A 57,671-nucleotide genomic window follows, 5' to 3' on the forward strand; every position below is an offset into this window, starting at 1 on the left:
ATCGCAAATATCCGCTTCCTCACACGGCGTATCGCAAGAGCCTGATATCATTACATTCATTATGATTCAGGCTCTAAGGTGGATTGGCACTACATTGCGCCTGGCAAACCCATTCAGAACGCTTTCATCGAAAGCTTCAATGGACGGCTGCGAGACGAGTTCTTGAATGAAACCCTCTTCTCGTCACTGACCCATGCTCGATCAGCGCTTTCAAACTGGCGCGGCGATTACAACGATCACCGTCCACATTCTGGCCTCGGCTGGCTGACACCTGCCGAGTTCGCTCAGACCATCAACCCGCGACGTGATGCGGTGCTGCGCAGCCGAAATGGCTCCGCACCGCAACCCGCCGCTACCGCCCCAAATACAGCAACCCAAAACCGCTGGAGCGAACTCAAAACTGGATAAAACTTGGGGGCAAGGTCAGCAGCGTACACCCGAATGACAGACTGCTTTACTTGGACAAGATAACCAATTCGGTCGAAACCGGCGAAAAATTTGAACACAAGTTTCGAAATCGCCGCTGGGATGGTGAATATCGATGGACGCAGGGTTATGCTAACCCGCTTCGCGATGAGGAGGGCAATATAATCCGTTGGTATGGCGCCAACATTGACATTCATGACCAAGAAGTTTCTCAAAATGAATTGCGAGAAAAAGAACGTTTCCTTTCGCGCTTGGTTGAGACGTTACCGGCAATGGTTGACTGTGCTGCGCCGAATGGTGAGCCAGTTTACCGGAGTCAACAGCTTCGGGAATTTCTTGGATATGAGCTCGAGGAGTTGGATAGTTCAGGAAAATCACGGCTTGCGGCCACGCTTGATACAAGTGTTCATCCTGATGACTTAGCAGTAGTTAAGAAGAGATATTCGCAATGCCTTTCGTCAGGCGAACCCTACGCGCATAAGCACCGTTTGCAGCGCTTCGACGGCGAATACCGTTGGGTCGAAACTCGCGCAGTGCCAATGCATAATACTGCTAGTGAAATAGTACAATGGAACGTTATATGCATTGACATCGATAGCGAAGTGCGGGCTCAGGAAGCCCTGCGCTTGGCTCAGGAAAGGCTTTTTCGCGCTAGCCAAACAGCAAGTCTCGCCGAGCTATCGGCGTCAATTGCGCATGAGGTTAATCAGCCACTCGCTGCTGTCGTAGCAAATTCATATGCATGTCATCGTTGGTTGTCAGCAACACCGGTGAATCTAGAGCGGGCAAAACAAACGGCTGAACGCCTCATACGAGATGCTAACACCGCCAGTGATATAGTTAATCGAATCAAAGCATTATTTAAACACTCAGCAGATGAGCGCATTCTCACCGATATTGGAAACATAATATCTGAAGCGCGAGCCCTGCTGGCTGGAGATGCATTACGACACCGAGTTGAAATACTCGTCGAAGGAGAGTTTGGCTTGCCACAGTTGATGGTAGATCGAACACAAATACTCCAAGTGCTAGTGAATTTAATGCGTAACGCGATAGAAGCCATGGAAGGCTCTCAATATGGGAGGGTCCTCAGAATAAACGCGGTACCGACAAACGCAGGAGTTCGCATCGAAATCAGCGATCTTGGTATTGGTCTCACCGAGTTTGAAAACATCTTTGAACCATTTGTATCCGCGAAGATTAACGGAATGGGCATGGGACTTGCCATTTGCCGTTCCATAGTCGAAGGGCATGGTGGACGATTAACGGCAGAACCCAACCAGCCGAAAGGAGCGAAGTTCATTATAAATTTGCCAACTGGCTTGTGATAATTATCTAGATTGGTTTCGAGTTTGCGCCCGGTTTGATGGCGAAGTAATGCTCGAATGTCAACGTAAATTGTGATGTACAATAGTTAACGAACTTCACACCCATGGTGGACGCAACATGTACTCATTGATCAGTGGGCTCCAACTGAGCCGTCGCAACATGAAAAACATAAGTACCCGGTCCAGCATATTTCGCGGCAGATTGATCGTCTATTTGACCGTGAAACTTTGAATAGAGTGATACCATCGCGGTGAACCGAGAATGCCGAAAACTGTCAGAAGCGCTGAGTTCGGAAATATCAATAACCCGCGCCCCATATCGCATAGCGGCCGTCTTGACCCATGGATCATAAACGTCGTCAGCCCCTACTCGATGGCCACCGGTAATAATCCGGGACACTGCCAGCGCTTTATCGTCACCAGATACCAGCAGATTCAATGGGTGCGCAAGTCGCCCGATCGCATTTAGTTTACGGATCATATCATTAGTATCGATATCTGGGGCGGCTAATACTATATTATCCAAACGCCTAGCCACCTGAAATCGAGAGGTTCGGCTCAACCCGGCTAGGGTTCCCATCGCAAGCCACGCTCCCATGCTATGTGCAAGGAGGCCGACCTTGATCTTTCCTCCCTGGACGAGGATCTCAATTGTCTCGGCAAGACCGTCGGTCGAAGCTAGCGCAGCGCGCCTGTCCGTGCTGTAGCTTAGCGCGTTACCCTGGGACGGCCAGGCAAATAACACTGGGGTTTGGCCATCTGGGGAATCTGCTGTAAGTTGCGCGAGCCGATAGACCGATTCCTGATAAGTGTTGTTATATCCATGTACAAATAGTCTGACAGAAGGGATACGATTGGCAGAAACTATAGCCGAATAAAACTCGTCTGCAGTGAGGCTCCGGGATGTCAGTGTAACAAATTCCTTGGCCGGATCTGGTGGTGCACTGGGCCACTCAACCAAGTTAGCCTTGTGAGTAGGTGGGATTGATATTACATGCTTTACGAATCTCAGGTGCGGTGAGTAGCCACTCGTAAACGTTGTCCCGGAATCATCTGCTGGGGCTCTGACAGTAGAAACATATACTGTCACGCGTTTGCAGTCGGTTCGAGAAAACGACAAATTCGTAGCGCTTCGTTCTAGCTTGGAGCTACACGCAACAAGCCCGAATAACAGGAAGGCCATTACCAATGCCGAGATTGGTATGCTACTCCGGTTGTTATGAAGTGCCGCGCGCGGCAGCGGCAAGATCACGTTTCAGTCCTCCTGGCGATTTTGTTTTCAGAAACAAAATAGAGAGATAATTTTCGCACTATTGGCTATGGGGGACTATCTTCTAAACGGAGAAAACATCCTATGCTAAGTGATAGGAAGCGCTAAACAGTTTCAGGGCCATTCATTGACAGAAGGTTCAATGAGGAAGATATTTCGACGTGTTGGGAACCGATGTTGGCATACGCTCACCAAAGTGACGAAAACGGCACGTAAGTCTATCTATCATGCATCGCTAATCTGATTGCCAGTCAAAGTTTCGCCTATCTCGCGCCCGACCAGATCGCGTCAGATGTTCCTATATCGAGCAACCCCGCGTCTTCATCGTGACTCGGAAGATACAACGTGAGACAGTGACTATGCACATAAATGCGACTAGTCCGGAGCCATCATCTGCCTACGAGTTACATACAGATTCCCGTTGAATGCACATAAATATGCGCATATATTTATCGACCAAAGGAGCATATCTTATGCCACAATTGGAATCTGCCCGGACATTCAAGCGCGCAACCAATCTTTCAATCGATAATGAGCTTCTTTCTGAAGCGCGCCGACATAAGATAAATATTTCGCGTGCAGCCGAGAGTGGAATTGCGCAGGCGCTAGCTGCTGCCAAGTCAGCACTTTGGAAAGAAGAAAATCGTCCAGCGATGCAAAGTTCTAATGCTTACGTCGAAGCAAATGGCTTACCTCTTGGACGTTATCGTCAATTCTAATGGCGAGATATGACGTTTACTCCAATCCGGGTGGCGGCTATGTGCTCGACGTACAGGCTGACCTACTGGAAGAGCTGAAAACACGTATTGTCATCCCTCTAATTATTAAAGCGCTTGCCCCCATCCCGGCGAAGCGGCTCAATCCGAGCTTCGAGATTGAAGGAGAGGAGCATGTGTTGGTTACACAGTTTATGTCGGCAATTCCGGTATCCGTATTAAAGAACCCAGTCACAAACCTTTCTGCTTCACATGACGAGATCGTATCCGCGCTCGATATGGCGTTTCATGGGTTTTGAACTCTACCGTTCAGTTATTCAAATGGATGACAACATTGATAATCAGTCAAGAAACTAAAACTTGACCTGTCGGCGGCGCGACCTACCTGGCGGCATCAATTGCGACAGACTCTCTGTGCCGTGCGTTCACGTATCACCAAAAAGGACTCATTTTCTCCGTTCAGTTTGCACTTGAGACAAGCGTGCGCGCTTTCCGGAGCCAGCAATTCAGAGCGGAAATCTGTCTCTGCTGCCGCGGGTTGCGTTTTCTATTTCAGGACGCTATCTCTCTCACAATGTATCGAACAGATTGATCTTGCGGCCTAACAACAGCTTCTCGTTTTTGAACCGGCCCAGGTACAGTCGTTTTTCTTGCTGACCTATGCGATTCTTGACAGAAAGCTCTCGTTCAAGTGGGTGCCTCCCAAACCTCTCGATTTTCGCGACAGCTTGCAGTTTAAGGTTTAGGTCGTTGGCCCTGGTCTTTGTGCCAGGACGTTCGGGTTGATCTACCCCTGGAAACATTGATCGGATTTGTAAAACACCGGATTCAACATACCGAGTGAAATGCTTCCCCACACCCGGATACGTATCCCTGCCAACACGCCTGTTCTTATATGCGACGATGAAATGGCACACCAGAGTTGCCATCCGTGACAACTATCCAAGGAACTATGTCAACTCCTGGCTCGCGGAGTTTTTATCACTACCTATAGATTGTTTTTTCCGAATCCATTGCTTGACCAAGGCATGATTACGAAAATATTCGCTCCACGAAATGCTTGATCTTATTTCCACATTAAGCATTGATCTATATATTCTACGATCGAGCCAATTCCGACTAGCAAACCAGGAGAAAATCCACGTGGCTAACGAAACGATTACAGACACAAATCCGACTGTAACGAAAACTGATGCTGCTGAACCTGTCGGCAACCAACCAAAGACGCGCGCTCCGCGGAAAAAAGCCGCACCAAAATCAAAACGAACTGGAACCGCCTCTTCTCCAGCTGCAACCAAAGTTGCTATCAAGGCCGCTAAAGCGGTCAAAGCTGCTTCAAAGGCTGAGCCCGCTACACTACCGCCGTTGGAGCGCAAGCGCAACAAGTACACGCCGGCTCAGCGTGCCTCCATTCTCGCTTCTATCGAGAAAGCAACAAAGGGTGGAAAATCCACTCTCAAGGTTGCTTTGCAGCAGGCTGAAGTGAGTGAACAAACCTACTACAACTGGAAAAACGCTGCTGCAAAGCACAGACCCGTGTCATCTACGGGCTTGTCCAGCGATGATCTTTCGAGTTTGGTTGCACTTGAAGCGGAGAACCTCAAACTACGCAAGGAACTTGCTGCAAAACTGCGCGCCGAGAATGAGGAATTGCGTAAACGTCTCGGCCGGACTTGAGACGAGCCGTTGCCAGTATCTGCACCAGAGACCATCCAGACAGGTGACTCCTGCACAAGTCACCTGTTACGTATTTTCATGCCTGAATGACTTTGGAGATCAGCGCCGCGTTTTTTGTTTGGTTGCTGGATCAAGTACATCGTTCACCACTCGCTCTCAATGGGGGCGATAGATTGTCTACAACCAGCTCAGGAAGCCGATGCAGTCGTACCAGTTTTACAGCAATCCACGCCTACCCGATGACATACCAATAAGCTGCGTCCGTCCGGATCAACCTCATTTGCGATCAAGTCGACAGTGCACCCGCTGGTAAAAGCGGACGCTTTCACGAAGTAGCAAATCTTGCCCCGAGAAGATGTTCTTTAGAATATCGAAGCGCGCGGCAACACCACCCGCCACCAGCACAGGTTTTCTGGCCTGCCAACCTATTGCGGCTATCAGCCGGCCCGACGGAGCCGAACTGGAGATCAATCAGGTGTGAGTGCAAGTGTCGCCTAGGTTGTGTCGGGGCTAACAGCATCAAGGAAACTCACAGTAGGAACGAAGAACAGTGAGCCTGTTACCGCACGACTGAAATCGAGAATATGATCGTAAGTGCCGGGTGGATTGCCGATGAACATATTCTCCAGCATTTTCTCGATACGAGACGGCGAACGGGCGAAGCCGATAAAATAAGTGCCGAATTCTCCTTTGCCTACTGCGCCAAAAGGCATGTTGTCACGCACGATCTGAAGCTGTTCTCCGTTCTCTTCAATGTTCGTAAGTACATTGTGAGCATAAGGCTTCTTTTGCTCATCGCGTTGCTCAATATCAGACAGCTTGTGCCGACCTATTATGTTTTCCTGTTCCTCGATCGGGACTCTGTTCCAGCTATTGAGGTCATGAAGATATTTCTGGACGATCACGTAGCTGCAGCCGGAAAATTCAGGATCCTCGTTTCCAATGAGAGTTGCTGCAAGAGCGGCCTGATCGACTGGATTTTCGGTACCGTCGACGAAACCCAAGAGATCGCGGTCGTCGAAAAACTTAAAGCCGTGCACCTCATCGGCAACGGAAACACAACCTACAAGCCGCGACATGATATGACTTGCCAACTCAAAGCACTGGTCCATGCTGTCTGCCCGGACATGGAATAGAATATCACCGGGTGTCGATACGGCGGTATGAACGCCGCGTATCTCACGGAATACATGCAACTCCTTCGGTCTCGGTGAACCGAAGAGACGGTCCCAGGCCCGCGCTCCAAAACCGGTGACGCAGGAGAGTTGCCCATTCAATCGCCGGAAACCGACACCTCGCACCAGGCTCGAAAGATCAGCGCACAGACCACGCACAGTCTTTTCTGCTTCATGACCGTCATTCATAGTCACGACCAGAAAGATCGCTGCTCTCGTCAGTTTTCCGACAACGGACTGCGAAACCGGGAGAGATGAAATATCGTCTATGGCCATGTTCACTCCGTCTCGGCAGATATTAGGTTTCCAGGGCTTGGCAACCCCTCAACTATGATTACCCAAAGCCAGACTTTCCGCCAAGCTATATCAACCGGCAACCAAAACGATCCACTTATCGGAGATAAGTGGACTTTTGCCCGGCACACACGGACAGCACGGCACGAGCTATGCACTTTCGCGCGGGTGATTGGAACAGCTGACGATGCCGCCATAACCTGCGCAAATGGTTTAAAACTGGTGTCATCGAAGGCTTCATTACTGCTTCAAACGGCTCGGCCAATTCGATCAGGTAGCGTTTGATGAACGTGCTACGATCACCAAAAAAGGACGTTGCGATCGGAACATTCCAGCAATACACCCCCGAACATCTGGCGGGGGGAAGATACAACGAACAGAGGATCGGGCGAGTTTCTAAGGCCATCTTCAATCAAATCTAATCAGGGGGCGACGTCAAATGGTCAGGCAGACGGAATGCCACAAGCCTCGATTGTTTTAAAGATTCGCTCCGCAATAAGCGGAACTGAAAGTCACTGAACGTAAGAAACCAAGTTCGCATGGACTTCGAAAACTCTATAAATGCCCTTCCGAGACTCCCGTGATGTTCACTCGGTTCGTCAGGCTAAATTCTCTTTTAATTATGTCACGTCGTTCGCCAGCGCTGAAGCATTGACTTTTGTCAGTATCGATGACTAATGTCAGAACACCGAGGAAAGAACCCCAATGCCCGTCCGACCGATTGACCAGATCATCCATAAGGCCGCCTGGCTATATTATACGCACGGCCTGCGCCAAGACGAGGTAGCGCAGCGGCTTGAAATCTCCCGCGCTTCGATTGCGATGTATCTGCGCAAGGCCCGCGAGATGGGGATCGTCACGATCTCGACCTCCTCAGAACTGTTTTCAGACGATGTGCTGGCGCGTGAACTGGAAGACGCGACAGGCCTGAACACTGTCTGGCTGGTGCCGGAAGACCGACAAGCGATGGATCCAGCTGCTGAAATGCCTGTCGTCGCAGCTTCTGTTTTCCTTGAACTCCTCAACAAGGGCGACCGCGTCGGCGTTGCCTGGGGCCGCACCGTCTATCACATTGCCGACGTAATGCCTTTCGCAGATCTGAGCAGCGTTACCGTTGTTCAGCTCTGCGGCAATCTCGGTGCGCCCTATTCCTATAGGCCGGACCAATGCACTACGGAAATCGCTCGCCGCCTCAATGCCGAAGGCATCAACTTCTACGCGCCGCTCGTTCTCTCTTCCGAGCGCCTCGCTGACGAATTGCGCGGTGAACCTGTCATCAAAGAACAGCTCGCTACAATCCCGGACTGCAATCTGGCGCTTTATTCCGTCGGCGGTATTGAGGATGACAGCCATCTCGTTAAATGCGGCGCGCTTTCGGCTGCCGACATGCATGCCATGGGCGAAAAGGGCGCTGCCGGGGTCATTGCCGGTCAGCTCATAGATCGCGATGGCCAATGGCTGGATTGCAATCACAACAGGCGCTGCATTTCCGCCGACCTCGCCTCCATTCGCGCCATCAAGAAACGCATGCTTGTCGTGCAGGAAGACAACAAGTTCGAGCCCCTGGTGGCGGCGTTGAAGGGCGACTTTGCTTCCCATCTCGTCATTACCACCTCGATGGCGCGTCGGATTTTGGATCGCTGGAGCGAGGATGGGCTCGGCAAAGGCGGTTCAAGCAAGGCTTGAGCCAGAAAAGTTTGGGTCCGCCGATGCCGGTCGGGCCGGTTTATCGGGAGGCTGACTACCATGGAAAATCTCTGGCGCGATGACGAAGCGGAAAAGGTCATCGCCGAATACGCCGCGAAAGGCGTCAACCGCGATTTGGCGCTGCGTACCTATACGACGCGGCTTCTGGGTGGCGAGCCACGACTGGTGCTACATGGCGGCGGCAACACGTCGGTAAAAACCGAGGTAACAGACCTCGTCGGCGACACGCATGCGGTGCTCTGCGTCAAAGGCAGCGGCTGGGACATGGGAACTATCGAACCGGCAGGCCTGCCCGCTGTGAAAATCGACGCCCTTCTCAAGAGCCGCAAACTCGACAGGCTTTCGGACGAGGATATGGTGACGCTGCTGCGCGCCAATCTCATCGAACCCGCCGCTCCGAACCCTTCGGTAGAAGCGCTACTGCATGCCTTCCTCCCGCACAAGTTCATCGACCACACGCATTCGACGGCTATTCTCGCCATTGCAGATCAGGCCGAGAGCCAGAAGATGAGCACAGAACTCTTCGGCAAGAAAATGGGCTTTGTGCCCTATATCATGCCCGGCTTCGCGCTCGCCAAGGCGGCCGCCGAAGTGTTCGAACAGGACCCGACGGTTGAGGGCCTGATCCTCGACAAGCACGGCATCTTCACCTTTGGCGACACTGCGAAGGAAGCCTATGACCGGATGATCCACTATGTCACGGTCGCGGAGGATCACGTCAAGAACCACGGTCGCAATCCGTTCACGCCCGCCACCCTCCCTGCTTCGCTGGCAAGGCCCGGCGATATCGCCTCCATGCTGCGCGGCGCAGTTGCCGTCGACAAGGGAGAAGGTCGCTACGACCGGATGGTCAGCGTTTTCCGCACAACTCCGGCTATTCTCGATTTCGTCAATGCCCGCGAGGTCGCGGACATGGCGGCGCGCGGTGTCTCCACACCCGATCTTTCAATCCGCATCAAGACCGGCCCTATGGTGTTGCCCGCACCGGCCACGGATGATCTCGCCGGCTACCGTGCCGTCATCGACCAGCACGTCGCAACCTTCGTCGCCAATTACACCGAATATTTCCGTAGCAACGATGCGCGCGACGATGTCAAGCGCACCATGCTCGATCCCATGCCGCGCCTGACGCTGGTGCCCGGCCTTGGCATGTTTGGCCACGGTCGCACCTTCAAGGATGCGACCATCGCCGTCGATGTCGGCGAGATGTGGATCGAAGCAGCACGCGATGCAGAATCCGTTGGTCGCTTTGAGCCGGTCAGCCGTCCCGATCTCTTCGATCTCGAATATTGGTCGCTCGAACAGGCAAAGCTCGCGGGCGCCAAGCCGAAACCGTTCACTGGGCAGGTCGCTGTCGTCACTGGCGGTGCGGGAGCCATCGGTGCTGCCGTCGTCAAGGCCTTTGCAGCCGAGGGCGCTCATGTCGTTGCGCTCGATCTCGATGGCGAGAAGGCTTCGGCGGTTGCGAAGGCTGCCGGAAACAGTTCCATCGGCATTGCCTGCGACATCACCGATCCCGCATCTGTGCGAGCCGCCTTTGATAAGGCAGTCGCAACATTTGGCGGCGTCGATATTGTGGTGTCAAATGCCGGCGCGGCCTGGGAAAGCCCTATCGCCACGATGGACGACACGCTGCTGCGCAAGAGTTTCGAGCTCAATTTCTTCGCTCATCAGACTGTCGCACAAAATGCCGTGCGCATCATGAAGGCACAGAAAACCGGCGGCGTACTGCTGTTCAATGCCTCCAAGCAGGCGGTCAATCCGGGCGCAAAATTCGGTGCCTACGGCCTGCCGAAAGCGGCAACGCTCTTCCTGTCACGCCAGTACGCGCTGGAACACGGTGCCGACAACATCCGCGTCAATGCGGTTAATGCCGATCGCATCCGTTCCGGCCTGCTGAACGATGAGATGATTGCCAATCGGGCTGCGGCTCGCGGCCTCTCCGTCAAGGACTATATGGGCGGCAATCTGCTTGGCCTTGAAGTGACGGCTGAAGATGTCGCCCGTGCCTTCGTGCACCATGCACTAGCCGAACGCACGACGGCCGACGTGACTACCGTCGATGGCGGGAATATCGCGGCAGCCATGCGTTGATTTTTCGGGCTGGTGCAGACAACTTCCTCAGCCTTTCAGACATATAGAAAGGGGCGGTCCGATGGACCGCCCCTTTCTTCATTCCGTCATGCCTAGAGCGGTTGTTTCACCGCATTATCCTACGCAAAGCCGCTTCGCACCTTTGCTGGAAATGCTCTAAATCAGGGCTTCGGCATCCATGCAGGCATGGCAACATCGGCATGGGCGAACTGCGGCAGTTTCGTGCCGAGCTCTTCCATATTCTTGATGTCCTGATCGTTGAGATCTTTCTGCGTAATCAGCGTCGGCGGCACGATGACCTGCTTGCCCGGATTTTCACCGGCCAGCAGCATGGCGAGCGAGCGCACGGAAACCTGACCAACCACAGCCGGGTTGGTCGCTGCTGTCGCGACCCATGCAGAACCGGATTCACGCATGGCGGCGATGTCGGAGGTCGAGATATCCGCCGAGTAAATTTTCACGTCGGAAGACATGCCCGCTTCGTCGACCGCAATCTTCACGCCCTTGGCGAATTCGTCATAGGGTGCAAACATCACGGTGATGTCGGGGTTGGCAGAAATCACCGAGCGCGCCTGATTGGCAACCGAATTGGCGATGGGATTATCCATCGTGCCGAATTGGGCAGCTTCCTTGATGCCCGAATATTTCGCTTTGAACTCTTTCCATTTCTCGTCACGACGGTCGAGCGGCGCGATGCCTGCGACATAGACATAGCCAGCCTTGAAGCTCTCGCCATTGTCCTTGATCGCCTGTTCAAGTGCCAAACGAGCGAGGTCATGATCGGACTGCTCGACTTGCGGGATCTTCTCGTTCTCGACATTCACATCGAAAGCGACCACCTTGATGCCCGCGTCGACCGCACGCTTGGCGGCTTCCTTCATAGATTCAGTCAGGCCGTGCTGGATGATGATGCCCTGCACACCAAGCGCAATGGCCTGATCGACCATATCGGCCTGCAGAGCTGCATCCTGACGGCTGTCGAACACCTGAAGCTGGACGCCCAGCGCCTTGGCCTGTGCTTCAACGCCCGCGAGGTAAGACTGGAAGAAGTCGCCGGTCGACAGATAGCGCACGAGTGCGATCTTCACCTCACCCGGCTTGTCGAAAGGTTTCGGCATATCCGCCGCAAGGGACGGCGTGGCAAATGTTGCTGCAGCCATCAGCCCGAGCGTCAGCTTGCCCAGGGTTCTACGCGTGAAATTCATGTCAGTCTCCTCCACTGATCAATATTGTTAGCCCGCTGAAGGTTCCCGCCTCAGCGTTTGCCTCTTTTCGAGAGCGCAAAGGTGAAAATCAGGGCGATGACGAGCACCGCGCCCTTGACGAAATCCTGGGTGTAGTAAGGCGCGTTCATCATCGTCAGGCCCTGCAAAAGAATGCCGACGAAGAGAGCGCCAACGGCAGTGCCGAACGCATTCGGCTTGGCAGCGCCAAGCACTGCGAAACCAATGAGGGCTGCGGCAACGGCATCGAGAAGCAGATTATTGCCCGAGGCGATATCCCCGCGCCCGAGGCGGGCGGCAAGCAGAATGCCGCCGATCGAGGCGAAGACGCCGGAGATGATATAGGCCGAGATCTTGTAGGCATTGACCGGCGCGCCGGCGAGGCTTGCCGCGCGCTCATTGGAGCCGACAGCGTACATCATCCGGCCGAAGCGGGTATATTCAAGGAAGAACCAGATGACGATGGCCAGCACGATCAACACGACCACCGAAACTGGCACCAGATTGGGCAGGATGAAATCGAAACGATGACGGCCAAGCGCGAGGAAGGCCGGGCTGAAAGCGCCCGTTGCCGTCGAGCCATCCGGCAACGTCATGCCCGTTGCAATCGAGCGTCCTTCGGTCGGGATACGCTGCAGGCCGAGCAGCAGGAACATCATTCCAAGCGTCGCCAGAAGATCGGGAACGCGCATATAGACGATGATGATCCCGTTCACCAAACCGACGAGCACGCCCACGGCTAGGCAGACGAGTGTCGCTGTCAGGGCGTCACCACCCATGACCACCATCACATAGGACGAAGCCATCATGGCGGTAGTCGCAACCGAGCCAATGGAAAGATCGAAACCGCCGACAACGAGTGTCGCGGTGACACCAAGTGCAAGAATACCGGTGATCGACACGGATTGCAGGATAAAGACCGCGCTCTGGGGCGAAGCGAAACCACCGGTTACAGCCGAGAAATAGAGCACCATGCCAGCAAGCAGCACGAGGAAGCCATATTTGATCGCGGTTTCCCGGATATTCAGGACCGCAGGCGGAACTGCGCCGGTGGCGGCGGATTTGCTCTGTTCACTTATCATCATGCACTGACCTGTTGATGGGATTGTCCGGCAATCTCGGAGAGCAGCCGCTCGACATCGACGTCGACATTGCGGTGCTCGCCTACGATGGTGTGTTCCGACATCACGAGAATGCGGTCGGCGACTTCGAAGGCTTCATCGAGCTCCGTCAGGAAAAGAATTGTGGTGCGCCCTGCCGCAGAAGCGCGCAGCTTCTCACCTATGTCGCGACGAGCGGCGATATCGACGCCCTGGAAGGGCTCATCGAGGATGAGCAGTCGCGATGGCTCGGAAAGCCAGCGGCCAACCATAACCTTCTGCTGGTTGCCGCCCGACAGCGTCTGCATCTCGTCACGCTCATTGCGGCAGACGACACCGAGCGACGAAATCTGCTGGCGCGCCGTTGCCTTCTCTGCCCGTCGGCTTGAAATGCCGAAAGTCGAAAGCCGGCGTAAGAATGGCAAGCTGATATTCTCGTAGATATTGAAGTCCGGCACGATGCCGCTAATCGCACGGTCCTTGGCGACAAGGAAAACGCCTCTAGCAATCGCCTGACCCGTTGTCTTCGGTGCATAGTTCACGCCATCCAGCGTCATTTCGCCTGCTTCCGGGGCCCGCGCACCAAACAGCGTTTCAGCAAGTGCCGTCTTGCCGACTCCAACAAGACCCGTGACTGCGACGATCTCGCCATCGCCGAGATCGAAATCGAAGGGTCGCGCCTGTTCGGAAAGCTTAAGGCCCCGCACGCTGAAGACCGGGCGACTTGCGTCGCGCACGGCAACGGCACCAGCCGACACCTTGCGCCCCAACATGGCATTGACCGCGCCCTCGTAATCGAGTTCCGGCCCCTCGAAACGGCCCGTGATGCGACCGTCGCGCAGCGACACGATGCTGTCGGCAAGGCGACGAATATCCGACATGCGATGCGAGATATAGAGAATGGCGACACCCCGCGCCTTCAACCGATCAACGAGGTCGAACAGACGATCCGCCTCGGCACTGGAAAGCGACGACGTCGGTTCGTCGAGGATCAGCACTTTCGGTTCATGCGCCATGGCACGCGCAATCGCCACCATCTGGCGATCCGCAAGTGTCAGGTCAGTGATATTGGCCGAAAGGTCGATGGCAAGGCCCATGCGCGAGGCGACCGCCGCCGCTTCGCGACGCACCCGGCGCGGATTGAAAAAAAGCCGCGCACCACGCCCGTTCAACCGATCGAGCGTGAGATTGGTCGCCACATCGAGATCGGCGACGACGCCGTCATTGATGTTCTGATGCACTGTGACAACGCCGGCACGGATTGCCTCGGCGGGCGTCGCTGGATCAAAGGCAGCATCTGCCAGCGTGATGGTGCCGCCACCACGCGTGTAGACGCCCGAGAGGATGCGCACGAGCGTCGATTTTCCGGCGCCGTTGGCACCCATCAAAACCGTCACTGCGCCTGCTTTGAGGTCGAGGTCAACACCTTGCAAGACCGTCACCGGTCCAAAGGATTTGCGCACGTCCTCAATGCGAAACACTGGCTGTTCGCTCATAAACTCCTCCCACTGACGCCACGTTAAGATAGGCCACCATCAAATGTCAAGGCCATTGACATTTGACAGAATGATGCCTTAGCTGTGGGAAAGACGGCATGGCGGCGCATGGTGGAGGCGGCCCATGCGCAGGAGGAGAGCATTATGGACAGCCACGTCTTCGAGGCGCTGAGTATAGAGACACTGCCCGTTCGGCTTGGCGGCAACGCCGCCCTGAAAGAGACGGTCGGAAGCGATTCGTCGCGCTGGACCATCCGGGAAGTCGGTGACGGCAATCTCAATCTGGTCTTCATCGTCACAGGTGAAGCGGGCGCTGTGATCGTCAAGCAGGCGCTGCCTTACGTGCGCCTCGTCGGCGAAAGCTGGCCGCTTCCGCTCAAACGCTCGTTTTTCGAATATCACGCTCTCAAGCGCCAGGGCGCGCGTGACCCGGGTATGGTGCCGGAAATCCTGTTCTTTGACGAAGCCCAGGCAATCATCGTCATGGAATTCCTGACCCCGCACATCATTCTGCGCCGTGCTTTGATTGACGGTCGCGAACTTCCCAAGATCGGTCGTGACCTCGGCCTCTTCGTTGCTCGTACTCTTTTCCGGGGGTCCGACCTTTCCATGGTGACCCGCGAGAAGAAGGCGGATGTCGCCTTGTTCTCTGACAATGTCGAGCTTTGCGACATCACGGAAAATCTCGTCTTTTCCGATCCCTATTTCGAGGCAAAGCTCAATCACCACACCACACCGCAGCTCGATCCAATCGTGGCGGAATTGCGCGCCGACCGCGAGCTCAAGGTGGAAGCGCAGCGGCTGAAACACCTCTTCTCTGCCAAGGCCGAAACACTATGCCATGGCGACCTGCACACCGGTTCGGTCATGGTGACCGACGATGAGACCCGTGTCATCGATCCGGAATTTGCCTTTTACGGTCCAATCAGCTTCGACGTCGGCATGCTGATCGCCAATTTCTGGATGAGCTATTTTTCACAGGCTGGTCATGAGACTGCACCCGGCGCTCGCGACAGCATGCGTGCCTATCTTCTGGATACGATCGACACACTTTGGGAAACGTTCCGCGCCGAATTCGCTGCCCTGTGGCGTACGGAGCGTAAGGGTATCCTCTATCAGGCAAGCCTCTTCGAAGATCGCCAGGACCCGCTTGCCGCCGAACAGGCACTCAACATCGTCATCGACGAGATCTGGCACGAAATGCTGGGCTTTGCCGGCATCGAAACCCATCGCCGCATCCTGGGCCTTGCCCACAATGCCGATTTTGAAACCATCACCGACCCCGACCGCCGCGCTTCTTGCGAGAGCAAGGCGCTGAAGTTCGGGCGTCACCTCGCCGTCAACCGGCAGCGCATCCATAGTCTTCGGGATATCCGAGAGACCGCGGAGCGGCTTGAAAAGGAGATTCTCGCGTGAAAGTCGGAGAACGCCACTACCATACGATCTGGCTGAACGAAGACGGTCGCTCCGTTGACATCATCGACCAGCGCTGGCTGCCGCATGAATTCCGTGTCGTGACACTGAAAACCGTCGCCGATGTCGCCGATGCAATCCGCGACATGTGGGTACGCGGCGCGCCGCTGATCGGCGTCACCGCCGCCTACGGCGTCGCCATCGCGATGGCGAAAGACCCCTCGGATGCTCACCTCGATGCCGTATGGGAAGAACTCAACGAGACCCGTCCCACCGCCATCAACCTGCGCTGGGCGCTGAATGCGATGCGCGAATATCTGCGTCCATTGCCAGAGGCGGAACGTGCGGATGCTGCCTATAAGCGTGCCGCCGAGATCGCCGAAGAAGATGTTGAGCTCAACCGCGCAATCGGCGCGAACGGCCTCGATGTCATTCGCGAGATCGCTTCGAAAAAGAAGCCGGGCGAGCCCGTGCGCATCCTTACCCATTGCAACGCAGGCTGGCTTGCTACCGTCGATTATGGCACCGCGACCGCGCCGATCTATATGGCCGTCGAGGAAGGAATCCCGGTCCATGTCTATGTCGATGAGACGCGTCCGCGCAATCAGGGTGCCTATCTGACGGCTTGGGAAATGAACGGCCATGGTGTGCCGCACACGCTGATCGTCGACAATGCCGGTGGACATCTGATGCAGCACGGCGATATCGATATGGTGATCGTCGGCACAGATCGCACCACTGCAAACGGCGATGTCTGCAACAAGATCGGCACCTATCTCAAGGCGCTCGCGGCGCGTGACAACGACGTGCCGTTCTATGTTGCACTCCCCTCGCCAACCATCGACTGGACGGTGCATGACGGTGTCAAGGAAATCCCGATCGAAGAACGCAACGCCGACGAAGTGAGCTTCGTCCAGGGCCGCGCCGCCGATGGATCCATTGCGAGCGTCCGCATCTCGCCCGAAGGCAGCCCTGCCGCCAATCCCGCCTTCGATGTCACGCCAGCCCGCCTCATCACCGGCCTCATCACGGAGCGCGGCATCGCAACGCCGTCGCCTGAAGGCCTGAAGGCGCTCTTCCCGGAAAGAAGCTGAGACGATGGTTCTGACCAACGAAAAATCCACCGAGGAAATCGCACTCGGCATCCGTCGACGGGTCTTCTTCCATACGATGAAGAACAATGGCGGCTATCTGAGCCAGGCCTGCTCCGCCGCCGAGAGCCTTGCGCTGCTCTACAATGAGTTGCTGACGCTCGGCGAGCCAACCCTGCCGAAAGTGCCGTTGCCTTTCCGTGGCGTGCCTTCGGCGCATAATCCGGATGCCTTCACCGGCGCCGGATATCATGGTCCCGTCGGTCCGAACTTCGACCGCTTCTTCATCTCGCCTGCCCATTATGCGCTCGTCATCTATTCCGCGCTGATCGAAATGGGACGGATGGACGAACACGCGCTTGATCATTTCAACAAGGATGGCGGCTCCGTCGAAATGATCGGCGCCGAACATAGCCCCGGCATGGAAGTGACCACAGGATCGCTGGCCCAGGGGCTTTCCATGGCGTCAGGCGTCGCCTGGGCGCGGCTGCGTAAAAAGGAGCCCGGCAAAGTCTGGGTCTATATGTCCGACGGCGAATTCCAGGAAGGCCAGACCTGGGAATGTCTTGCGGCGATGAGCTACCACAAGATCGACAACATCCGCGTGATCGTCGATGTAAACCGCCAGCAATGCGACGGCGCCATGTCTTCCGTGCTCGACCTTGGCGACCTTGCGTCCCGTGTGGCGTCCTTTGGGGTCACCTGCCGTTCGGTGGATGGCCACGATCTGGGCGCACTACGTGCAGCTGCCGAGAGCGCGGAGGCTGACAAGCCACTTGTCATCCTCGCCAACACCTCGCCTTACCAGGGCATGGATTTTCTGAAGAAGCGTTTCCCGCGCCTGCACTATGTCCGATTCAAGAGCGCGGAAGAGAGGCAGGAAATGCAGACGGCACTTGCCATCGAACTCGGTATCGATCTCACTGCGATGGAAAGGGCCTGACAATGGTCGAAATCGTCAACCGCCCTTACGCCAAGGCTTTCGAAGCCTTCGCCACCGCGCGTCCGGAAGTTCTGTGCCTTTCAGCTGATCTCACCTCGTCTTGCGAAGTCGATGGTTTTCGCGATCGGCATCCGGAGCAGTTTCTCACTCTCGGCATGGCCGAACAGAACATGTTGTCCTTTGCTGGCGGTCTCGCCATGCAGGGGTTCCGGCCGTTCATCCATACCTTTTCGGTCTTCCTCTATCGACGGCCCTACGACCAGCTGATCAACTCGATTGCCTATTCCAACCGCAAGGTGCGATTAATGGGGTTCCTTCCCGGCATCACCACACCGGGCGGCATTACGCATCAGGCGATTGAGGATATTGCCGTGTTACGCGCGGTACCGAACATGACGATCCTCGAAACGGGCGATGCGACGGAAGTCAAGACTGTGTTGGAAGTCGCCGACAGCATCGACGGCCCGGTCTATGTGCGCATCCTGCGCGGCGAAGTACCTCGTCTGTTTTCAACGCCTTTTGAATTCAATAAGCTACGCACGCTCTCGGAAGGCGATGACATCCTCGTCGTCTCTTCCGGCGTATGTACCGAGGAAGCGCTGCGCGCCACTGGCCCACTTGCCGCGCGTGGTGTCGGGATCCATCATCTTCACGCCTCCACGCTGAAACCTTTCGATAAGGACGGTCTCCTGAGAGCCGCGCGCGGCAAGAAAGGTATCGTCACGCTGGAAAACCACACCATCATCGGCGGCCTCGGGTCGCTGGTCTCGGAAATCCTTGCGGAAGAAGGGCTTGGTATCCGCCTCAAGCGCCTTGGTCTCAACGACACTTTTGCGCACGGCGCCTCGAAGCCATATCTCATGAAGAAATATGGGCTGGATGCTGGCGCTCTGGTTTCGGCAATTGAGGAACTTGTCGGCAAGAATCTCGCCATCGGCGAAGAGGAACTGGTGGAAGTGCGCCTCGATCATGTGCATTCCGCACAGAAGGCCGAGGCGCTTTGATGGCACCGCGCTTTACGGTTACCTATTTCGTGCGCGCCGCCGACGAGGCGGAGGCCAAAGCGCGTGCGCTCGACATCGCGCTGGAACAGACCGTGGAAATCCCGCGCAACGTCGTGCCGAAAGGCTATGTCGAGGACGAGATACTCGGTCGGTTGGAAAGCCTGCTCCAGGATCCCGAAGGCAGACCGGGATTTCTCGCCGCAATCTCCTATTCGGAGGACGATATCGGCGGGGATTTCCTGCAGTTTCTCAACATCGTCTTTGGTAACAGCTCCATCAAGCCCGGCATCAAGGTCGAGGATATCGGCCTGTCGCCGGGCCTGCTTGATCTGTGCAAGGGACCACGCCACGGCATAGTAGGCCTGCGTGCCCGCGCTGGCATCGGCGAAAAGCCGCTCTTGATGTCCGCCATCAAGCCGGTCGGCCTGTCGACTACGGAGCTTGCCCGCCTCGCCCATGATTTCGCGCTGGGCGGTATGCATTTTGTGAAGGACGACCACGGTCTCGTCGACCAGAAGACCGCTCCCTTCGAGGAGCGGCTGAAGGCCTGTATTGAGGCGATCGGCGAGGCGAATGCGAAGAGCGGCGGTCGCACGAGTTTCGTTCCTAACATCACAGGCCCTGCAACCGCGATCATCGAGCGGGCAAAACAGGCGCAGGAATACGGCGCAGGCGGTGTAATGATCGCTCCAGCGCTTGCAGGCTATGATATCGTGCGTACACTTGCTGCAGATCCGGATTTTTCCCTGCACATCGTCTCGCACCCGGCCTTTTCCGGCGCCAACGTCGTCTCACCTGATTGTGGCTTCTCGCACCGTGCCTTTTTTGGCACACTGCACCGCCTGATGGGCGCTGACGCCGTGATCTATCCAAATTTCGGTGGCCGTTTCGGCTTTACTCGCGAGGAATGTCAATCGATCGCAAAGACCTGCTCCGTGGATATGGGTGGTCCCAAGGCCATCGTCGCGGCACCCGGCGGTGGCATGACCTTCGCCCGCATCCCGGAAATGCGCGAAGCTTACGGCAATGACATCATGTACCTCGTCGGCGGTGCACTGCTGTCGGAGCCTGATCTGGTCAGCGCATGCAAACGCCTTGTTGCCGCAACGGAGTGAACAATATCGAACTGCACCCCGCCACGATGGAGGTTCATTGATCGATCGCCAACGTTATGGCTCCCCTCTGCTTCAGTAGCCTCGCTTGCGGTCAATCTCCCCCATAAGCGCTTCGCCCTTCTGCAGCCGCTGCAGATTTTCAACGAGTATGTCAGCCGCTCCATGGCTGTCAGTCACGCAAGCGATATGGGGTGTAAGGATTACTTTTGCATGCGACCAAAGGGGATGCGCCGATGGAAGTGGCTCAGGTGCAGTCACGTCAATGAAAGCCGACGAAAGATGTCCACTATCGAGAGCTGTAAGAAGGGCATCATAATCCGTATGCGGCCCGCGACCGACCAGAACCACACTTGCCCCCGTCGGCAGGCGCGCAATAAACCCGGCATTGATCAAGCCTTCCGTTTCCGCCGTGAGCGGCAGAAGGCAGACAAGTATATCTGTCTGTGCAACGAATTCGTGAAGCCCATCCTCACCGGAAAAACACTGCACACCCTCAATATTCTTCTCGCTGCGGCTCCAGCCGGACAATGGGAAACCGAAAGGCTTGAGCGCTGTCAACGCGGCCTGGCCAAGATATCCAAGCCCCATTACACCCACCCGGCGGCGATGCGCACTTGGCTGAGGAAGCGTCTGCCAAATCTCGTCACGGCTTTGTTTCAGATAAGCGGGCAATTGCCGGAATACGGACAGCACGGCGAGCGTCACATATTCCTGCATCATCCGTGCAAGACCTGGCTCGGTCATGCGGACAATGCGAACGTGAGAAGGGATATCTGCTTCAAGAAATTGCTCTACACCCGCCCCACTTGAGAAAATGATTTCCAATGCAGGGAAGCGCTCCGCCAGCTCTTCAGGAGCCTGCCAGCATAGCAAATGACGAACCCTTGCCGCAGTGTCTGCATCTAACGCGCCGGAGAGGAACTCCATCTCCGGCAGTTCGTGGGCAAACACGCCGCGAATCTGCTCGGTCCGCGCCGCATCCAGATAACAATAGAAAGCCATGACGCCTCCAGCGCGACACAAGGCATGTGTCACGCGTAAATTTGGATCAATGATTGAGAACGCGGCGCAGGAAGTCCTGTGTACGCGGATGCTGGGGTGCGCCGAGCACGTCCTTGGCCTTACCCTGTTCAACGATGACACCGCCGTCGAGAAAAAGCACACGGTCAGCTACGTCGCGGGCAAAGCCCATCTCGTGCGTCACTACCAGCATGGTGAGCCCCTCATCGGCAAGACTGCGCATGACATCAAGCACATCGCCCACCAATTCAGGATCGAGCGCAGACGTGGGCTCATCGAAAAGGATTGCCTGCGGCCGCATCGCCAAGGCGCGGGCAATCGCAACACGTTGCATCTGACCTCCGGAAAGCTGGCCCGGATAATGGTTGGCCCGGTCTCCGAGACCCACGCGCTGAAGCAGATGCTCGCCATATTTGCGAGCTTCGGCCGGCTTTTCACCTTTGACGTAGACCGGCCCCTCAATGACATTCTCAAGTGCGGTTCGATGGGGAAACAGGTTGAACCGCTGGAAAACCATCGCCATTCGCGTGCGAATATCGTGGATCGAACGATCCTTCGCGTTGACCCGCTGGCCTTCGATCAGAATATCACCGCCCTGATAGGTTTCCAGCCCGTTCAGGCAGCGCAGCATCGTGGATTTTCCCGAACCGGAGGGACCTATGAGGCAGACCACTTCACCCTTCTGCACATCAGCACTGATGCCCTTGAGAACCTGAAGCGGACCATAGGATTTGGTGACGTTCTTTATTTCAATCATCGCCATGATCAGTGTCCGTTTCTTTTACCAAAGAGCTTTTCGAGGCGCCCGACAGCCATCATCAACGGCAAGCTCAGGCAGAGGTAGAACATGGCAACCAGCGTATAGACGCTCATGTTTTTGAAGGTCGAAGAGGCAAGCAGCTGACCTTGTAGAGTTAGTTCAGCAACGGTGATGGCCGATGCCTGCGAGCTGTCCTTCAACAGCATGACCATGATGTTGCCGTAAGGCGGCAGGATCACGCGAACAGCCTGCGGCAGGATCACGCGGCGCATCGTCATGAACCAGCCCATACCGATGGACTGCGCGGCTTCCGTCTGTCCATGGTCGATGGCTTCGATACCAGCGCGGAAATTTTCTGCCTGATAGGCCGAATAGGCAATGCCGAGACCGATGATACCAGCCTGAAGAGCGGACAGCGCAATGCCGAATTCCGGTAGAACGAAGTAGATATAGAACAGCTGCACCAGAATGGGGATACCGCGGATCACATTAACGATAGCTGCGGCAATAGCCGACACCCAGCGAATCCCCGATACCCGCATCAGCGCCCAAACGAGCCCCAGAAGCGTCGAAAGGACAAGGGAACCCAGGGTCACGAGAAGCGTGTATTTCACGCCTTCCAGCAAGATCGGGAAGAACTCGCGGATGTCCATGAGAAAATTTTGCATTGGCTTTAACTCTATTTATTTGGCGCGATCAAACGGGGATTAGGCCTTGCGGCCGGTAGGCCCCGTCTCGTGCGCAGACCGAAAAGCATGAAGGGCTTCAGCTCGGACGCGCGCGTGGAGCACACCTGAAATTTCGAGCATGGGGATTGATCCCCATGCTCGCACTGGAATTATTTCAGTCCGTATTTCGCAAGAATTTTCTGAAGCGTACCGTCCGACTTGATGCGGGCAATGGCCGCGTTGATCTTGGGCATACGTTCATCACCTTTACGCAGGGCCAGGCCAAACTCGCCGCCAGCCGAAGCTTCATAACTCTCGACCATCTTCACCTTGGGGAACCGGCCCTGAGAGAGGTAATAGGCAGCCATCGGACCATCCCCGAAACCGGCATCGATACGCCCGGCGTTCACGTCGGCAATGATATCGGGAATGCCCTTGTAGACCTTAACATCGCTGAACAGCCCGCTCTTCTTGAAGAGATCGACGAAAGTGGTCCCCACCTGCACGCCGATGGTCTTGCCCTTGAGATCCGCATAGGTCTTGTATGCGGTATCATCCGAAACCGGTACGAAGACGCCTTCGCCATAACCATAGACAGGATCAGAAAAGTCCACGACCTTTGCCCGCTCTTCCGTGATGAACATTGCCGAAGCAATCATGTCGATCTTGTTCGAGGTTAGCGATGGCACGAGCGCCGAAAACTGCACGGCTTCGAATTCCGGCTTGATGCCGATATCCGATTCAATGGCCTTGACCACATCGACCAATACGCCATCCATCGCCTTGGTTTCCGTGTTCACAAAAGTAAACGGCAAACCGGTGGGCGAAGAGCCTACTTTGACGACCTCCTGGGCCAAGGCAGGCATCGCGCCCCCCATGATGACCGCCATAGCCGCCAGACCGAAAATTTTCTTGAGACGCATGACATTCTCCTTCCTAAATGCAGCGATAAGCCTGTTATTCGTAACGCCGGTTGTGAAACCGCGTTTGATAAAGTGAAATTCGTTGTGACCAGCGTCCGCGTTGCGGCTTCTCACTCGTGGCCACCCTGAGAACCTGTGCTGTTTCTCAATGCTCGCTCACTGGATGCTGTTGCCTCCAACTTACGATCCTTCCGTTCAAGGTCGGCGAAAACCAGCGGCATGAACCAGGCCTTTCCGCGCCACGTAGGAACAAGACGTGGGGGACGAAAATCGAAACTGCTCTCGCTGTTCGGTACGCCCAGTATTTTCTGCGCTGCTTTGAGGCCGAGCCAGGGAGCCCAGACGACACCCGAGCCACAGAAACCGGTTGCATAATGAACCGCTCCACGTTGAAAAATTCGAGGCACCATGTCCCGATTCATCGCCACATAGCCAAACCAGCTATGCGAGATACCAACGCCTTCAAGTTGAGGGAAAACCCTGCACATTTCTGCATAATTGCGCTGCGTGGCACTATCCGGGTCGCCTCGGCTTGTTACGTCACGCCCACCGAACAAAATGCGCCGTCCATCCGGCGATGGGCGGAAATAGTAAGTCATAGCACGGGTGTCGGTGAGCATTTTCAACCCCGGCACCAAGTCGCGCACACGTTCCTCACCCAGATCCTCGGTTGCGATGATTCGTGAACGCAAAGGCACCAGCCGCTGACGCAACCAACGGTCCGAATGGTCGGTATAACCGTTCGTGCAAACAAGGACTTCGCGTGCCTGAGCGCGGCCACGCGCGGTAATTACTGTCTTTTTATCAGCGCCTTGGTCGATCCCTTCTACGCGGCATTCGGCGTGAATCAGCACCCCTTCAGCGAGTGCAAGCCGCACCAGTTCCGCATGAAATTTTGCCGGATGCAGACCGCCTATATCCATACGCACGCTGCCGCCAGCATAGAGGTCCGTGGCGATATGGCGGCGAACCTCGTTCAAGGGAACCGCATAGGATTCAATGCCGGTCGCGCGCTGGATAGCTTCAGCGCTTCGCGCCATATCGTCATATTCGGCGCGCGTCATCGCACCGCTGAACCGTCCCACAAGCTGGAAATCCGCGTCGATGCCTTCATTAGCCAGAAAATCGATCATGAAGCGACGCGCTTCATGGCCTTCAGCAGCAATCTTGACCGCACGTTCCAAGCCGAACTTGCGCACCAGTGTCTTATCGTCGGGACGAATATTGCCACTGGTAAAGCCGCCGTTGCGGCTGGAAGCGCCAAACCCCAGTTGTTCCCGCTCGAAAACCTGAACCTTTCGCCCTGCGCGCGCCAGATGAAGAGCAGCGCAAAGCCCCGCATAACCCGCACCAACAATGGCAACGTCGCAATCCCGCTCGATTTCGTGGTTCTCGATGCTACGCGGCGGAGCGGCTTCCCACCAATAAGGTGTATCCTTGTGAGCCATGTCCGATATGTCCCCCTCCATGTTTTGGATGGATTTTGTTTTTAGTTTATTGAACGTAGATCAAATATGAAGCAGAATAGTGAAAACTAATCAACCCCGATTCAATCCTGTTTGTAGCGAGAGCCATCAAAGGATGCCAAAAGTGAACAAGGCAGAAATATCCCCGACCGCCCCGACCAGCGAGCCTGCGCCCAACGACGCAGGGGATATTGGAGCGCGCATTCGCTTGCGACGGCAGACACTGGGTCTCACTCTCGGTTATCTGTCGGAAGTCTCTGGTCTGTCGACGGGTGCCTTGTCACAGATCGAGCGGGGCCTCGTATCGCCGACTGTGCGTACCCTCTATACGATTGCCGAGGTGCTCTCCATGAGCCCGGCCCAGCTCATCGACCCGCAAGGCTTCGCCGCGGCTGCCCGAGCTAATCCCTATGTATTGCGTGCTGGAGAACAGCCAGAAGTGCTGAACGCTGGTGGCGTCATCAAGCACCGTGCTTCGCCTGAACTCATTGAGACCATGAAATCCTTCGCAGTGCGGATCATTCCGGGCGGGAGTTCCGGTGAGGAATGCTACACGCATTCCGGCGAGGAGCTGGGTTACGTCATTTCGGGCAGTTTCACGCTGCAGATTGAAGACGCACAGTACCTGCTTTCAACAGGTGACGGATTTGCACTGCCTTCAACGACCCGCCACAGATTCTTCAATAATGGTGAAGCCGAAGCCTTCGTGCTCTGGGTGAACAAACCCGAGTGAAGTCGCTCGACAGGCCGAAAAAACGCTGGAGAAAGATGAAAATGGCAAGCAGCCCTGAGAGCTTCACACGCTCATTATGGTGGAACGCAGCTGGCGAGGCAAAACCGAACCATTCCAAACTGAATGGCGTGCACGAGGCGGACGTCGTTATTGTTGGAGGCGGCTTTACAGGCCTTTCCAGCGCGTTGTTCCTTGCCGAACGCGGGAAAACTGTAGTGGTCCTTGAGGCGCGCCATGTCGGCTTCGGCGCATCAGGACGCAACGGCGGACAGGTGATCCCCGGTTTGAAGCATGACCCCGAAGATCTTCTGGCTGCCTATGGTCCAGAGCACGGCAAGCGCATGATCGACCTCGTGGGTGGTGTAGGCGATCTTGTTTTCGGCCTTGTACGCGAACTTGATATCCAATGCTCTCCTGTTCGAGCCGGGTGGATACAGGCCGCCCATTCCCAGCTTGCAACCGCTGCCGTCCATAAGCGTGCGCGGCAATGGCAGGCGCAAGGCGTCGAAGTCGAGATTTTGGATCGCGCGCAGATTACTGAGCTTTCCGGCACGGAGCGCTATTTCGGCGGATGGCGCGATCCCCGCGCAGGTGCCCTGCAGCCGCTGGATTATGCCCGTGGGCTTGCCCGCGCCGCCACGGCACGCGGCGTTCAGATTTTTGAAGATTCCTCCGTTACTTCTCTGATGCCGGAGAATGGCGACTGGATTGCAAAGACCGCAAATGGGTCGGTTCGCGCACGCGAAGCACTTGTCGCCACCAACGCTTACACTGACAACCTTGTACCGGGTCTCGCTCAAAGCATTCTTCCGGTGCAAAGCATGCTGATCGCGACAGAGCCGCTTTCAGAAAAGCAGCGGCGGGAGATCATGCCAGGCGGAGTGGTTCTATCCGAAACACGCAAGATCGCTTTTTATATGCGCCAATCTGAAGACGGGCGTTTTCTTATTGGCGGACGCGGCGCCGTCGGAATGAACGAAAAGAAAGCGCTGATGGAAGCGTTGAAAGCCGGAATGGTGCGGCTGTTTCCACAGCTGGAAGGTATCGGCATCGATTATCACTGGTCCGGGCACGTGGCGCTGACCATGGATGGCCTGCCACATCTTCACAATCCCGCTGCGGGCTTGCATGCCATGCTTGGCTATAATGGCCGGGGCGTGGCCATGGCCACTGCCTTTGGCAAGATGTATGCCGAATATATCGCCGAAGGCCGCCCCATGGTTTATCCGACCACCAGCATACCCCGCCTTGCCTGGCATGCGATCCGCAAGCCTGTCATGGACCTCGGCATCCGCTGGTACTGGATCAAGGACAGCCTTGGTTTCGCATCGAAATAAATCCCATGCAGAAAGAACCTAACGTGCTGAGAAACGTAATCAATCTGGGCGTTGCACCTGCTTGCGGCTCCGATCTGGAAACAGCTTTCCGAGCCATCAGCCTGGACGGTCAGTCGACGGAGCCTTTCGGCTTCGGACGCGCAATCCTTTCTGGCCAAGGAACAGGGGTAGAAAGCCTGTTTTCCTCCATCATAATGCTGTGTGATGGTGCTTTGAATATCCGGGACAATAATGGTCTCGAAATCACACTGACCAACGGTGAGGTAGCAAGTCTGCCTGCAGGCATATTCTCATGGCGCGCACATGCGGCAGATTGTGTCATCCTCACGATACATCAGGAGAGCCTAAGCGTATCCTTCGGTAAACTTGATCTTGACCATCCCATGTCACCTGGCGGAGCGCCCAATCCGGCACTTCTGACCACCCCTGCACCAACGACTTCCCGTCACGAGTTCCAAAGTGACGATCCAATCGCCTGGGGCATCTGGGCCACGACGCCTTATGCTCGTCATCCGATCACCTATTCATTCTCGGAATTGATGATGCTGCGCAGGGGCGAGGTGACATTGTCAAACCCTGACGAGGGAAGCGTGACATTCGTGGCGGGCGATATCTTCCTCGTTCGTCCCGGCGCTGTAGCAGCATGGGATAATCCGAGTGATCTGGAGAAGTTTTGGATTATTCACAGTCCGAGCTAGGCCATTTCCAGTAAACACGCAAAGCACCTAACGAAGGAAATCAGTCCAATGGACTGATTTCCTCTGCCTGCCAATTCCCTCGTGGCAAGACCTGCCCTTCAACCGCCCTTGCATGCTGAAGGAACAGCGCGGCCCACGCCCCATGAGAGACGTCCCTGTATGATGGTCAGCGTTTGTCGGCCGTTCGAATAGGTCGTACCTTCTTTGCCGATAGAAGGTAAATCAATCGCCGCATTGCCGTTAACAGAGACGGAAGCGCGATCACCGAAGAGGCGTACCGCCAACTGAGTGCCATCCTCACACTTGTAGTGGCTAACAGGATAGGGATTGCCAGCACCGATTGACGCACCGGACGCGGACTGGCTGAAAGCCCCAAGTAGCAGGACACAAAATGCTGCGCTCAATAAATTTTTCAACGCGACAATCCTCCGGGTTAGGAGTTATCCAGCGGAAAGTATACGAGATTTCATGGCTACGAAAGTACACTTAATTATCATAACGACAACGTTTACAGACAGAGGGATTGAACGGAGTAAGGCCAAAACGAATTGGATTTCGCTGTAAAATTACCCCGAAATAAAACCCGCATAGCCGTCGTCCAATGTCTTGTGCAGAATTGCCGAATAAGCTGCAAAGGATATGTCGCCAGGTCGCACACGCCCAAATGACGACTCGACAAATTGCCTCATGGGCACGAGCGCAAGCGGTGTCGAAACTGGTGTCAGATGTGCACCCTGCCCGGCACGCAATGTCGTCAGGATGCCGAACATTTCGCCTGTGATGCTTGGGCGGGAGAGCACGGCCATACGGTACTGGCCAGATGTATTCGTGACGAGATAGATGTGTCCCGAAAGATGTGGAACGGAGACAGCTCCCTGTTGTGAGAACGAGACGTCAGAACGTTCACGCTCACGAAAATTGAGATGCCCGGCATCGAAATCCCAACCGATTTCCGTGATGTAAGCGAAGATGGCCTTGTCCTCCCCAAAGGACGGACGCAAGGTCAGGTAATCACCTTCAAGCCATGAAACCGAGGCGCGCGAGTAGGCGCCCAGTTCTTCCGCTGCGTGACTGTTGCCATTTCTGGCCAACTGGGCGGGCGCTTCACCTGCCTGTTCGCGCAGGGCGACGCCCATTGCCTGTTCGAGCCGGATGATTGTTGCGAGCGTGAAGGGCCTGTGACCCGACAGCGCCTTTTCCAAAGTCGAGAGGCTGATCCGCGCTTCATCGGCCAGAAGTTGGCGCGAAATACGCCGTCGGGCGATTTCCTCACGAATCCGGACTGCAACACGGGCATTGATCTGGTCGGGCAGATGAGAGTTCTGATCGGACATGGCTTATCCTGAACTGCGTACTTTTCTGCACAATTCCACACATATGCGTAACCGGCAAGGCGATTTGCGGAAAGTGACGGCTGAAACTTGGCAAAGCTTACGCTGGAGTGGAAACAGTGGCTCCAGCGACAATGGCTCCAGTTCTTCGAGGTGAACAAGGAGCACGTCATGTCACCCGCGATAAATCTACCAAATCATAGCAATAGAGGTCGGGTACTCTCCCGCTTCTGTTCGTTCATCTGGTTCTGCAACATGGCGTTGTTGCCCGCATTGGCTGTCATTTTCTGTCTGTTGCAGATCGTGCAGGCCCGCGCTGAAACACCCGCTCTGGTCACGCCAAACGAGGTTCAATCCGGCAGCCTTCTGCTGGAGACAAACGAAGCCGGACGTTACGTCGAAGCGCCTCGGCTCGCAACGGACGTCGATCTCGATGTGAGTGGACCGACGGTCCGAGCCCGGCTGACGCAGGCATTCGAGAACCCGACCGACGGTTTCGTTGAAGCCTTGTATGTTTTCCCATTGCCAGAAGAAAGTGCGGTCTATTCGCTGAAGATGGTCATCGGTGATCGTGTGATTGTCGCTGACATCAAGGAGAAGCAGACAGCCCGCGAAATATATGAACAGGCGAAAAGCGAAGGCAAAAAAGCAACGCTGATCGAACAGCAGCGACCCAACGTGTTTACCAATGCGGTCGCCAATATCGGTCCGCACGAGAAAGTCGTTATCCAGATCGAGTATCAGCAGGCGGTACGGCTTTCCGATGAGCGTTTCTCGCTGCGTGTGCCTTTAGTCGTCGCACCGCGTTACAACCCGGACAATGCCTACCCGGTTGTCCAGGAAGTCGAAATGAAGAACGGCTGGGGCAAGTCGAGCGATACGGGCAAGCCTGATACTTACAATGCGCCACTCGTGACGCCTTTGGCCCCACCGGCTGCCCTGCGAACAAATCCTGTGAGCATCTCAGTCAAACTTAAGGCAGGCTTCCCGCTTGGAAAGGTTGAGAGCCTTTTCCACAAGGTCAGGATCGATACGACGAACGACGCGACACGGGAAATCACGCTGGACGGAATGGCAGCTGCAGATCGTGATTTCGTTCTGGAATGGAGCGCCGTCGCAAGCGATGCACCGCAGGTCGGGCTGTTCCGCGAACATATCGGCAAGGATGACTATGTGCTTGCCTATGTTACGCCACCGGCGCTTGCCAGCCCAAAAAAGGTCCAGCGTGAGGTCATCTTCGTGATCGATAATTCCGGATCAATGGGTGGTACTTCCATTGAACAGGCGAAGGCCAGCCTGGATTATGCACTGTCGCAACTTCAACCCGGAGATCGTTTCAACGTAATCCGCTTCGACGACACATTGACCAAATTCTTCGAAGATTCAGTCGATGCCAATCAGGAGAATATCACGTCCGCTCGCCGCTTCGTGACGAGCCTTGAAGCGCAAGGCGGCACGGAAATGTTGCCTGCCCTTCATGCCGCGCTTGATGACAGTAATCAGGGTAATGGATTGCGCCAGATCGTGTTTCTGACCGACGGCGAGATCAGCAATGAGCAGCAATTGCTGGATGCCGTTGCAGCACGTCGGGGGCGCTCGCGTATTTTCATGGTCGGCATCGGCTCTGCCCCGAACTCCTATCTGATGAACCGTGCGGCTGAACTTGGACGTGGAACCTTCACCCATATCGGGTCGGCGGCTGAAGTGAACGAACGCATGCGGGCTCTGTTCGACAAGCTTGAAAAACCGGCTGTTACCGATCTGAAGACCAGTTTCTCGGAAAAGAATGTGAGCATGACGCCCTCCCTTTTGCCCGATCTTTATCGTGGTGAACCACTTGTCATCGCAGCGCGAATGGGCAAGGCGATCGGAAACCTTGCTATTGAAGGCCAGATTGATGGCCGTCCGTGGACAGTCAATCTGCCACTCGATCAGGCAATAAATGCTGAAGGCATTTCAAAACTGTGGGCACGTCGCAAGATCGATGATGCGGAAGTGGAACTTACCCTTGGGAAAATTTCCCAGGACGCCGCCGATGCGCGTATTCTCCACCTTGCGCTGGAGCATCATCTGGTCAGCCGTCTGACGAGCCTCGTAGCTGTCGACAAGACACCGTCGCGACCGGCAAATGCGCCGCTGACCCGTGCCGATATTCCTCTGCAACTGCCCGCGGGCTGGGATTATGACAAGCTGTTCGACATCCGTGCGGATCGCACCGTCGGGGATCACGCAAACATGGACATGAATGGTGTAAATGACGCTGTCCGCAGCCACGAAAGCCCTGCATCACCATCATCGCCATCGCAGTCGATCCCGCTGCCGCAAACGGCAACGCCAGCGACACTACTGCTCATGCAAGGCTTGGGTCTGATACTGATTGGCTTGTTCGTCTTCTGGTTCTTCCGCCGCAAGGAGAATGCGTGATGTCTATCAATCCGATTATGACGGGGAGCGCACTGTGGCGCTCCTTACTCCCCACGGTGGGCATCGTGCTGATTGCGCTCGGGATGATAATTGCCAGTCAGGGAATCTGGATCCATGCGAAGGCATTTGTGGCACAGATCCTCCTCGAACGAGCTTTTGCGGAAAGCATTGAAACTGGCGCACCAGTCAAACCCTGGAGCTGGGTCGATACATGGCCGGTTGCCCGCATCGAAGCTCCACGACTTAATGAATCCGCCATCGCGCTGAAAGGCTCCAGCGGTCAGGCATTGGCTTTCGGCCCCGGTCATCTGGACAATACGCCGATGGCCGGGGAACGGGGAACAGCCGTGTATGCTGCGCATCGCGATACACATTTCGCTTTTCTGAAGAATATCGAGAAGAACGATCAGATACTCGTCACCCGCAGCGACGGTAAGGCGATTTCCTATCGTGTTAGTCATATGGCCGTCGCGCGTTGGGATGAAGCGAAGATCGCCGTGAATAGCGAAGGCCGTCATGTTGTGCTGTCGACCTGTTATCCATTCGATGCTATCACGCCTGGGCCGCTCCGCTATCTGGTTTATGCGGATATGGAAGAACCACAATAACCCAGCACGAACTATCGGTTTTCACAAAAACAGATGACGTGATCGAAGCCCGGATAAGCTCTCTTCCTGAAACTGAATGTTGCAAGAAGGCCCAATCCCAGAATTGCGAAAACACCCCCAACGACCAACACGACAGATGTCGTCGCCGATATAAAACTGCCGAATATCAACACCGCTGCCATCGAAGCTATGGCTATCGCCCACTCAATCTTGCGGGGCTTTGGCATCAGATGCCACGTCTCCGGATCAATACCGGCTTCAACGAAAATATCCGGGTCGAAACACAAATTCGAGCGAGCTGCCATGTTCTGTAGCAGAGCAATACGCAGGGCGTCAGCATTGACGAACCACAGACATTGCATGCCACGTTCCCGCAATGACATTGGAAGCGAATACTCGTTCTGCGTTCCGTCGGGCATTTTATAACCGAACGCTATCCGAGGCTCCCGCACAGGCCCTTTCAAAATGAGACGAACGTCATAACGTGCCATCTGACCGGACGCTATGCGCGCCCATTCGATCTTGGTGCCTTGCTTCTCCACAATTCCATTACCTGAACCGTATTCAACGCTCTCCGGTGTAATGGTGATCCAGGCGCCAGCCAAAAGACCAGCGCGTGCAAACATGAAGGCCGGAACAAGAAGCATTGCTGCGATGAGTGTCGATACAATTAGGGCTATCGGATCGAGGTCAGGGCTGGGTCGGATGAGAATCGTGAGTGCAGGAAGCGCCAACGCAACACACGACAGGAGCATGGCAATGCCAAAACACATCCATCGCGTTGCCGTGATATCAGGGATACCGGTAAGCGAGCGATCCTGTCGGTTAGTTGAATCGAATGCTATGATCCGCACAACCGAATCTTGATGCCGCGTTGCTGGATTGACTTGGGAGTGTGATGCTGACGCCTGCCGCTTTGCCAGTTTCGGCTTCATCTTTCGCTTTGCAGTCTGTTTCACCCTTATCGCCGTACCTGTTGCTTCATCTCTCCTGACATACCACCCAAGCGTTGCGCGCAATTTAATGTGACGCTACCATTCCAAATGGATCAACCTCAACGGGCCGGCGAGTTTCATAACCAGAGAAGACGGCTCCCAAAGGCAATCTTGCTGTATACAGAGCATGGCTGCCGGGTAACAAATCCTGTCCAACCTTGACCCGGCCGCGCCTTCACTTTCTCATTATGCATTCAGCGAATACGCCGTAACAGCCTCTCACGATAGGTATCGACAATCACGGCGAGGATGATCACGGTGCCAATTATGATTGGCTTGTAATTATCGCCGATACCAAGCAATTGCAGCCCGGTCGCGAGCACCTGCAAAATACAGGCCCCGGCCAGCGTGCCAACGATTGAGCCCTTACCGCCGAAAAGGCTTGTCCCGCCGATGATGACGGCTGCAATCGCGTTCAGTTCATAGCCAACGCCCGCAATCGGGCTGCCGATGTTCAGGCGCAGGAGATAAACAATCGCAGCAATACCAGCGGTGACGCCGGAAATGACAAATGCAGCGATTTTGTATGTGTCGGGATTGTGTCCCGACAGGCGCACAGCCTCATCGTTGGCGCCAACCGCATAGATCATGCGACCGAAAACCGTAAAGCGCAAAACGAACCAGCCAACAGCAATCACGGCCACTGCGATCAAGAAAATCGACGGGAGAAAGCCTCCGACAATCAGATTGCCGAAGTCGACAAAACCCTGCGGAAGTCCGGTAATGGTAGAATTATTGGAAACCACCCGTGCCGCACCGGCGGCGATGTTCAGCATGCCCAGCGTGACGATAAACGACGGGATTTTCCAGTAGGTTGACACCTTGCCGTTGATGAAGCCACAAAGCCCGCCAACGGCGACGCATGCCAGGACTGCCAGCGGGATTGACAAGGCCGGTTCCAGACCGGACGTCATGATAAGAGCGCCAACGACCGTGCATAAGGCGAGCACAGAGCCGACCGAGAGGTCAATGCCACCAGTCAGGATGACGAAAGTCATACCTGCCGCAAGGACCGTATTGATCGCGATCTGAACGAAGATCTTCAGCGCGTTGCCCGATGTTGCGAAATAGGGCGCAGTGACGGAAAATACCAGCGTTATCAGGATCAACGCCAAGAATACGCCGGCATCACGCAACAGGAAGCGCTTCAGCTTCTGGCGGTCGGCAGCACCGGGGTGTTGGGCAGATGGAGAAATGGGTTCCGTCATGCGTGAACATGCTCCTGATAGGCGAGCGAAAGAATACGCTCCTGATCGAATTGAGATCGGTCCAGCTCCCCAACCAGTTTGCCGTTCGAGAAAACAATGATGCGGTGGCACATGCCGATCAACTCGGGCAGATCCGAGGAAATCATGATAATTGCCTTCTGGTTCGCAGCCAACATCCACAGAAGTTGATAAATCTCGCGCCTGGCGCCGACATCGACCCCACGTGTCGGTTCATCGAGTATCAGTGTGGACGACCCGCGAAACAGCCATTTTGCCAGAACCACCTTTTGCTGATTGCCACCGGAGAGGTTACGCACCGGTGTATCGATAGACGCAGTCTTGACGCGCAGCCGCTCGACCAGCTCAGTTACCGCGCCTTTCTCCACCCGGCTATCCAGCAGGCCACCGTGCGAGATTTTCTTCAGGTCGGTGATCGTGGTGTTGATAGACACGGGCATGTCTAGCAGCAGCCCCTGGCTCTTGCGGTCTTCTGTCAGAAAACCCAGACCATTACGCACGGCATCGCGCGGGTCACGGATAGTCACCGGCCTTCCATCTATATCGATTTCCCCTGCCGACCTTGGATCGGCGCCGAAGATTGCACGCATCACCTCGGTGCGGCCCGACCCGACCAGACCGGCGACACCCAGAATTTCTCCATGACGCACCGAAAACGAAACCGGCGGAGCGCCGCTGTTGCGCTTCACGTTCCTCACTTCCAGAGCGACGGACCCAAGCTTGATATCGGCATTAAAGCCATACTCATCCGCAATGTCGCGACCGATCATCATGCGTACCAGATCCGGCACGCGCAGCCCCTGCAGGTCGCGCGTCTCGACCAGGCGGCCATTGCGCAACACCGTCACGCGGTCGCCAATCTCAAAGACCTCGTGCAGACGGTGAGAAATGTAGATGATCGTGACACCCTTCGCCTTCAGCCGCTGGATGATCGCAAACAACCGTTCAATTTCCGGCGGAGTCAATGTCGCCGTCGGCTCGTCCAGAACCAGTAGTTTGCTGTCATAACCGAGCGCCTTGGCGATCTCGACCAACTGCATTTGCGCAACGCCCAGCTCCGAAACCGGCATACGCGGATCGACCGCCAGACCGACCTCAGCCAAAAGCTCTTCGGCGCGCCGGTTCAATGTCGCTCGGTCCATGATGCCGAAGCGTCTCGGCAGGCTTTCCAGCATCAGGTTTTCGGCAATGGAAAGATGCGACAGCAGGTTGAGTTCCTGATGAACGATGCGGATTCCCTGAACCTGCGCGTCATGCGGGGTCTTTGGCTTGTAGGGCCGGCCGTTCAGAAAAATCTCGCCCGTGTCGGGCTGATATATGCCAGCAAGAAGCTTGATGAGAGTTGATTTACCCGCACCGTTTTCACCCAGAATGATATGTGTCTCGCCACGCTGCAGCTCCAGCGTGACACCGTTTAGCGCAACCACCCCCGGAAAGGTCTTGCCGACATTTTCCAATCTCAAAATGGCGTCGGCTGACTGCATATCTGTTCCTGCCTGCCAGGTGAAGAGGAGCGGCACTCGGAGCGCCGCCCCATAATTGGCAATGTTTGGAAGATCCCGGTTTTCAGAGATCCTGGGCCGTGATGAGCTTGATGTCCGTCTTGACCCAACCGGAGAACTTTTCGCCTGCCAGTTCCTTGAGGCCGTAATCAATGCCCATGGCCGCCATCTGTGCGCCGAACTGATCGACGGTTGCGAGCATCTTGCCGTCCTTGATCAAAGGCTGGACAGCAGGAATGTTGTCGAAGCCCACGACCTTGATCTGGCCCGATTTTCCGGCGGCATCCAGCGCCTTCACGACGCCGAGCGCCATGGAATCGTTGGCCGCCATAACACCTTGAATGTCCTGATACTGGGTCAGGAAATTGGTCATCAGCGTGTTGGCTTCTTCCGTTTCCCAATGGGCAGTCTTGGAATCGAGCAGTGTCAAACCGCCTTCGGCCACGGCATCGTCAAAGCCCTTCTTGCGTTCCTTGGCATTGTCTGCCTCAGGATTGCCTTCAAGGATAACCACCTTGCCGCCCTTGCCGAGTTCCTTGGCAAGCGCCATGCCGGCAAGCTTTGCGCCCTCGCGATTGTCCGGACCGAAAAAGGCAAGGTCGACACCCGCCTGCTTTTTCGCCTCTTCATCGAGCGCCACGTCAATATTGATGACTTTGATGCCGGCCTCCAGAGCCTTTTTAACCGGCGTCACCATGGCCTTGGAATCCGCCGGAGCCAGCACGATCACATTGAACTGCTGCGTGATGAAATTTTCCACAGCATCGACCTGTGCGGCAAAATCACGTTCGTCCTTCATGCCAACAGCGGCAAAGGAGAACTTGTCGGTGTTCTTGGCGGCGTAGTCCTCGGCACCTGCCTGCATCTGCTTGAAGAACTCGTTGGCGAGCGACTTCATGACCAGACCGACTTTGGGCTTGTCAGCTGCAAAAGATGGCAGGGACGGTAGAAGCAGAGCACCGGCGCCCAGTGCGCTCGATGTTATAAACTGGCGTCGTGAAATTGAAACCCGACCCAGCCCTGTAATAATTGAACTTTTAGTCATGAATTCCTCCCCTCACTTCAGTAAAATCTGCCGTGTTACTGTAGCGTAGTGCCGTCGATAGAATACTGTCAAGACGGCAAGATAAAGGGAGACATTCGCGATTTCCGTCCTGCATGACGGAAACCGCGTGGAACGAACCGGATCGCTATCCGATGGAACTGGAGTTCCAATCCTTATCCTACGAAGAGTCAGGCAAGACGCCCATATTGGCGCAGCACGGCACGAAGACGTTCGTGATCTATGGCCTGAACAAGCAGCCGGTCAAAGGGTGTTCCACCCATATCCTCAGCCGCGATCATCGCATTAACCACTGCCTCTTCCACACTATCGACCGCCGCCAGATAGACGGTATCAAGCGGCTCGTCATTCACCATCTCGACGTCCAGAAAGGGCGCGGAACGATGCTGCATAGGTCTCTGGTTGGCGGTGGAAAAAGCGATAAAAATATCGCCCGAATTGTTACCGCCCGGCGTTCCGTTACGGCCGATGCCGATGCTTGCACGACGCGCTAGGCGCTTCAGCTGGTGCGGCATCAGTGGCAGATCGGTCGCCAGCACGACGATGATCGAGCCGCGCTCCTGCAACTGGCTCTGCGGCGTGCCATCCCGCATATGCTGCCCAACCGGCACACCGGCAATGGTCAGCCAATCGCGCTGCCCGTGATTGGCCTGCACCAGCGCACCGATGGTGAAACTGCGACCGCCGAACTCCACGACGCGCGATGCCGTGCCTGTACCGCCCTTGAAGCCATAGGTGATCATACCGGTGCCGCCGCCGCAATTGCCTTCCTGCACCGGGCCGGATGCAACATTGTCGAGCGCCTTGCGCACATCCGCTTCCGTCACAGGAAAGCCGTTGATGTCGTTGAGTGCACCGTCATAAGTTTCTGCGACAACCGGCATGATCCAGAGGAAATCGTCGGTCTGGTAGGTCGAGGCATAGCGGTCAACCATCCAGCGCACTGTCGCATGATGTGCCATGCCGATACCGTGCGTGTTGGTGATAACGACAGGGCCCAGGAAGTAGCCGCCATCTTCGATCCAGTGCGTTCCGGTCATCTCACCATTGCCGTTGAAGCGATGGACGCCTGCATAAACCGGAACCGGGGTTTCAGACTGCTTATGCGGCAGAATGGCGGTCACGCCGCTACGCGCCGGACGCTTGCGGCCGGGGCGCGGCTCGTTCTCGATAATGGTCTGAAAGCCGACGCCAACGCCATCGACATCGGTGATCGCGTTGTACGGACCGGTCACACCAGTGAAAGGAAGCCCAAGATCGCGAGCGCGCGGTTTACGTGTAGGTGTTTGTGAAGTCATATTATTTCTGCCGAGAACGAAGATAGAGACCGAGCGAAGCCACAACGAATGAGAAGGTCAGCATCATCACGGCAATCGCATTGATTTCCGGTTTGATGCCGCGACGCAGCATGGCGAAGATGAACATCGGCAGGGTCGTAACATCAACGCCTGCGATAAAATAGGTGATGACGAGGTCATCCATGGAAATGATGAAGGCAAGTAACGCACCACCGAGAATGCCGGGCATGAGCTGGGGCATGATGACCTTGCGGAACGTGGTCCATTCATTGGCGCCAAGATCGGCCGATGCATATTCCAGCGTGCGGTCCATACTGGCCAGCCGGGCCGAAACAACAATGAAGACATAAGAGATCAGAAAAGTGCATTGGCCGATAATAATCGTGGTCAGCCCCAGATGAATACCCGCGTTGACGAAGAAGATCAGGAGCGCAATGCCCAGCACGATATCCGGCATCAACATGGGCATGAAAAGCGTCACCTGATAGAACCGCTTTCCCAGAAAATTGTAGCGATGCATGGCCAGCGCCAGCGCAGTTCCGAGAACAGTCGATATCAGTGTCGTTGAAGTCGCAATCTTCAGGCTGTTGAACACGGCTGCCACAAGCTGATCCGTCGATTCAATATAGAGTGCGCTTTCCGAAACCACTGTCTTGAAGCCCAGAACCTGCGCATACCAGTCGGTCGTAAAGCCGCTCCACACCATCATGTTCACCGGATTGGCGTTGAACGAATAGACGATGATAAGTGCCAGCGGGATATAGATGAAGGCGAAGAACAACGCGACGTAGAGCAGCAATCCGCCATTGAAGAGAGACCGGGCGATTTTCATGGTTGCGTCTCCCTTACCGCTACAACGCTTCGGCGGCATTGCGCCGGTTTGTCAAAAGCACATAACCAAACAGCAGCAGCAACATGACGGCCATCACCATCATCGCGAGCGCCGACCCGAACGGCCAATTGCGCGCCGACAGGAACTGTCCTTCGATCAGATTGCCGAGCATCATCACCTTGGCTCCACCCAGCACTGCAGGCACAACAAAGTTTCCGAGCGCAGGAATGAAGACAATTACCGAACCCGCAGCAATGCCGGGCGTGGTCAGCGGCAGGACAATCCGGAAGAATGTCCGCACCGGGCCGGCTCCCAGATCAAGCGACGCCTGTACCAGACGCCAGTCCAGCTTTTCAATGCTTGCATAGATAGGCATGAACATGAACGGCAGGAACACATAGACCATGCCCAGCACGATAGCGCCGTCGGTATAGATCATGTCGAGGGGACGCGAGATAATGCCGAGCGACATCAAGGTCTCGTTGAGCAACCCTGTCGGGCGCAGGATCATCACCCATACGAACAGCCGCACAATCAGGCTGGCGAAGAATGGCAAGGTAATGAGGAAGATGCAGAAGTTCTTCCACCTGTCGGGAAGCCTGCTGATATAAAAGGCGGCCGGATAAGCGACCAGCAAGGCGGCAATGACCGTCACGATGGCTATCCTCACCGAGCGGAAGAAAATCGCCAGATAGATCGGGTCGAATTCCTCGAATGCCGGATCCGCGAAACCAAGGATACGCCCGAAATTATGAGGATAGAACTCCCATTCGACGCCACCATAAAGACCAGGCGCGAGAAAACTCGTTACCACCATGATCGCGAGTGGAATGGCAAAGAAAACGATCAGGAACAGTGTCGCCGGTCCGAGAAGAACTGCCAGCTGAAGACGCCGCAAGCTCGCGAGGTTCATCACGCAGCCTCCCCTTCGCAAAGAAGATGGACCGTAGCCGGATCGTAATACCAGCGCGCGGCCTGCCCCGGCTGCAGATCATTGACCGAGTTTCGGTCCACCGCCGGAATCTGCGCCGTCAGCTTGCGCCCGGAAGCGAGGTGTCCGAGCAATTCGAAAGACGAACCGATAAAGGCAATCTGGTCGAGCGTGACATCAAGCGCCCCATGTCTTTCATTGCGCGCGATAAGCGAGAAGTTTTCTGGACGCAGAAGTGCGGTGCCCCTGCCTTTGGCTTTGCCTTCACCATCGTGCTGCAGAACCGTTCCATCCGGCAGCACAAAGCCGTTGGCGTCGACTTGTCCTTCCAGAAGATTGCTCGCACCGACGAAATTGGCGACGAAGGCATTGACCGGGCGATCATACACAACCCGCGGCGCGTCCAGTTGCTGGATGCGCCCATTCGAGAGCACCGCCACCCGATCCGACATTGTCAGCGCTTCCTGCTGGTCGTGCGTGACAAAGATGAAGGTAATGCCCAGCTCGTGCTGCAAGGTCTTCAGTTCGAACTGCATCGCCTCGCGCAGGTTCTTATCAAGTGCAGATAGCGGCTCATCGAGCAACAGCACCTTCGGGCGGGCCACGATGGCCCGGGCCAGAGCCACACGTTGCTGTTGGCCACCCGAGAGCTGTCGCGGCAGGCGGGCCTCCAAACCAGCCAGCCCCACCATCTGCAAAACAGCCCTGACACGCTCCGTGCGCTCCGCCTTGCCGACACCAGCGACTTCCAGAGCATATCCGGCGTTCTGCCCCACACTCATATGCGGAAACAACGCATAGTTCTGAAAGACCGTATTGACCGGGCGGCGATAAGGTGGACGGTCCGTCATGTCGACGCCGTCAATCTCGATCCGTCCGGCATCCAACGCAGCGAACCCGCTGATCGCCTGGAGCAAAGTCGTCTTGCCGCAGCCCGAAGGGCCCAGCAAAGTGATGAATTCATTACGGCCGATATCCAGATCGATACCGTCCAATGCCTTGACCTCGCCGCCCTCCGGACTCGCAAAGGTCTTGGCCGCGGAAACCAGCCGTACAATCGCATCCCGCATTTTCGTTCCCCGAAATGTTATTTAATTAACTCTTGCGTGATTTGGTTATGTTGATATCATTTTCCAGTACAAGTCAACGCCCCGAAGACCGTACTTTGCATCCCTGCCAAGGCAGAGAAATGAAAGCGGGCCGCGGGGAAAAATATGACAAGGGGAACTACAATGACGATCTTCAATGGTGCTGTTCCGCGCCTTGGATTGATTGCGCTCACCGTTCTGGGCATGTCTGCAGGCAATAGCTTCGCAGATGACTTGAACATCTATAACTGGGGCGAATACATCAATCCTGCGGTGCTTCAGAAATTCGAAGAAGAGACCAAGGTCAAGGTCAATCTATCGACCTACTCCTCCAATGAGGAAATGCTGGCCAAGATTCAGGGTGGTGCCAGCGGTTACGATATCGTGTTTCCGTCCGTGCATATGCAGGACATCATGGCCAAGCTCGATCTGCTTGCGAAAACCGATATCAATACATATGAGGGCTTCAAGAACATCGACCCGCGCTTTCTGCGCGCCAAAAGCGACCTCAACGGAGAATATTGCCTGCCTTACGCCTTCGGCACGGTGGGCATTCTCTATAACCGTCGCGTGCTCGGCAAGGACGTGACCGGCTGGAAGGATCTTCTTGCGACGGTCAAGGAAAAGGGTCTCAAGATCACGCTTCTCGATGACATGCGTGAAGTGCTGGGTGTTGGGCTTCTTCTCAACGGAAACTCCGTAAACTCCACCGACCCGAAGCAACTTCAGCAGGCCGCAGACACTGTCATCGAAATGAAGCCGTATGTGGCTGCTTTCACCTATGATTCCCGTCCCATGGTCGGCGCGGGCGACGTTGCCGCCGCGCATTATTTTATCGGCAGCATGGTGGATGTTTTAGGCAATCCGAAAGATTTGGGTTACGTCATTCCGGAAGAAGGTGCGACCATGTACCAAGAAGATATGTGCGTTCTCAAAACAGCCCCGAACAAGGACAATGCCATCAAGTTCATGCAGTTTTACACGCGCCCGGAAATCGCCGCGCTCAACGTAGCCCAACAGACCAACGGGACGCCCAATGTGCCGGCACGTCAGCTGACACCTGACAACATCAAGAACAGCACGGAAATCAATCCGACAGACGAAACGATGAAACGACTCCAGATCTTCGAGGATCTGGGTTCCGGCGTGCGCCAGCTCGACCGGGCATGGACAAAGGTAAAAACAGCGCAATAAGCTGTTGTGCTGGCTCCGGTCTTCATCATCAGGGTCGGAGCCAAAGCGGGAGGGGTAAGTTTGTCCAAAGAAATTCTCATACGTCTCCAAAGTGCGGAATTACGCAAATCCAAGGCCGACAAGCTGATCGCAAGCTATATCGAGCGTAATCTGGCAGAACTGCCATTCGAAACGGCAAAGTCCATCGCCGAGCGTCTTGGCATTTCCCAGATGACGGTCGGTCGCTATTTGCGACGGCTCGGTTTCGACGGGCTGGAGGAGTTAAAAACAGCGTTAAGGCGCGGTCGTTCCAACCCCGCATGGCAGGTCAAGGGGCCGGTTGCCCGGCTCCAGCAGGATTTTCGCGAAGGCAAGCTACTTGCCGGTCTGGTGCAACAGCAGATCGAAAATCTCGGCACCGTCTATGAACTGACTACCCGTCCTGAATGGCAGGAGACCATCGACGCACTGATCGGGGCAAGCGAGGTCTATGTTGCAGCCTATCAGAATGTGCGCGGCATAGCGCAATATTTTGCGTCACAGCTCTCCTATTCGCGTCCGGGAGTGTCCTTCATGGACGGGTTGAACGGCACCTATGCAGAAGTCCTGGATGGCTCCAGGGAAAACCGCGTTCTGTTTCTGCACGATGTCCGCCGTTTCGCGTCAAAAGCCCGCCCTCTAGCCATTGAAGCGCGCCGAATGGGCGTAAAAGTGATACTTTTTACCGATGAATTTTGCCCGTGGGCAAGCGAGGTGGCCGATATTGCGCTGATCGTACCCGGTTCTCACGGTCCACTTTGGGACGGCGCGGCAACGATGACTGCCATCATGGATCTCATGCTTTCGCATATCATCATACAGCTCGGTAGTCAGGTGGATGAAAGAGTGCAGAGTTTGACCCGTCTCCAGGATATTTTTGGCGATTTCGAGAGTTAAAGCATTTCCAGCAAACGTGCGGAGCGGTTTTGCATGAGGCAAATGCAATGAACCAAATACTTAGAGCGGTTTCAGCGACTCCGTTTTAACTGGGAGCGCTCTGGCGAAAAGCTACCCTTCAAAAGTCTGCAAAACTTGCAAAGACCAGTTTTGGAAACCAGTTCCGAGAAATGAAACTCCGATACCGCCTAATCGCATCGGAAGAGATGAGCATACGTGTCTTCATCGCTCCCACGTGAAGACATATTGACATCGCACGGCCCATCTCTTAATTGTTCAACAATATTATTGAACAAAAAAGGGAACGATATGCCTGCTCCAACAATCTCAAAACGCGTGACTGAACTGAAATCAGCCTTGCTCGCTGCCACATTTGCCGTCGTTGCGTTGGCCCCGCATGAGGCCGCAGCCGCGCCTCAGACCGTCAAGGAAAACACACTGTCGGTCGGATCTGACCTGACCTATCCTCCCTTCGTCTACATGAAGGACGGCAAGCCGGCAGGTTTCGATGTCGAGCTGATGGAAGGGGTGGCAAAGCAGCTTGGGCTTGCTGCAGAGTTCAAGGACACGCGCTTCACCAGCCTCATCACTGGTGCACGCGCCAACCATTTCGATGTCATTGCATCGGCGCTTTACGTCACGCCTGAGCGGCAGAAGATTCTCAATTTCATCCCGTACATCAAGGCTGGCTCGTCCCTGCTCGTGCTGAAGGACGCCAAGTTCCGCCCGGCGAACGAAAAGGAGCTGTGCGGCAAGATCATCGGGTCGATGCAAGGAGCGTCCTGGCTCCCGAAGCTGAAGGCACTGTCGGAAGATTATTGCGCCAAGAACAATCTCGGCGCCATCGAGACACGCGAATTCGATACGGATGCGCAGGTCACGCAGGCATTGCGCAGCGGCTCGGTCGACGTGGAATTCATGGATAATGTCGTTGCTGCCGAACTGCTGAAGAAGTGCCCCGACGATTATGCCGTTACATCCAGTGCGCTCATCTATCCGATCATGGTGGGTGTAGCCACCACCCCGCAGAACAAAGAGCTTTTCAATGCCATGAACGATGCTTTCGCCCAGATGCGAAAGGATGGTTCCTATGACGCGCTCGTCAAAACCTATGGCATGGAGCCTGTCACCGACGATGAAATCAAAGCGGTCGTTTCCACGGCTCAATAAACCGGAAGCGGGGCGGACTGGCCCCATTTCCCTCTGCATGGCCGAAACGGGAGGCTTCGCTTGAACTACGATTGGCATTACGCGCTCGGTCTGCTTGCAGACCGGGATTTCTGGGAGGCGAGCTGGGTTGTGATCAAGCTTAGCCTGCTGAGCTGGCTTCTGGCGGCGATTGCGGGCTTCGGTCTGGCACTGGCAAAGCAATCATCATGGTCGGTGATCAACGGTCCCGCACGGGCCTATATCTGGTTCTTCCGAAGCCTTCCGCTTCTGGTACTGCTGATTTTCATCTACAGCCTGCCGCAGGTCTTTCCGGTCCTTCGCACCCTCCTGTCGAATGCTTTCGCGGCTGGCCTGATCGCGCTTGTCATCAGTGAAACCGCTTATATGGCAGAAATCCATCGGGGTGGTTTGCTCGCCATTCATAAAGGCCAGATCGAGGCGGGGCGTGCGCTGGGTCTGAGCTTCCTCGGTATCCAGCGCCTGATCGTCGTTCCACAGGCAATCCGGGTTTCATTACCCGCAATGTCGAATGAACTCGTCACCATCGTCAAGCTCACTTCTCTGGTTTCGGTCATTTCGCTTGCCGAAATCCTGCTTGTCGGCCAGCGGCTCTATACGCAGAATTTTCTGGTGCTCGAGACGCTCACCGTCGTCGCCTTCTTCTACGTCCTCATCGTCACGCTGTTTGATCGCGGTCTTTCAATGCTGGAACGCCGCTCGGATGTGATACGGCGCGGTCAGAAGGCACGCACCTTGTCGCCACAGGAGGTTGCGGCAAAACTGTCCGGCACTGAAGCTCCCGTCGATCGCGCGCAAGGCAAATCCCAGCAAGCCGACACCATTGCCCTGGAAGCAACTGAACTTCGCAAGGCCTATGGTTCGCATGAAGTGTTGAAGGGCGTCAGCCTGACGGTGAAATCCGGTGAGGTCATCTCCATCATCGGTCGTTCGGGCTCGGGCAAGACGACCTTCATTCGCCTGCTCAACGGACTGGAACGTCTCGATGCCGGTGAAGTAAAACTGCACGGCTCGCCGTTCATCTCGGCCGAATTGACGCAATCGGGCAAGCATATTTTCCGGGAAGACGTTTCCCTGATCCGCGATGTCGGCATGGTGTTCCAGAGCTTCAATCTTTTCAATCACAAGACTGTGCTTGAAAACATGCTCCTTGCGCCTCTGTACCACAAGATCGGTGCGCGAGCCGACCTTGAGCGGCAAGCCTTTCATTATCTGAACAAGGTGGGCATGGCCGCCCATGCGGAAAAATATCCGCACCAGCTTTCGGGCGGTCAGCAGCAGCGCGTTGCAATCGCTCGCGCCCTGATGATGTCGCCAAGCATCATTCTGTTCGATGAACCCACTTCGGCACTCGACCCGGAAACCGTCGAGGAAGTGCTGGGCGTTATCCGCTCGCTCGCAAGCGAAGGCGTGACGATGGTCATCGTAACCCATGAAATGAACTTCGCTTTCGAAGTCTCCGACAGAATTCTCTTTATGGACGCGGGCAAGGTCGTCTGCGACGATACGCCGGATAAACTCAAATCCGGTATCTATCCGCAGTTGAAACCTTTCCTGAAGAATATGACGGTCTGAAACATGAACCAGCCTGCCACCCTTCGTGATCCCGCATTCATTCGCGTCGCCAATGCCATACGCGACGACATTCTCAAAGGCCGCCTGTTGAGCGGCACGAGCCTGATCGAGGCCGAACTGATCAATGTCTACGATGTATCGCGCAACACCCTGCGCGAAGCCATGCAGCTTCTGCGTCAGCAGGGGCTGGTCTCGCAGGAGCCGAACAAGAGCGTCCGCGTGAAACGGCTAACGGAAACGGACATTCGCGACATCTTCGTGGTGCGCCGGGTCGTCGAGCTCGGCGCACTCCGTGGGCGAAACTCGGTTCCCGCCGACTGGCTGGAAAGGCTCAACGAGGTGATCCGCAATGAAAGTGAAGCGACCGCCCGCGCGGACTGGACGGCGGTGGCCCGCCAGAGCCTTCTCTTTCACCAGGAAATCGTATCGCTGCATGGTAGTCCTATCTTCGATCAGATGTTCTCCCTGCTCGTGACCCAGCTGCGTCTGGTTTTCGTCACCGGCAACGAACAGGCTTTCCATGAACCTTGGTTGAAAAGAGAAGCCGAAATCTGCCGCCTCATCGCAGCGGGTGACTGCGAAGCCGCCTCCGGTCAGCTTGAGAACTATCTCGCGGATTCAGAGAAAATGCTGACGGCATTGGTCCGGAACTGATCGCAGCCGATTGCGATAGAGCGCGTTTCGCTTCGATTGAAGCAGATCGGCGCTCTAACCTCTTATATTTCAAGCATAATCTTATCGATCCTCGTTTCACTTCGGTCGGATTATGCTCTAACGGGACATGCTTTATGAAACACGATCCGCAAGACAAATCCGGATTGGGATCTGCCATGGCTTGCAACCGGGTTGAAAAGCTCGACCTGGCGCTGTCCGACTATGCGGCGCGTGACTGGAATGCGCGAGAGGTTTTTCTCAACCGGCGGTTCGAGGCGGCCCGCACCGAGCTCGGCCATTGGCAAGCGCTCAGTGAAACCAATCGTGAACTCCCGCCGCTTGCAGGACTGACGATGACGGTCAAGGCCTGCTTCGACACTGAAGGCTGGGTGACCAGCTGTGGTTCGAAAGCATTACAAGAGGCAGCTCCTGCAAATGCAAGCGCTGCTCTGGTGCGCAGGCTTCGCATGGGTGGCGCAACACTGCTCGCGCAGACAAACATGACCGAATTTGCTTATGGCGCGCTCGGGGTCAACACACATTTCGGCACGCCACGCACGCCGCTCGACCCTGCCGGAGAGGCGATCGCTGGCGGCTCTAGTTCTGGTGCAGCGGTGGCCGTCGCGCGCGGATATAGCGATTTCGCCATCTGCTCCGATACCAGCGGTTCAGCGCGCATTCCAGCGGCTTTCTGTGGCGTCGTGGGCTTCAAACCAAGCCGCGGACGCTACGAAACCGATGGAATGCACTGGTTGTCGACCAGCTTTGACGTGCCGGGGATCATCAGCACTTCGGTCGCCCATTGTCGCCTGATCGATGATGTTGCCACCGGCATCCCGGCAAGGAAACCGCGGCGCTCAAAGCAGATAAGACTGGCAGTTCCCCGCCTGCTTTCGGAAACCGCTCTCGACAATACCGTTGAAGATCTTTTCGGGGCTTGCCGGTCCGCTCTGGAAGCAGCAGGAATTGTCGTCCAGGATATCGAACTTCCAAGCTTGATCGAGAGTGCCAGGATTGCCGTCGATGGCGGGATGATCGGTGCCGAGGCTTACGCGCTTCATCGCGAGCGGCTCGCCGTCGATTTCGATAGTTATGATCCCTTGGTCGGAACGCGCATTCAAAAAGGTCGGGAAAATCCCGCCTATCTCTATGTGAATGCATTGAACGCCCTTGCTGCCTGCCGTGAGCAGTTCGACGCGGAAATCGAGGGTTTTGACGGTTTCATTCTGCCGACCGTTCCCATGCTGCCGCCCGCCTTGGCCACGCTTGCAGACGAGGAAACCTATCTGGCGCTCAACCGGCGTGCATTCTCGCTGACAGAATTCGCCAATCGTCTTGATCTGCCCAGCATCTCGCTACCAATCGGGAAGCACCCTGCCGGTCTCATGCTGACCGGACTGCGCGGCGAGGACGAGACGCTACTGGCCATCGCAGAAGTACTCGAGCCGCTGGCCGCCAAGTTTTAACAGCCTTTTTTGACACTGAAATGAGGAGAATACTATGATTGTCGTGACATCCGATGAAATCGCCGGCACCGCACGCGATGCTTCCGGACCCGGTTGGGAAAGCCGCCGCATGATCGTGCGTGACGACGGCATGGGCCATTCGGTCCACGAAACCCGCGTCAAGGAAGGCGCTGAACTGCACCTGCACTACAAGAACCACTTCGAAACCAATTATTGCTTTTCCGGTGAAGGCGAAGTCGAACACAAGTTGAGCGGCGAAGTGTTTCCGATCCGCCCCGGCACCATCTATGCGCTGAACGAAAACGACCCGCATATCCTGCGCGCGACCAAGGGCGACCTTGTGCTGGTCTGTGTTTTCACGCCACCGCTGGCTGGCAATGAAGTGCACCGCGAAGATGGCAGCTACGCTCCCGCCGACTGAAGTATAGAGTTTCGGCAATTGAAAGAAAACGCCGCGATTGATCGCGGCGTTTTTGTTGATCTGCTGTTGGTTCAGAAACCGTGTGTGCGATCATATCCGTTGAGAGCAGGCGGCGCCCAGCCTTCCGGCAGACGTTCTGGCTTGTAAATCTCTACCACCATCGGATGGCAGGCGGCAGTATCGGAAGAATGTTCTGCCGAACAGTCACCCCCGGGACAGGCCGACAGACAGCCAAGAAGATTGATCTCGGCAAAGAATTCCAGATAGTCGCCCGGTCGAACAGGGCTTGCCTTCATGAAATATTGCCCAGTATCCCGGGTGAAGCCCGTGCACATGAACACGTTGAGCACGTCGTGAATATAGGTTTCGGCCTCGTGCAGCGGCTTGCCCGTCTGCTTCGCAAAAGCGCGCGTGAGGTTGGAATGGCAGCAGTGATGGTACTGCCCGCCATGACTCAGAAGATTATTGGTATAAGGATCGCAGCGCGTGCCGATCACGTCATGCACCGCGCCGCCAAATTCGTCGAAACCATACCAGTCCAGACTGTCGTGAGTGATGGTGGCCATCGGACGCAAGTAAGGAAAACTGGAGAACAGCTGGTCTCCCAGCCCCACATGGGTTCCGTTGAGCGCGCGCGTCTTGCCGCTATAGAATTTCTCGTTGAGGTCGTCCGCATTGAACAGGTTGAGATCACCGACCTGCGGTCCCTCGCTGCATACGATACGGCAGAAATGCCCGGCCAGAACGGACCAGCACTCTGCATCCCTCGGCTGCACGGTGATGCGCTCGACAAGAACAAGTTTGTCGCGAAGGGCGCGATAGGCATCGAGATCAGGTCGTGGCAGCGTATCGACCGGATAACAGATCACTGGTTTGACGGCCATGCGAGCAGCGGCATCGGCAGGCCGCGGCGTGATCGAGTTTGTCTTCATGAAGCGCTCTGTCGTTCTCTTGCGTTTGGATCGCCACGATACGCCACCGCGCATTCCATGACGGACAAGTTCTAACATGGAAGATATCGTTCAACAATATTGATGAATAATCATAGGCACTGCCATACTTTATGTCAGCCTTGTTTGAAGAGCTTCAAAGCGACATGCGAACAGCGACGGAACAATACATCTGTGGTGCGTAATAGAACGCCGATCTGATTGAATCAGATCGGCGTTCTAACTGTTTGTTTTGGCGCAGATCTTGTTCACAAGAAATGCCTTTCACTTCTCGGCATTTCCCCTAGTGAGCTATCATGACATGACGCACGGCGGTGTAATCTTCCAGCGCGTAAATCGACATGTCCTTGCCGTAGCCCGACTGTTTCAGGCCGCCATGCGGCATCTCGTTTGTCAGCATGAAATGGGTGTTGATCCATGTGCAGCCATATTGCAGGCGGGCTGCGGCCTGCATGCCCTTGCTGACATCCTTGGTCCAGACCGACGAGGCAAGGCCGTAATCACTGTCGTTGGCCCATCGCACGGCTTCATCGACTTCGCTGAAGCGTGTGACCGATACAACCGGACCGAAGACTTCCCGGCGCACGATTTCATCTTCCTGCAATGCTCCGGCGATGACGGTCGGTTCGAAGAAAAAGCCATTGGCACCGGACGTATTACCACCTGCGGTCACCTCGATATGCTTGTGCTCGCGAGCGCGGGCGACGAAACTTCCGACACGGTCGCGCTGTCGGCGGGAAATGAGCGGTCCGATCTCGTTCTGGCTGTCGTCGTCGAGATTATAGCGAATACTGGAAACGGCCGACGACAGGTCAGCGACGAAACGGTCGTAGATGCGTGCATCGGCATAGATGCGGCAGGCAGCGGTGCAGTCCTGTCCGGCATTGTAATAGCCGAAGGTGCGGATACCGTTGACGACCGCTTCTATGTCCGCATCGTCGAAGACGATGACCGGCGCTTTGCCGCCAAGCTCCAGATGAGTGCGCTTCACGGTTTTGGCCGCGGCCTGCAAGACCTTCTTGCCGGTGGCGACATCACCGGTGATCGACACCATGTCGATCCGCGGATGGTTGATCAGCGCGTTGCCGACGGTTTCACCTCGCCCCAGAACGACATTGACAACGCCCTCGGGCAGAATATCCGCCAGCAGCCTGGCCATTTTCAGCGCGGTCAGAGGCGTCTGTTCGGACGGTTTGAAAACCACCGTATTACCGCCTGCAATGGCTGGCGCCAGTTTCCATGCCATCATCATCAAAGGATAATTCCAAGGAGCGATGGAGCCGACAATGCCAACCGGATCACGACGGATCATCGATGTGTGGTTCGGGATATATTCGGCGGCAAGCGGTCCATGAAGATTACGCACTGCACCCGCAAAGAAGCGATAACAATCCACGATGGCCGGAATCTCGTCATTGATGACAGCATTGATCGGCTTGCCGCAATTGAGCGCTTCCAGCGTGGCGAACCCTTCAGCGTCCCGCTCAATCGCATCGGCGATTTTGAGGAGATAATTGGAACGTTCGGCGGGTGTGGTGCGTGACCAGGTCTTGAATGCCTTGTCGGCGGCGGCGACTGCAGCGTCGACCTGTCCTAGCGATGCCTCGGGCAGCTTGAGAACGGTCTCTCCGGTCTTGGGATTGAGGACGTTTTCTTCCGTCTCCGTACCCGCTTCAAAGCGCGAGCCAATCAGCATTTCGGTGTTCATGTCGTTCTCCCTTGTGTCATTTCCCGTGACCGGCGACCTGATCGCCATCGCGGGTGAGATAGTAGGCTGCGAGGATGGGCAGGAAGGTCACCAGAACCACCACCATGGCCACCACATTGGTGACGGGGCGCTGGCGCGGACGGATCAGTTCCTGAAGCATCCAGATCGGCAGGGTCATCTGCTGGCCGCCAGTAAATGTGGTGACGATCACCTCATCGAAGGACAGTGCGAAGGCGAGCATGCCGCCTGCGAGCAGGGCCGTTCCGATATTCGGCAGGATCACATAGCGGAATGTCTGGAACCCGTTGGCACCAAGATCCATCGAGGCCTCAATCAGCGAACCGGAGGTGCGCCGAAAGCGGGCCACCGCGTTGTTGTAGACGACCACCACGCAGAAGGTCGCGTGACCAAGCACGATGGTCCACATCGAAAACGGAATGTCGAACAGCGAGAAGGCCGAGCGCAACGCGATGCCGGTTACAACGCCGGGCAAAGCTATGGGCAGGATGACCAGCAGCGAAATGCTTTCGCGTCCGAAGAAATGCGTTCGGCTGACAGCGGCGGCGCACAACGTTCCAAGCACGAGCGCAATCAGGGTCGCGATCGTCGCCACCTGCACGGAGAGCGCCAGCGACGACCAGACGTCCGCACGGTTCCAGGTAACTTCGAACCATTGCAGCGTGAAGCCCGGCGGCGGCCATTGATAGCTCTTCTCTTCCGTCGTAAAGGCATAGACGAAGATGAGCAGGATCGGCAGATGCAGGAAGGCGAGACCCAGTCCGGCAGCAAGCTTCAATCCGAAGGAAGCGCGGTTGTTACGATCAGAGCGCATCGAAAGCCCCCTGTTTCTTGGCGATCCACAAATAAATGGCCATGATGACGATCGGCACGACGGAGAAGGCAGCCGCCAGCGGCACATTGCCTGCCGTTCCCTGCTGGGTATAGACGGCCTGTCCGATGAACAGGCGCGACGAACCGATGATCTGCGGAATGATGTAATCGCCAAGTGTCAGCGAAAAGGTGAAGATCGATCCCGCAATGATGCCCGGCATGGCAAGCGGCATAAGCACGGTTCGGAAGGTTTGCGCAGGCGTTGCGCCGAGATCGGACGACGCCTCGACCAGATTGCCGGGCACACGCTCAAGTGCTGCCTGCGTCGGCAGGATCATATAGGGCAGCCAGATATAGACGAAGACGATGAACGTGCCGAGATAGCTGACCGACAGCGAATTGCCGCCGATGACGGGTAAGGACAGGATGCCGTCAAGCAGCCAGGACAGGTGCAGTTTTGCAAATATCCAGGTCAGGATGCCTTCCTTGGCGAGGATCAGTTTCCACGCATAGACCTTGACCAGATAGCTCGACCAGAGCGGCAGCATGATGCCGAGATAGAACAGGGCTTTCCAGCGTCCGCGTGCGTAGCGGGCGGCATAATAGGCAATGGGAAAGGCGATGAAGGCCGATGCGACCGTGACCAGCGCAGCCATCGAGACGGTGCGTATGATGATGTCGAGATTGGCCGAGTTGAAGAGCTGTGCATAGGTGGCAAGCGTGAAATTATAGTCGATCAGCCCGGAGAAATCATCGACCGAAAAGAAACTCTGCAACAGAAGTGCGATCAGCGAGCCGATATAGATGATGCCCAGCCACAGCAGTGGTGGCGTAATCATGAGAAACAGCAGCAATCCCGGACGACGCCAGAACAGGTCGGAGAGGCGACCGAGCATTCCGCCGCGCTGCGGCAAGATGGAAGCCGCCGGATTGGTCCCGGAGTTCGCGAGTGTGGAAACCTGCACGCCGGTCATGCTGCTTGATCCATGTAATGAACGTCACCCGGATTCCAGACAATACGGATATCCGATCCGGTCTCGGGAACGGTTGCACCAGCAGGCAGCATGACATGCAGTCTGGCGCCTTCAGCTTCAACACCGAGACGTGTAGCTGACCCAAGGAAGCTGGCGGTTTCGATCCGCGCCGCGACCCCAACCTTATCACTCTTGTCTGCAAGGCGAATGGATTCCGGTCGGAGGCTTGCCCAACGTCGTTCGCCGCCGAATGCAGCCATAACCTCCGGCGCGACCACATTGGAAGAGCCGACAAAATCGGCAACAAACCGGGTTTGCGGGCGGTTATATATTTCCTGCGGCGTTCCGGCCTGAACGATACGACCATTGTTGAAGACAGCGATACGGTCCGCCATGGACAGCGCTTCGCCCTGATCATGGGTTACGAAGACAAAGGTGATGCCGAGCGCCTTTTGCAGGCTCTTCAGCTCTTCCTGCATCTGCTCGCGCAGTTTGAGGTCGAGGGCACCAAGCGGTTCATCGAGAAGCAGCACTTTGGGCTTATTGACGAGGGCGCGAGCCAGCGCGACGCGCTGTCGCTGTCCGCCGGAAAGCTGGTTCGGCTTGCGTGCGCCATAACCGGGCAGCTTGACCAGTTCCAGCATGTCCTCGGCGGCACGGTGTCGTTCGGTCTTTCCGGCGCCCCGTACCATCAACCCATAGGCCACATTGTCCAGAATGCTGAGATGCGGAAACAGCGCGTAATCCTGAAAAACCGTGTTGACGTTCCGTCGATAGGGCGGAACGCCGCCAGCACTTTCGCCGAAGATCTCAATCTTGCCGTCAGTCGGCTGCTCGAAGCCTGCAATCAGCCGCAGACAGGTTGTCTTGCCAGAACCGGAAGGGCCCAGCATGGCAAAGAATTCACCGGACGCGATGGTCAAATTGACATGATCGACGGCACGGACTTCGCCGAAGTAACGGCTCACATTTTCGAAACGAACTGCTGCTGTCATGGTTCTATCCATCATGGAGCGCCAGCCTCTGTTGGCGGGCGGGCACGTCTTTCCGTTCCCTTCCTTCAACAGAAGGAAGGGCGATCTTCGAGCTTATGATAGTCGATGTCAGCGACCGCCAATGACGCCGATATAATCCGATACCCAGCGATGATAGGGCACGCATTCGCCCTGGCTTTCGCATTTGGCTGTCGGCGTGCGCCAGAAGCTGATCTTGGCGAAATTATCGAAGCCATTGGTCGCGCAACCTTCATCGGTCAGGAGTGCATTACCCTTGCAGGCTGCCGGAACCGACGGTACGGCACCGAACCAGGCTGCGGCATCGCCCTGAACTTTCGGTTCTAGCGAATGCTCGAACCACTTATAGGCACAATTGGGGTGCTCGCTATCCACATGCAGCATGGTGGTGTCGGCCCAGCCGGTCGCACCTTCCTCCGGGAAAGTCGAGCCAATCTTTGCGTTTTCCGATTTCAGAAGATTGACCTGGAACGGCCATGAGCCGGAAGCCACGACACCTTCATTCTTGAAATCGTCAATCTGGATCATGGCATCATGCCAATAACGGCTGACGAGCTTGCGCTGTCCACGCAAGAGATCAAGTGCTGCCTTATACTGGTCTTCATTGAGTTCGTACGGATTCTTGATACCGAGTTCCGGCTTGTGCTTCATGAGATAAAGGGCAGCGTCAGCGATATAGATCGGCCCGTCATAGGCCTGCACGCGGCCCTTGTTGGACTTGCCATCCGGCAAGTTCTGTTCTTCGAACACCACGTTCCAGCTCTTCGGCGCTTCGTCCTTGAAAACATCGGTGTTGTACATCAGCACATTCGGCCCCCAGAGATAGGGCACACCGTAATGCACGTCCTTGACGGTGAACCACGGCGCATTTTGCAGCCGTTCGTCTACGGTCTTCCAGCTTGGGATAAGGTCGGTATTGATCGGCTGAACACGCTTGCCAGCCACAAGGCGGAGCGAGGCATCACCGGAAGCGGTGACGAGATCGAAGCCGCCTTCATTCATCAGCGCGACCATTTCATCGGAAGTAGCGGCGGTCTTCACGCTGACCTTGCAGCCGGTTTCCTTCTCGAAATCCGTAACCCAGTCGTAGTTCTTGTCGGTCTCGCCGCGTTCAATATAGCCCGCCCAGGCTACGATGCTCAGCGCGCCTTCACCTTCGCCAATCGCTTTCAGCGGTTCGGCGGCAATGGCCTGCGTCGCAAAGCTTGCGACAGCCATCAAAGCGGTACAGGATTGCAGAATCTTTTTCATCGACCACTCCCGTTTTTTCACATTCAGTGATTTTGTTCCCGGAGCGGATCGTGTGCTGAAACCTTGCCTTTCGCAAATTCATTTATCGAAAAGCTGATATCGGTTTTTCCGATATCGAAGACTAACGCAGCCTGCCGGAACGGGCCGCTTCGGCAATACCGATGAAGTCACGCGCGGATTGGGGCAGGCTCGATCCCTTGCGCCAAGCCATGCCGATCTGCACGACGGGCAGCGACCCCGAAACATCGCGGCTTTCGATCCGATCACCTTCCAGCGACCATGGGCGATAGACGAGATCGGGAAGGAGCGCGATGCCTGCACCGGTGGCTACCAAACTGCGCACAGCTTCCACTGAACGCGTGCGGAAAGCCACATGCGGACGGGCGCCGAGGGCGGCCAGAAGCTTGCCGGTATTTTCCTCGATTTCATCAACCGTCAGCATGATCAGAGGTTCCTTCGCGATATCGCTTACCGAAATGCTGTCCGTCGGGACCAGCGGATGGCCGAGCGGCAACCACAATCGATAGGGCGAGGTTTCGAGAATTTCCGCGTGAAGTGCCATACGGTCCCGGAGATTGGAGATAACCATCACTGCCACGTCCAGTTCACCACCGACCAGGAGATGTTCAAGATAGGAACCATTATCCTCGATGGCGCTGATTTCAACGCCGGGAAAAGCCCGGCGATAGCGGGCAAGCAGGTCCGACAGCACATAACCCGCGACGAGCGAGGTGACGCCGAGATTGAGTTTACCTTTTTCCTGAATGCGATTGTCCGTGAAGGAGCGGCGGGCATCCGATACGTCTGCCAGAATTTTCGTTGCGTGGCGCAAAAACTGATGACCGTTATGTGTAACGGTAAGGCCGCGAGGGTGCCGTTCGAAAAGCTCTACATTCAGGTCCGTCTCAAGTTCTTTGACGGCTTCTGTAACGGACGATTGGGAAATGGATAATTTCTGCGCCGCACGGGTCACAGACCCCTGTTCGGCCACAGCGATGAAATATTGTAACTGCCGCAGGGTAAACGCCATTTTTTCAATTAAGCAAGCGCGCACTGCTATTGCAATAGGGACTGAGTACGAAGCCTAATCGTACCGTCCATACACCGGTCAGTTACGGTCGAGGAAGCATCCGTCTGGATGAAAATAATCGAAGCTCCCGTTTGAAATCGCACTTCGCTTCGATGAGAATATCGGCTCACAACCAAGTCGATTTATAATTTACAATTACCTTCCACATACCATAATATCTATCATTAAATTACTTTGATAATCAAAATAGTTTTGAATGTAATATTATCTTATTTAACTATGATGAAATATTCGCCCATACTTCTGCTATCTTCAGTAGGAGGACATGCGATGCCGAAGATCGTAGGAACCAATGATGCCGATACTATAGTTGGCACGGAAGAGAATGACCGCATCTGGGCCCTTGCGGGAAATGACATCGTCGACGGAGGCCTTGGTAGCGATATCATCGACGGCGGTGCGGGCGATGACATCCTGACAGCATCATGGCGCAATGTGCCGGAGTTCGATGAATTAAACGGCGCCAGCGGCAACGACCGCCTCATATTCAATTTTTCGGGCGGTGCGGCAAGAGGTGGTGAAGGGGTTGATACGCTCGTTACCGATTTATCCAATCGTTCAGACTCAGTTGCGTTTAACGCAATGCAGGGGCATGCCTATTGGGGAGATGGCAGCTCAAGCTTTGATCACCTCTACTTCACCGATCTGGAACGCCTCAACCTCAAGACCGGCGCGGGCAATGATACTATCGACGCTACGGGCTTCCAGTTTGCCAACATACATGCAGGCGCGGGCAATGATTATGTGCGAGGCGGTACTGGCAACGACCAGATAACCGGTGGAGCGGGCCACGACAATCTACTGGGCGGGGATGGTGACGACCAGATCAAGGGCGGCAGCGGTGATGATGTGATCGACGGCGGTAATGGCAATGACACGCTGTCCGGTAATGATGGCAACGATAAGCTCAGCGGCGGCAGGGGAAACGATACCCTGATGGGCGACGAAGGTAACGACACGCTGAATGGAGGAGATGGCAATGACCGTCTCTACGGCGGAGCTGGAACCGACATATTACTGGGTGGAGCAGGCGACGACTATTTACAGAACACGGGCACGGACGGCGATATCTTGTTTGGAGGCGACGGAAACGACTACTTCACCGCAGGATCAATAGACAGCGGCTATAGTGGCTATTGGTTTGAAATGCACGGCGGTGCCGGAAACGACACGTTTTCGATCTATTCGGATGGAGGACTTGGCACCATTGATGGAGGCGACGGTATTGATACATTGGCCGTCACTTTCGACGATGTGGCAGCCGGTTTCAAGTTCGACGCCGCCGACTATAACTCGACCGAGGTGTTCAACATCAGTGTCATCTCCGCCTATCAGGGTGCTCAGGTATTCGGCGGAAACGGCGACGACCGCATCGTCAGCATCGAGAGTTATCGTGAAGGTTTGAGTGGGAACGATACCTATAATGGTCGTGGGGGCAACGACGTGATCCATGGTGCGTTTGGGCT

50 protein-coding genes and 2 pseudogenes (1 of these 52 running past the window's edge) are annotated in these 57,671 nt (G+C 55.7%); 25 read left to right on the top strand and 27 right to left on the bottom strand.

The window, feature by feature from the left end; translation table 11 throughout:
• Positions 1-72: 72 nt before the first annotated feature.
• Together FG152_RS15265 and FG152_RS15270 are read left to right on the top strand one after the other, a co-directional pair.
• Positions 73-408, top strand: a pseudogene (locus FG152_RS15265) (integrase core domain-containing protein); the annotation flags it as partial.
• Positions 409-425: 17 nt separating this feature from the next.
• Positions 426-1,754: pseudogene (locus FG152_RS15270) on the top strand (PAS domain-containing sensor histidine kinase); the annotation flags it as partial.
• A 124-nt stretch (positions 1,755-1,878) separates the two neighbouring features.
• Here the strand turns inward: FG152_RS15270 and FG152_RS15275 are convergent.
• Entirely contained in the window at positions 1,879-2,937 is a 1,059-nt protein-coding gene (locus FG152_RS15275; protein ID WP_235994224.1) for an alpha/beta hydrolase, read from the bottom strand.
• A gap of 560 nt (positions 2,938-3,497) precedes the next feature.
• Here FG152_RS15275 and FG152_RS15280 point away from each other — a divergent pair.
• The 3 genes from FG152_RS15280 to FG152_RS15290 all read left to right on the top strand — a co-directional run bounded on the left by FG152_RS15280 (position 3,498) and on the right by FG152_RS15290 (position 5,417).
• A complete protein-coding gene (locus FG152_RS15280; protein ID WP_010660453.1) occupies positions 3,498-3,743 on the top strand; it encodes a type II toxin-antitoxin system CcdA family antitoxin in 246 nt (81 codons plus the stop codon).
• Positions 3,743-4,039 (top strand): CcdB family protein, encoded by a 297-nt coding sequence (locus FG152_RS15285; protein WP_010660454.1) that lies wholly within the window; start codon positions 3,743-3,745, stop codon positions 4,037-4,039. Before FG152_RS15280 ends, FG152_RS15285 begins: the two co-directional genes overlap by 1 nt.
• An 844-nt stretch (positions 4,040-4,883) precedes the next feature.
• The gene (locus tag FG152_RS15290) at positions 4,884-5,417 is read left to right on the top strand and encodes a transposase (protein WP_036588345.1); all 534 of its coding nucleotides are present in this window, start codon (positions 4,884-4,886) and stop codon (positions 5,415-5,417) included.
• Between the two features lie 494 nt (positions 5,418-5,911).
• Here the strand turns inward: FG152_RS15290 and FG152_RS15295 are convergent, their stop codons facing one another.
• Entirely contained in the window at positions 5,912-6,868 is a 957-nt protein-coding gene (locus FG152_RS15295; protein WP_036588342.1) for a Dyp-type peroxidase, read from the bottom strand.
• A 723-nt stretch (positions 6,869-7,591) separates the two neighbouring features.
• Between FG152_RS15295 and FG152_RS15300 the strand changes: the two genes are divergently transcribed.
• Together FG152_RS15300 and FG152_RS15305 are read left to right on the top strand one after the other, a co-directional pair.
• Positions 7,592-8,572 carry a sugar-binding transcriptional regulator gene (locus FG152_RS15300; RefSeq protein ID WP_029928557.1) on the top strand — a complete coding sequence of 327 codons (981 nt, stop codon included), beginning with the start codon at positions 7,592-7,594 and terminating at the stop codon, positions 8,570-8,572.
• Positions 8,573-8,632: 60 nt separating this feature from the next.
• A complete protein-coding gene (locus FG152_RS15305; protein ID WP_010660462.1) occupies positions 8,633-10,687 on the top strand; it encodes a bifunctional aldolase/short-chain dehydrogenase in 2,055 nt (684 codons plus the stop codon).
• A gap of 161 nt (positions 10,688-10,848) precedes the next feature.
• Here the strand turns inward: FG152_RS15305 and FG152_RS15310 are convergent, their stop codons facing one another.
• Genes FG152_RS15310 through FG152_RS15320 form a run of 3 tightly spaced genes read right to left on the bottom strand, consistent with a single transcriptional unit; the run spans position 10,849 to position 14,506 of the window.
• The gene (locus FG152_RS15310; RefSeq protein ID WP_010660463.1) at positions 10,849-11,892 is read right to left on the bottom strand and encodes a substrate-binding domain-containing protein; all 1,044 of its coding nucleotides are present in this window, start codon (positions 11,890-11,892) and stop codon (positions 10,849-10,851) included.
• 50 nt (positions 11,893-11,942) lie between these two features.
• Positions 11,943-12,992: an ABC transporter permease gene (locus FG152_RS15315; protein ID WP_029928559.1), complete on the bottom strand. Its 1,050-nt coding sequence runs from the start codon at positions 12,990-12,992 to the stop codon at positions 11,943-11,945.
• Positions 12,992-14,506 carry a sugar ABC transporter ATP-binding protein gene (locus FG152_RS15320; RefSeq protein ID WP_029928561.1) on the bottom strand — a complete coding sequence of 505 codons (1,515 nt, stop codon included), beginning with the start codon at positions 14,504-14,506 and terminating at the stop codon, positions 12,992-12,994. The genes FG152_RS15315 and FG152_RS15320 overlap by 1 nt, the downstream gene beginning before the upstream one ends.
• Positions 14,507-14,650: 144 nt before the next feature.
• On the opposite strand from FG152_RS15320, the gene mtnK reads away from it, so the two are divergent.
• Genes mtnK through FG152_RS15345 form a run of 5 tightly spaced genes read left to right on the top strand, consistent with a single transcriptional unit; the run spans position 14,651 to position 20,072 of the window.
• Complete coding sequence (mtnK, locus tag FG152_RS15325) at positions 14,651-15,922, top strand: S-methyl-5-thioribose kinase (protein WP_036581500.1); 1,272 nt, start codon at positions 14,651-14,653, stop codon at positions 15,920-15,922.
• Entirely contained in the window at positions 15,919-17,013 is a 1,095-nt protein-coding gene (gene mtnA, locus FG152_RS15330) for an S-methyl-5-thioribose-1-phosphate isomerase (protein ID WP_036588340.1), read from the top strand. Before mtnK ends, mtnA begins: the two co-directional genes overlap by 4 nt.
• A gap of 4 nt (positions 17,014-17,017) precedes the next feature.
• The gene (locus tag FG152_RS15335) at positions 17,018-17,953 is read left to right on the top strand and encodes a transketolase (protein WP_010660468.1); all 936 of its coding nucleotides are present in this window, start codon (positions 17,018-17,020) and stop codon (positions 17,951-17,953) included.
• Positions 17,954-17,955: 2 nt separating this feature from the next.
• Positions 17,956-18,957 carry a transketolase family protein gene (locus tag FG152_RS15340; RefSeq protein WP_036588337.1) on the top strand — a complete coding sequence of 334 codons (1,002 nt, stop codon included), beginning with the start codon at positions 17,956-17,958 and terminating at the stop codon, positions 18,955-18,957.
• Positions 18,957-20,072, top strand: a complete 1,116-nt coding sequence (locus FG152_RS15345) for a RuBisCO large subunit C-terminal-like domain-containing protein (protein ID WP_036588335.1) — start codon at positions 18,957-18,959, stop codon at positions 20,070-20,072. The genes FG152_RS15340 and FG152_RS15345 overlap by 1 nt, the downstream gene beginning before the upstream one ends.
• A gap of 72 nt (positions 20,073-20,144) precedes the next feature.
• Here the strand turns inward: FG152_RS15345 and FG152_RS15350 are convergent, their stop codons facing one another.
• The 5 genes from FG152_RS15350 to FG152_RS15370 form a co-directional block, all read right to left on the bottom strand.
• On the bottom strand, positions 20,145-21,074 hold the full coding sequence (locus FG152_RS15350; protein ID WP_036582804.1) for a 2-hydroxyacid dehydrogenase: 930 nt from the start codon (positions 21,072-21,074) through the stop codon (positions 20,145-20,147).
• Positions 21,075-21,120: 46 nt separating this feature from the next.
• The gene (locus tag FG152_RS15355; protein WP_010660472.1) at positions 21,121-21,849 is read right to left on the bottom strand and encodes an amino acid ABC transporter ATP-binding protein; all 729 of its coding nucleotides are present in this window, start codon (positions 21,847-21,849) and stop codon (positions 21,121-21,123) included.
• Between the two features lie 8 nt (positions 21,850-21,857).
• Positions 21,858-22,520 (bottom strand): amino acid ABC transporter permease, encoded by a 663-nt coding sequence (locus FG152_RS15360; protein ID WP_011983115.1) that lies wholly within the window; start codon positions 22,518-22,520, stop codon positions 21,858-21,860.
• A gap of 170 nt (positions 22,521-22,690) precedes the next feature.
• Positions 22,691-23,443 carry an ABC transporter substrate-binding protein gene (locus tag FG152_RS15365; protein ID WP_010660474.1) on the bottom strand — a complete coding sequence of 251 codons (753 nt, stop codon included), beginning with the start codon at positions 23,441-23,443 and terminating at the stop codon, positions 22,691-22,693.
• Between the two features lie 110 nt (positions 23,444-23,553).
• Complete coding sequence (locus tag FG152_RS15370) at positions 23,554-24,891, bottom strand: NAD(P)/FAD-dependent oxidoreductase (protein WP_010660475.1); 1,338 nt, start codon at positions 24,889-24,891, stop codon at positions 23,554-23,556.
• Positions 24,892-25,024: 133 nt separating this feature from the next.
• Between FG152_RS15370 and FG152_RS15375 the strand changes: the two genes are divergently transcribed.
• The 3 genes from FG152_RS15375 to FG152_RS15385 are packed head-to-tail and all read left to right on the top strand — an operon-like array spanning position 25,025 to position 27,677.
• Entirely contained in the window at positions 25,025-25,642 is a 618-nt protein-coding gene (locus FG152_RS15375; RefSeq protein ID WP_010660476.1) for a cupin domain-containing protein, read from the top strand.
• Positions 25,643-25,683: 41 nt separating this feature from the next.
• Positions 25,684-26,979, top strand: coding sequence for an NAD(P)/FAD-dependent oxidoreductase (locus FG152_RS15380; protein WP_010660477.1), 1,296 nt, complete (start codon positions 25,684-25,686; stop codon positions 26,977-26,979).
• Between the two features lie 5 nt (positions 26,980-26,984).
• Positions 26,985-27,677 (top strand): cupin domain-containing protein, encoded by a 693-nt coding sequence (locus FG152_RS15385; protein ID WP_010660478.1) that lies wholly within the window; start codon positions 26,985-26,987, stop codon positions 27,675-27,677.
• Between the two features lie 98 nt (positions 27,678-27,775).
• Here FG152_RS15385 and FG152_RS15390 read toward each other — a convergent pair whose 3' ends face one another.
• Together FG152_RS15390 and FG152_RS15395 are read right to left on the bottom strand one after the other, a co-directional pair.
• Positions 27,776-28,081, bottom strand: coding sequence for a hypothetical protein (locus FG152_RS15390; RefSeq protein WP_036588329.1), 306 nt, complete (start codon positions 28,079-28,081; stop codon positions 27,776-27,778).
• A 162-nt stretch (positions 28,082-28,243) separates the two neighbouring features.
• Positions 28,244-29,011, bottom strand: coding sequence for a helix-turn-helix domain-containing protein (locus FG152_RS15395; RefSeq protein WP_010660480.1), 768 nt, complete (start codon positions 29,009-29,011; stop codon positions 28,244-28,246).
• A 168-nt stretch (positions 29,012-29,179) separates the two neighbouring features.
• Here FG152_RS15395 and FG152_RS15400 point away from each other — a divergent pair, with 168 nt between their 5' ends.
• Positions 29,180-31,432, top strand: coding sequence for a marine proteobacterial sortase target protein (locus FG152_RS15400; RefSeq protein ID WP_036563893.1), 2,253 nt, complete (start codon positions 29,180-29,182; stop codon positions 31,430-31,432).
• Positions 31,432-32,040, top strand: a complete 609-nt coding sequence (locus FG152_RS15405) for a class GN sortase (RefSeq protein WP_010660482.1) — start codon at positions 31,432-31,434, stop codon at positions 32,038-32,040. Before FG152_RS15400 ends, FG152_RS15405 begins: the two co-directional genes overlap by 1 nt.
• An 11-nt stretch (positions 32,041-32,051) precedes the next feature.
• Here FG152_RS15405 and FG152_RS15410 read toward each other — a convergent pair whose 3' ends face one another.
• The 8 genes from FG152_RS15410 to FG152_RS15445 form a co-directional block, all read right to left on the bottom strand.
• Positions 32,052-32,975 carry a hypothetical protein gene (locus tag FG152_RS15410; RefSeq protein WP_105529402.1) on the bottom strand — a complete coding sequence of 308 codons (924 nt, stop codon included), beginning with the start codon at positions 32,973-32,975 and terminating at the stop codon, positions 32,052-32,054.
• A 254-nt stretch (positions 32,976-33,229) separates the two neighbouring features.
• Positions 33,230-34,243 (bottom strand): ABC transporter permease, encoded by a 1,014-nt coding sequence (locus FG152_RS15415; RefSeq protein ID WP_010660484.1) that lies wholly within the window; start codon positions 34,241-34,243, stop codon positions 33,230-33,232.
• Positions 34,240-35,745, bottom strand: coding sequence for a sugar ABC transporter ATP-binding protein (locus tag FG152_RS15420; RefSeq protein WP_010660485.1), 1,506 nt, complete (start codon positions 35,743-35,745; stop codon positions 34,240-34,242). The genes FG152_RS15415 and FG152_RS15420 overlap by 4 nt, the downstream gene beginning before the upstream one ends.
• A gap of 82 nt (positions 35,746-35,827) precedes the next feature.
• A complete protein-coding gene (locus FG152_RS15425; RefSeq protein ID WP_010660486.1) occupies positions 35,828-36,808 on the bottom strand; it encodes a sugar ABC transporter substrate-binding protein in 981 nt (326 codons plus the stop codon).
• Positions 36,809-36,996: 188 nt separating this feature from the next.
• On the bottom strand, positions 36,997-38,124 hold the full coding sequence (locus tag FG152_RS15430) for a DmpA family aminopeptidase (RefSeq protein WP_010660487.1): 1,128 nt from the start codon (positions 38,122-38,124) through the stop codon (positions 36,997-36,999).
• A 1-nt stretch (position 38,125) separates the two neighbouring features.
• Entirely contained in the window at positions 38,126-38,956 is an 831-nt protein-coding gene (locus FG152_RS15435) for an ABC transporter permease (RefSeq protein WP_010660488.1), read from the bottom strand.
• 19 nt (positions 38,957-38,975) lie between these two features.
• Positions 38,976-39,869, bottom strand: coding sequence for an ABC transporter permease (locus FG152_RS15440; RefSeq protein ID WP_010660489.1), 894 nt, complete (start codon positions 39,867-39,869; stop codon positions 38,976-38,978).
• Positions 39,869-40,957 (bottom strand): ABC transporter ATP-binding protein, encoded by a 1,089-nt coding sequence (locus FG152_RS15445; RefSeq protein WP_010660490.1) that lies wholly within the window; start codon positions 40,955-40,957, stop codon positions 39,869-39,871. Before FG152_RS15445 ends, FG152_RS15440 begins: the two co-directional genes overlap by 1 nt.
• 162 nt (positions 40,958-41,119) lie before the next feature.
• On the opposite strand from FG152_RS15445, the gene FG152_RS15450 reads away from it, so the two are divergent.
• The 7 genes from FG152_RS15450 (at position 41,120) to FG152_RS15480 (ending at position 48,388) form a co-directional block, all read left to right on the top strand.
• The gene (locus FG152_RS15450) at positions 41,120-42,169 is read left to right on the top strand and encodes a polyamine ABC transporter substrate-binding protein (RefSeq protein ID WP_010660491.1); all 1,050 of its coding nucleotides are present in this window, start codon (positions 41,120-41,122) and stop codon (positions 42,167-42,169) included.
• A gap of 60 nt (positions 42,170-42,229) precedes the next feature.
• Positions 42,230-43,084: a MurR/RpiR family transcriptional regulator gene (locus FG152_RS15455; protein ID WP_010660492.1), complete on the top strand. Its 855-nt coding sequence runs from the start codon at positions 42,230-42,232 to the stop codon at positions 43,082-43,084.
• Positions 43,085-43,393: 309 nt separating this feature from the next.
• The gene (locus FG152_RS15460; protein WP_105529404.1) at positions 43,394-44,254 is read left to right on the top strand and encodes an ABC transporter substrate-binding protein; all 861 of its coding nucleotides are present in this window, start codon (positions 43,394-43,396) and stop codon (positions 44,252-44,254) included.
• Positions 44,255-44,314: 60 nt separating this feature from the next.
• Positions 44,315-45,847 (top strand): amino acid ABC transporter permease/ATP-binding protein, encoded by a 1,533-nt coding sequence (locus FG152_RS15465; RefSeq protein ID WP_010660494.1) that lies wholly within the window; start codon positions 44,315-44,317, stop codon positions 45,845-45,847.
• Between the two features lie 3 nt (positions 45,848-45,850).
• Positions 45,851-46,501 (top strand): GntR family transcriptional regulator, encoded by a 651-nt coding sequence (locus FG152_RS15470; protein ID WP_010660495.1) that lies wholly within the window; start codon positions 45,851-45,853, stop codon positions 46,499-46,501.
• Positions 46,502-46,635: 134 nt separating this feature from the next.
• Positions 46,636-47,967 carry an amidase gene (locus FG152_RS15475; protein WP_043062540.1) on the top strand — a complete coding sequence of 444 codons (1,332 nt, stop codon included), beginning with the start codon at positions 46,636-46,638 and terminating at the stop codon, positions 47,965-47,967.
• Positions 47,968-48,001: 34 nt separating this feature from the next.
• Positions 48,002-48,388 carry an ectoine synthase gene (locus tag FG152_RS15480; RefSeq protein ID WP_010660497.1) on the top strand — a complete coding sequence of 129 codons (387 nt, stop codon included), beginning with the start codon at positions 48,002-48,004 and terminating at the stop codon, positions 48,386-48,388.
• Positions 48,389-48,459: 71 nt separating this feature from the next.
• Here the strand turns inward: FG152_RS15480 and FG152_RS15485 are convergent, their stop codons facing one another.
• The 7 genes from FG152_RS15485 to FG152_RS15515 all read right to left on the bottom strand — a co-directional run bounded on the left by FG152_RS15485 (position 48,460) and on the right by FG152_RS15515 (position 56,145).
• Entirely contained in the window at positions 48,460-49,320 is an 861-nt protein-coding gene (locus FG152_RS15485) for an urea carboxylase-associated family protein (RefSeq protein WP_010660498.1), read from the bottom strand.
• A 301-nt stretch (positions 49,321-49,621) separates the two neighbouring features.
• Positions 49,622-51,046 carry a gamma-aminobutyraldehyde dehydrogenase gene (locus tag FG152_RS15490; protein WP_029928586.1) on the bottom strand — a complete coding sequence of 475 codons (1,425 nt, stop codon included), beginning with the start codon at positions 51,044-51,046 and terminating at the stop codon, positions 49,622-49,624.
• A 16-nt stretch (positions 51,047-51,062) separates the two neighbouring features.
• Positions 51,063-51,878, bottom strand: coding sequence for an ABC transporter permease (locus tag FG152_RS15495; protein ID WP_010660500.1), 816 nt, complete (start codon positions 51,876-51,878; stop codon positions 51,063-51,065).
• Entirely contained in the window at positions 51,868-52,851 is a 984-nt protein-coding gene (locus FG152_RS15500; protein WP_036580870.1) for an ABC transporter permease, read from the bottom strand. Before FG152_RS15500 ends, FG152_RS15495 begins: the two co-directional genes overlap by 11 nt.
• Positions 52,848-53,846 carry an ABC transporter ATP-binding protein gene (locus FG152_RS15505; RefSeq protein WP_036580879.1) on the bottom strand — a complete coding sequence of 333 codons (999 nt, stop codon included), beginning with the start codon at positions 53,844-53,846 and terminating at the stop codon, positions 52,848-52,850. The genes FG152_RS15500 and FG152_RS15505 overlap by 4 nt, the downstream gene beginning before the upstream one ends.
• A 108-nt stretch (positions 53,847-53,954) precedes the next feature.
• Positions 53,955-55,115, bottom strand: coding sequence for an ABC transporter substrate-binding protein (locus tag FG152_RS15510; RefSeq protein ID WP_036580867.1), 1,161 nt, complete (start codon positions 55,113-55,115; stop codon positions 53,955-53,957).
• A 121-nt stretch (positions 55,116-55,236) separates the two neighbouring features.
• On the bottom strand, positions 55,237-56,145 hold the full coding sequence (locus tag FG152_RS15515; RefSeq protein ID WP_010660504.1) for a LysR family transcriptional regulator: 909 nt from the start codon (positions 56,143-56,145) through the stop codon (positions 55,237-55,239).
• A 330-nt stretch (positions 56,146-56,475) separates the two neighbouring features.
• Between FG152_RS15515 and FG152_RS15520 the strand changes: the two genes are divergently transcribed.
• On the top strand, positions 56,476-57,671 hold the 5' portion of the coding sequence (locus FG152_RS15520; protein WP_036580864.1) for a calcium-binding protein. It continues 361 nt past the right edge of the window; the window shows 1,196 of its 1,557 coding nt (coding positions 1-1,196); the start codon lies at positions 56,476-56,478; its stop codon lies beyond the right edge, outside the window.

The sequence above is a fragment of the Ochrobactrum sp. XJ1 genome, assembly GCF_024701725.1.
GTDB lineage: Bacteria > Pseudomonadota > Alphaproteobacteria > Rhizobiales > Rhizobiaceae > Brucella > Brucella anthropi.

Excerpts from the sequence above, each read along its gene's own strand:
- FG152_RS15365 (WP_010660474.1), bottom strand. The coding sequence starts at position 23,443 with ATGCGTCTCAAGAAAATTTTCGGTCTGGCGGCTATGGCGGTCATCATG.
- FG152_RS15305 (WP_010660462.1), top strand. The coding sequence starts at position 8,633 with ATGGAAAATCTCTGGCGCGATGACGAAGCGGAAAAGGTCATCGCCGAA.
- FG152_RS15500 (WP_036580870.1), bottom strand. The coding sequence starts at position 52,851 with ATGACCGGCGTGCAGGTTTCCACACTCGCGAACTCCGGGACCAATCCG.
- mtnK (WP_036581500.1), top strand. The coding sequence starts at position 14,651 with ATGGACAGCCACGTCTTCGAGGCGCTGAGTATAGAGACACTGCCCGTT.
- FG152_RS15515 (WP_010660504.1), bottom strand. The coding sequence starts at position 56,145 with ATGGCGTTTACCCTGCGGCAGTTACAATATTTCATCGCTGTGGCCGAA.
- FG152_RS15475 (WP_043062540.1), top strand. The coding sequence starts at position 46,636 with ATGAAACACGATCCGCAAGACAAATCCGGATTGGGATCTGCCATGGCT.
- FG152_RS15395 (WP_010660480.1), bottom strand. The coding sequence starts at position 29,011 with ATGTCCGATCAGAACTCTCATCTGCCCGACCAGATCAATGCCCGTGTT.
- FG152_RS15490 (WP_029928586.1), bottom strand. The coding sequence starts at position 51,046 with ATGAACACCGAAATGCTGATTGGCTCGCGCTTTGAAGCGGGTACGGAG.
- FG152_RS15425 (WP_010660486.1), bottom strand. The coding sequence starts at position 36,808 with ATGACTAAAAGTTCAATTATTACAGGGCTGGGTCGGGTTTCAATTTCA.
- FG152_RS15275 (WP_235994224.1), bottom strand. The coding sequence starts at position 2,937 with ATGGCCTTCCTGTTATTCGGGCTTGTTGCGTGTAGCTCCAAGCTAGAA.
- FG152_RS15510 (WP_036580867.1), bottom strand. The coding sequence starts at position 55,115 with ATGAAAAAGATTCTGCAATCCTGTACCGCTTTGATGGCTGTCGCAAGC.
- FG152_RS15385 (WP_010660478.1), top strand. The coding sequence starts at position 26,985 with ATGCAGAAAGAACCTAACGTGCTGAGAAACGTAATCAATCTGGGCGTT.
- FG152_RS15405 (WP_010660482.1), top strand. The coding sequence starts at position 31,432 with ATGTCTATCAATCCGATTATGACGGGGAGCGCACTGTGGCGCTCCTTA.
- FG152_RS15470 (WP_010660495.1), top strand. The coding sequence starts at position 45,851 with ATGAACCAGCCTGCCACCCTTCGTGATCCCGCATTCATTCGCGTCGCC.
- FG152_RS15440 (WP_010660489.1), bottom strand. The coding sequence starts at position 39,869 with ATGAACCTCGCGAGCTTGCGGCGTCTTCAGCTGGCAGTTCTTCTCGGA.
- FG152_RS15415 (WP_010660484.1), bottom strand. The coding sequence starts at position 34,243 with ATGACGGAACCCATTTCTCCATCTGCCCAACACCCCGGTGCTGCCGAC.
- FG152_RS15345 (WP_036588335.1), top strand. The coding sequence starts at position 18,957 with ATGGCACCGCGCTTTACGGTTACCTATTTCGTGCGCGCCGCCGACGAG.
- FG152_RS15370 (WP_010660475.1), bottom strand. The coding sequence starts at position 24,891 with ATGGCTCACAAGGATACACCTTATTGGTGGGAAGCCGCTCCGCCGCGT.
- FG152_RS15450 (WP_010660491.1), top strand. The coding sequence starts at position 41,120 with ATGACGATCTTCAATGGTGCTGTTCCGCGCCTTGGATTGATTGCGCTC.
- FG152_RS15295 (WP_036588342.1), bottom strand. The coding sequence starts at position 6,868 with ATGGCCATAGACGATATTTCATCTCTCCCGGTTTCGCAGTCCGTTGTC.
- FG152_RS15375 (WP_010660476.1), top strand. The coding sequence starts at position 25,025 with ATGCCAAAAGTGAACAAGGCAGAAATATCCCCGACCGCCCCGACCAGC.
- FG152_RS15285 (WP_010660454.1), top strand. The coding sequence starts at position 3,743 with ATGGCGAGATATGACGTTTACTCCAATCCGGGTGGCGGCTATGTGCTC.
- FG152_RS15300 (WP_029928557.1), top strand. The coding sequence starts at position 7,592 with ATGCCCGTCCGACCGATTGACCAGATCATCCATAAGGCCGCCTGGCTA.
- FG152_RS15320 (WP_029928561.1), bottom strand. The coding sequence starts at position 14,506 with ATGAGCGAACAGCCAGTGTTTCGCATTGAGGACGTGCGCAAATCCTTT.
- FG152_RS15350 (WP_036582804.1), bottom strand. The coding sequence starts at position 21,074 with ATGGCTTTCTATTGTTATCTGGATGCGGCGCGGACCGAGCAGATTCGC.
- FG152_RS15480 (WP_010660497.1), top strand. The coding sequence starts at position 48,002 with ATGATTGTCGTGACATCCGATGAAATCGCCGGCACCGCACGCGATGCT.
- FG152_RS15485 (WP_010660498.1), bottom strand. The coding sequence starts at position 49,320 with ATGAAGACAAACTCGATCACGCCGCGGCCTGCCGATGCCGCTGCTCGC.
- FG152_RS15335 (WP_010660468.1), top strand. The coding sequence starts at position 17,018 with ATGGTTCTGACCAACGAAAAATCCACCGAGGAAATCGCACTCGGCATC.
- FG152_RS15410 (WP_105529402.1), bottom strand. The coding sequence starts at position 32,975 with ATGAAGCCGAAACTGGCAAAGCGGCAGGCGTCAGCATCACACTCCCAA.
- FG152_RS15435 (WP_010660488.1), bottom strand. The coding sequence starts at position 38,956 with ATGAAAATCGCCCGGTCTCTCTTCAATGGCGGATTGCTGCTCTACGTC.
- FG152_RS15445 (WP_010660490.1), bottom strand. The coding sequence starts at position 40,957 with ATGCGGGATGCGATTGTACGGCTGGTTTCCGCGGCCAAGACCTTTGCG.
- FG152_RS15360 (WP_011983115.1), bottom strand. The coding sequence starts at position 22,520 with ATGCAAAATTTTCTCATGGACATCCGCGAGTTCTTCCCGATCTTGCTG.
- FG152_RS15380 (WP_010660477.1), top strand. The coding sequence starts at position 25,684 with ATGGCAAGCAGCCCTGAGAGCTTCACACGCTCATTATGGTGGAACGCA.
- FG152_RS15310 (WP_010660463.1), bottom strand. The coding sequence starts at position 11,892 with ATGAATTTCACGCGTAGAACCCTGGGCAAGCTGACGCTCGGGCTGATG.
- FG152_RS15420 (WP_010660485.1), bottom strand. The coding sequence starts at position 35,745 with ATGCAGTCAGCCGACGCCATTTTGAGATTGGAAAATGTCGGCAAGACC.
- FG152_RS15315 (WP_029928559.1), bottom strand. The coding sequence starts at position 12,992 with ATGATAAGTGAACAGAGCAAATCCGCCGCCACCGGCGCAGTTCCGCCT.
- FG152_RS15460 (WP_105529404.1), top strand. The coding sequence starts at position 43,394 with ATGCCTGCTCCAACAATCTCAAAACGCGTGACTGAACTGAAATCAGCC.
- FG152_RS15400 (WP_036563893.1), top strand. The coding sequence starts at position 29,180 with ATGTCACCCGCGATAAATCTACCAAATCATAGCAATAGAGGTCGGGTA.
- FG152_RS15355 (WP_010660472.1), bottom strand. The coding sequence starts at position 21,849 with ATGATTGAAATAAAGAACGTCACCAAATCCTATGGTCCGCTTCAGGTT.
- FG152_RS15430 (WP_010660487.1), bottom strand. The coding sequence starts at position 38,124 with ATGACTTCACAAACACCTACACGTAAACCGCGCGCTCGCGATCTTGGG.
- FG152_RS15340 (WP_036588337.1), top strand. The coding sequence starts at position 17,956 with ATGGTCGAAATCGTCAACCGCCCTTACGCCAAGGCTTTCGAAGCCTTC.
- FG152_RS15495 (WP_010660500.1), bottom strand. The coding sequence starts at position 51,878 with ATGCGCTCTGATCGTAACAACCGCGCTTCCTTCGGATTGAAGCTTGCT.
- FG152_RS15280 (WP_010660453.1), top strand. The coding sequence starts at position 3,498 with ATGCCACAATTGGAATCTGCCCGGACATTCAAGCGCGCAACCAATCTT.
- FG152_RS15505 (WP_036580879.1), bottom strand. The coding sequence starts at position 53,846 with ATGACAGCAGCAGTTCGTTTCGAAAATGTGAGCCGTTACTTCGGCGAA.